At 65.6% G+C, this 55,936-nt stretch carries 52 protein-coding genes (1 of these 52 cut by a window edge); 36 read left to right on the forward strand and 16 right to left on the reverse strand.

Annotated elements, in window-relative coordinates; all coding sequences use genetic code 11:
- Positions 1–181: 181 nt before the first annotated feature.
- The 4 genes from rho (at position 182) to IAE34_RS04180 (ending at position 4,988) form a co-directional block, all read left to right on the forward strand.
- Positions 182–1,441, forward strand: a complete 1,260-nt coding sequence (rho, locus tag IAE34_RS04165; RefSeq protein ID WP_039581904.1) for a transcription termination factor Rho — start codon at positions 182–184, stop codon at positions 1,439–1,441.
- A 168-nt stretch (positions 1,442–1,609) separates the two neighbouring features.
- Positions 1,610–3,076 (forward strand): 4-hydroxy-3-polyprenylbenzoate decarboxylase, encoded by a 1,467-nt coding sequence (gene ubiD / locus IAE34_RS04170; protein ID WP_200137590.1) that lies wholly within the window; start codon positions 1,610–1,612, stop codon positions 3,074–3,076.
- Positions 3,076–4,044 (forward strand): CDP-6-deoxy-delta-3,4-glucoseen reductase, encoded by a 969-nt coding sequence (locus IAE34_RS04175; RefSeq protein ID WP_200137591.1) that lies wholly within the window; start codon positions 3,076–3,078, stop codon positions 4,042–4,044. Before ubiD ends, IAE34_RS04175 begins: the two co-directional genes overlap by 1 nt.
- Positions 4,045–4,337: 293 nt before the next feature.
- Positions 4,338–4,988 (forward strand): gamma-glutamylcyclotransferase, encoded by a 651-nt coding sequence (locus IAE34_RS04180; RefSeq protein ID WP_200137592.1) that lies wholly within the window; start codon positions 4,338–4,340, stop codon positions 4,986–4,988.
- Between the two features lie 35 nt (positions 4,989–5,023).
- On the opposite strand, the gene IAE34_RS04185 is transcribed toward IAE34_RS04180, so the two are convergent.
- Positions 5,024–5,908: a LysR family transcriptional regulator gene (locus tag IAE34_RS04185; protein WP_200137593.1), complete on the reverse strand. Its 885-nt coding sequence runs from the start codon at positions 5,906–5,908 to the stop codon at positions 5,024–5,026.
- A gap of 136 nt (positions 5,909–6,044) precedes the next feature.
- On the opposite strand from IAE34_RS04185, the gene amaB reads away from it, so the two are divergent.
- The 6 genes from amaB (at position 6,045) to IAE34_RS04215 (ending at position 12,522) form a co-directional block, all read left to right on the forward strand.
- Complete coding sequence (gene amaB / locus IAE34_RS04190) at positions 6,045–7,535, forward strand: L-piperidine-6-carboxylate dehydrogenase (RefSeq protein ID WP_200137594.1); 1,491 nt, start codon at positions 6,045–6,047, stop codon at positions 7,533–7,535.
- Positions 7,536–7,605: 70 nt separating this feature from the next.
- Positions 7,606–8,892 (forward strand): L-pipecolate oxidase, encoded by a 1,287-nt coding sequence (gene amaA / locus IAE34_RS04195; RefSeq protein ID WP_200137595.1) that lies wholly within the window; start codon positions 7,606–7,608, stop codon positions 8,890–8,892.
- Positions 8,893–8,985: 93 nt separating this feature from the next.
- Positions 8,986–9,804 carry an alpha/beta fold hydrolase gene (locus tag IAE34_RS04200; RefSeq protein WP_200137596.1) on the forward strand — a complete coding sequence of 273 codons (819 nt, stop codon included), beginning with the start codon at positions 8,986–8,988 and terminating at the stop codon, positions 9,802–9,804.
- Positions 9,805–9,961: 157 nt separating this feature from the next.
- A complete protein-coding gene (locus tag IAE34_RS04205; RefSeq protein WP_200137597.1) occupies positions 9,962–10,543 on the forward strand; it encodes an alpha/beta hydrolase in 582 nt (193 codons plus the stop codon).
- Positions 10,544–10,603: 60 nt separating this feature from the next.
- Positions 10,604–11,551, forward strand: coding sequence for a sigma 54-interacting transcriptional regulator (locus IAE34_RS04210; protein WP_200137598.1), 948 nt, complete (start codon positions 10,604–10,606; stop codon positions 11,549–11,551).
- Positions 11,552–11,736: 185 nt separating this feature from the next.
- On the forward strand, positions 11,737–12,522 hold the full coding sequence (locus tag IAE34_RS04215; RefSeq protein ID WP_200137599.1) for a MetQ/NlpA family ABC transporter substrate-binding protein: 786 nt from the start codon (positions 11,737–11,739) through the stop codon (positions 12,520–12,522).
- Positions 12,523–12,837: 315 nt separating this feature from the next.
- Here the strand turns inward: IAE34_RS04215 and IAE34_RS04220 are convergent, their stop codons facing one another.
- Positions 12,838–13,656, reverse strand: a complete 819-nt coding sequence (locus IAE34_RS04220) for an alpha/beta fold hydrolase (RefSeq protein ID WP_200137600.1) — start codon at positions 13,654–13,656, stop codon at positions 12,838–12,840.
- A 161-nt stretch (positions 13,657–13,817) separates the two neighbouring features.
- On the opposite strand from IAE34_RS04220, the gene IAE34_RS04225 reads away from it, so the two are divergent.
- Positions 13,818–14,375, forward strand: coding sequence for a sugar O-acetyltransferase (locus tag IAE34_RS04225; RefSeq protein WP_200137601.1), 558 nt, complete (start codon positions 13,818–13,820; stop codon positions 14,373–14,375).
- On the opposite strand, the gene IAE34_RS04230 is transcribed toward IAE34_RS04225, so the two are convergent.
- Positions 14,370–14,945 carry a DUF6436 domain-containing protein gene (locus tag IAE34_RS04230; RefSeq protein WP_200137602.1) on the reverse strand — a complete coding sequence of 192 codons (576 nt, stop codon included), beginning with the start codon at positions 14,943–14,945 and terminating at the stop codon, positions 14,370–14,372. The genes IAE34_RS04225 and IAE34_RS04230 overlap by 6 nt on opposite strands.
- A gap of 114 nt (positions 14,946–15,059) precedes the next feature.
- On the opposite strand from IAE34_RS04230, the gene IAE34_RS04235 reads away from it, so the two are divergent.
- Positions 15,060–15,989 (forward strand): alpha/beta hydrolase, encoded by a 930-nt coding sequence (locus IAE34_RS04235; protein WP_200137603.1) that lies wholly within the window; start codon positions 15,060–15,062, stop codon positions 15,987–15,989.
- On the opposite strand, the gene IAE34_RS04240 is transcribed toward IAE34_RS04235, so the two are convergent.
- Positions 15,982–16,734, reverse strand: coding sequence for a DUF2059 domain-containing protein (locus IAE34_RS04240; protein WP_200137604.1), 753 nt, complete (start codon positions 16,732–16,734; stop codon positions 15,982–15,984). The two genes, IAE34_RS04235 and IAE34_RS04240, sit on opposite strands and share 8 nt — an antisense overlap.
- A 109-nt stretch (positions 16,735–16,843) precedes the next feature.
- Here IAE34_RS04240 and IAE34_RS04245 point away from each other — a divergent pair, with 109 nt between their 5' ends.
- Both IAE34_RS04245 and IAE34_RS04250 read left to right on the forward strand, forming a co-directional pair.
- Positions 16,844–17,479, forward strand: a complete 636-nt coding sequence (locus IAE34_RS04245; protein ID WP_200137605.1) for a 2OG-Fe(II) oxygenase — start codon at positions 16,844–16,846, stop codon at positions 17,477–17,479.
- Positions 17,466–17,957 (forward strand): DUF523 domain-containing protein, encoded by a 492-nt coding sequence (locus IAE34_RS04250; protein ID WP_200137606.1) that lies wholly within the window; start codon positions 17,466–17,468, stop codon positions 17,955–17,957. Before IAE34_RS04245 ends, IAE34_RS04250 begins: the two co-directional genes overlap by 14 nt.
- Here the strand turns inward: IAE34_RS04250 and IAE34_RS04255 are convergent.
- Both IAE34_RS04255 and serA read right to left on the reverse strand, forming a co-directional pair.
- A complete protein-coding gene (locus tag IAE34_RS04255) occupies positions 17,914–18,447 on the reverse strand; it encodes a substrate-binding periplasmic protein (RefSeq protein WP_200137607.1) in 534 nt (177 codons plus the stop codon). The two genes, IAE34_RS04250 and IAE34_RS04255, sit on opposite strands and share 44 nt — an antisense overlap.
- Positions 18,448–18,613: 166 nt before the next feature.
- Entirely contained in the window at positions 18,614–19,843 is a 1,230-nt protein-coding gene (gene serA, locus IAE34_RS04260) for a phosphoglycerate dehydrogenase (RefSeq protein WP_200137608.1), read from the reverse strand.
- Positions 19,844–20,015: 172 nt separating this feature from the next.
- On the opposite strand from serA, the gene IAE34_RS04265 reads away from it, so the two are divergent.
- From IAE34_RS04265 to IAE34_RS04280, 4 genes are all read left to right on the forward strand, one after another.
- A complete protein-coding gene (locus IAE34_RS04265; RefSeq protein WP_200137609.1) occupies positions 20,016–21,413 on the forward strand; it encodes an FAD-binding oxidoreductase in 1,398 nt (465 codons plus the stop codon).
- Positions 21,414–21,439: 26 nt separating this feature from the next.
- A complete protein-coding gene (locus IAE34_RS04270; RefSeq protein WP_200137610.1) occupies positions 21,440–22,105 on the forward strand; it encodes a fumarylacetoacetate hydrolase family protein in 666 nt (221 codons plus the stop codon).
- A 115-nt stretch (positions 22,106–22,220) separates the two neighbouring features.
- On the forward strand, positions 22,221–23,159 hold the full coding sequence (locus IAE34_RS04275; RefSeq protein ID WP_200137611.1) for an SdiA-regulated domain-containing protein: 939 nt from the start codon (positions 22,221–22,223) through the stop codon (positions 23,157–23,159).
- 63 nt (positions 23,160–23,222) lie between these two features.
- Positions 23,223–24,149 carry an SdiA-regulated domain-containing protein gene (locus tag IAE34_RS04280; protein WP_200137612.1) on the forward strand — a complete coding sequence of 309 codons (927 nt, stop codon included), beginning with the start codon at positions 23,223–23,225 and terminating at the stop codon, positions 24,147–24,149.
- Here IAE34_RS04280 and rpiA read toward each other — a convergent pair.
- On the reverse strand, positions 24,136–24,810 hold the full coding sequence (gene rpiA / locus IAE34_RS04285; protein WP_200137613.1) for a ribose-5-phosphate isomerase RpiA: 675 nt from the start codon (positions 24,808–24,810) through the stop codon (positions 24,136–24,138). The genes IAE34_RS04280 and rpiA overlap by 14 nt on opposite strands.
- A gap of 129 nt (positions 24,811–24,939) precedes the next feature.
- Here rpiA and ilvA point away from each other — a divergent pair, with 129 nt between their 5' ends.
- Together ilvA and IAE34_RS04295 are read left to right on the forward strand one after the other, a co-directional pair.
- The gene (gene ilvA / locus IAE34_RS04290) at positions 24,940–26,454 is read left to right on the forward strand and encodes a threonine ammonia-lyase, biosynthetic (RefSeq protein WP_200137614.1); all 1,515 of its coding nucleotides are present in this window, start codon (positions 24,940–24,942) and stop codon (positions 26,452–26,454) included.
- Positions 26,455–26,539: 85 nt separating this feature from the next.
- On the forward strand, positions 26,540–26,965 hold the full coding sequence (locus IAE34_RS04295; protein WP_200137615.1) for a DUF2269 family protein: 426 nt from the start codon (positions 26,540–26,542) through the stop codon (positions 26,963–26,965).
- A 45-nt stretch (positions 26,966–27,010) separates the two neighbouring features.
- Here IAE34_RS04295 and IAE34_RS04300 read toward each other — a convergent pair whose 3' ends face one another.
- Positions 27,011–27,667 (reverse strand): HAD family hydrolase, encoded by a 657-nt coding sequence (locus IAE34_RS04300; RefSeq protein WP_200137616.1) that lies wholly within the window; start codon positions 27,665–27,667, stop codon positions 27,011–27,013.
- Positions 27,668–27,812: 145 nt separating this feature from the next.
- Between IAE34_RS04300 and IAE34_RS04305 the strand changes: the two genes are divergently transcribed.
- Together IAE34_RS04305 and ptsP are read left to right on the forward strand one after the other, a co-directional pair.
- Positions 27,813–28,292 carry an RNA pyrophosphohydrolase gene (locus IAE34_RS04305; protein WP_200137667.1) on the forward strand — a complete coding sequence of 160 codons (480 nt, stop codon included), beginning with the start codon at positions 27,813–27,815 and terminating at the stop codon, positions 28,290–28,292.
- Between the two features lie 22 nt (positions 28,293–28,314).
- Positions 28,315–30,588 (forward strand): phosphoenolpyruvate--protein phosphotransferase, encoded by a 2,274-nt coding sequence (gene ptsP / locus IAE34_RS04310; protein WP_200137617.1) that lies wholly within the window; start codon positions 28,315–28,317, stop codon positions 30,586–30,588.
- 41 nt (positions 30,589–30,629) lie between these two features.
- Here ptsP and IAE34_RS04315 read toward each other — a convergent pair whose 3' ends face one another.
- Entirely contained in the window at positions 30,630–31,376 is a 747-nt protein-coding gene (locus IAE34_RS04315) for an NRDE family protein (protein ID WP_200137618.1), read from the reverse strand.
- Between the two features lie 129 nt (positions 31,377–31,505).
- Here IAE34_RS04315 and IAE34_RS04320 point away from each other — a divergent pair, with 129 nt between their 5' ends.
- The 3 genes from IAE34_RS04320 to IAE34_RS04330 are packed head-to-tail and all read left to right on the forward strand — an operon-like array spanning position 31,506 to position 34,129.
- The gene (locus IAE34_RS04320; RefSeq protein ID WP_200137619.1) at positions 31,506–32,288 is read left to right on the forward strand and encodes a sulfite exporter TauE/SafE family protein; all 783 of its coding nucleotides are present in this window, start codon (positions 31,506–31,508) and stop codon (positions 32,286–32,288) included.
- A gap of 10 nt (positions 32,289–32,298) precedes the next feature.
- Positions 32,299–33,108, forward strand: coding sequence for a prolipoprotein diacylglyceryl transferase (lgt, locus tag IAE34_RS04325; RefSeq protein ID WP_200137620.1), 810 nt, complete (start codon positions 32,299–32,301; stop codon positions 33,106–33,108).
- A 49-nt stretch (positions 33,109–33,157) separates the two neighbouring features.
- A complete protein-coding gene (locus IAE34_RS04330) occupies positions 33,158–34,129 on the forward strand; it encodes a thymidylate synthase (protein ID WP_200137621.1) in 972 nt (323 codons plus the stop codon).
- Positions 34,130–34,152: 23 nt separating this feature from the next.
- On the opposite strand, the gene cadR is transcribed toward IAE34_RS04330, so the two are convergent.
- The gene (gene cadR, locus IAE34_RS04335) at positions 34,153–34,596 is read right to left on the reverse strand and encodes a Cd(II)/Pb(II)-responsive transcriptional regulator (RefSeq protein ID WP_200137622.1); all 444 of its coding nucleotides are present in this window, start codon (positions 34,594–34,596) and stop codon (positions 34,153–34,155) included.
- 98 nt (positions 34,597–34,694) lie between these two features.
- Here cadR and IAE34_RS04340 point away from each other — a divergent pair, with 98 nt between their 5' ends.
- From IAE34_RS04340 to IAE34_RS04365, 6 genes are all read left to right on the forward strand, one after another.
- Complete coding sequence (locus IAE34_RS04340) at positions 34,695–36,977, forward strand: heavy metal translocating P-type ATPase (RefSeq protein ID WP_200137623.1); 2,283 nt, start codon at positions 34,695–34,697, stop codon at positions 36,975–36,977.
- Between the two features lie 123 nt (positions 36,978–37,100).
- Entirely contained in the window at positions 37,101–37,970 is an 870-nt protein-coding gene (locus tag IAE34_RS04345; protein WP_200137624.1) for a LysR family transcriptional regulator, read from the forward strand.
- Positions 37,971–38,094: 124 nt separating this feature from the next.
- Positions 38,095–39,153, forward strand: coding sequence for a putative 2-aminoethylphosphonate ABC transporter ATP-binding protein (locus IAE34_RS04350; protein WP_200137625.1), 1,059 nt, complete (start codon positions 38,095–38,097; stop codon positions 39,151–39,153).
- Position 39,154: 1 nt separating this feature from the next.
- Entirely contained in the window at positions 39,155–40,879 is a 1,725-nt protein-coding gene (locus IAE34_RS04355) for a putative 2-aminoethylphosphonate ABC transporter permease subunit (RefSeq protein WP_442793196.1), read from the forward strand.
- Between the two features lie 31 nt (positions 40,880–40,910).
- On the forward strand, positions 40,911–41,933 hold the full coding sequence (locus IAE34_RS04360; protein ID WP_200137626.1) for a putative 2-aminoethylphosphonate ABC transporter substrate-binding protein: 1,023 nt from the start codon (positions 40,911–40,913) through the stop codon (positions 41,931–41,933).
- A gap of 76 nt (positions 41,934–42,009) precedes the next feature.
- Positions 42,010–42,570 carry an HD domain-containing protein gene (locus tag IAE34_RS04365; RefSeq protein WP_200137627.1) on the forward strand — a complete coding sequence of 187 codons (561 nt, stop codon included), beginning with the start codon at positions 42,010–42,012 and terminating at the stop codon, positions 42,568–42,570.
- Between the two features lie 113 nt (positions 42,571–42,683).
- Here IAE34_RS04365 and IAE34_RS04370 read toward each other — a convergent pair whose 3' ends face one another.
- From IAE34_RS04370 to IAE34_RS04380, 3 genes are all read right to left on the reverse strand, one after another.
- Entirely contained in the window at positions 42,684–43,079 is a 396-nt protein-coding gene (locus IAE34_RS04370; RefSeq protein ID WP_200137628.1) for a hypothetical protein, read from the reverse strand.
- A gap of 102 nt (positions 43,080–43,181) precedes the next feature.
- Positions 43,182–44,549, reverse strand: coding sequence for a GTPase/DUF3482 domain-containing protein (locus IAE34_RS04375; RefSeq protein ID WP_200137629.1), 1,368 nt, complete (start codon positions 44,547–44,549; stop codon positions 43,182–43,184).
- Entirely contained in the window at positions 44,542–45,933 is a 1,392-nt protein-coding gene (locus tag IAE34_RS04380; protein WP_200137669.1) for a DUF2868 domain-containing protein, read from the reverse strand. Before IAE34_RS04380 ends, IAE34_RS04375 begins: the two co-directional genes overlap by 8 nt.
- Positions 45,934–45,992: 59 nt before the next feature.
- Here IAE34_RS04380 and IAE34_RS04385 point away from each other — a divergent pair, with 59 nt between their 5' ends.
- Complete coding sequence (locus tag IAE34_RS04385; RefSeq protein WP_200137630.1) at positions 45,993–46,511, forward strand: dihydrofolate reductase; 519 nt, start codon at positions 45,993–45,995, stop codon at positions 46,509–46,511.
- Positions 46,512–46,595: 84 nt separating this feature from the next.
- Here the strand turns inward: IAE34_RS04385 and IAE34_RS04390 are convergent, their stop codons facing one another.
- Positions 46,596–47,987, reverse strand: coding sequence for an L-cystine transporter (locus IAE34_RS04390; RefSeq protein ID WP_200137631.1), 1,392 nt, complete (start codon positions 47,985–47,987; stop codon positions 46,596–46,598).
- Between the two features lie 244 nt (positions 47,988–48,231).
- On the opposite strand from IAE34_RS04390, the gene IAE34_RS04395 reads away from it, so the two are divergent.
- Positions 48,232–49,287, forward strand: a complete 1,056-nt coding sequence (locus IAE34_RS04395; RefSeq protein ID WP_200137632.1) for a haloacid dehalogenase-like hydrolase — start codon at positions 48,232–48,234, stop codon at positions 49,285–49,287.
- A 25-nt stretch (positions 49,288–49,312) separates the two neighbouring features.
- On the opposite strand, the gene IAE34_RS04400 is transcribed toward IAE34_RS04395, so the two are convergent.
- Positions 49,313–50,725, reverse strand: coding sequence for a CYTH domain-containing protein (locus tag IAE34_RS04400; protein WP_200137633.1), 1,413 nt, complete (start codon positions 50,723–50,725; stop codon positions 49,313–49,315).
- A gap of 169 nt (positions 50,726–50,894) precedes the next feature.
- On the opposite strand from IAE34_RS04400, the gene argE reads away from it, so the two are divergent.
- Complete coding sequence (gene argE / locus IAE34_RS04405; protein WP_200137634.1) at positions 50,895–52,037, forward strand: acetylornithine deacetylase; 1,143 nt, start codon at positions 50,895–50,897, stop codon at positions 52,035–52,037.
- Positions 52,038–52,161: 124 nt separating this feature from the next.
- Positions 52,162–53,460, forward strand: a complete 1,299-nt coding sequence (argA, locus tag IAE34_RS04410) for an amino-acid N-acetyltransferase (protein WP_200137635.1) — start codon at positions 52,162–52,164, stop codon at positions 53,458–53,460.
- A 91-nt stretch (positions 53,461–53,551) separates the two neighbouring features.
- Here the strand turns inward: argA and IAE34_RS04415 are convergent, their stop codons facing one another.
- On the reverse strand, positions 53,552–54,928 hold the full coding sequence (locus tag IAE34_RS04415; protein WP_200137636.1) for a glutamine synthetase family protein: 1,377 nt from the start codon (positions 54,926–54,928) through the stop codon (positions 53,552–53,554).
- Positions 54,929–55,587: 659 nt separating this feature from the next.
- Between IAE34_RS04415 and IAE34_RS04420 the strand changes: the two genes are divergently transcribed.
- Positions 55,588–55,936, forward strand: partial view of a glutamine synthetase family protein gene (locus tag IAE34_RS04420; RefSeq protein WP_200137637.1) — the start only. 1,010 nt of this gene lie beyond the right edge of the window; the window shows 349 of its 1,359 coding nt (coding positions 1–349); it begins with the start codon at positions 55,588–55,590; its stop codon lies off the right edge, out of view.

Here is a 55,936-nt window from a genome sequence, read left to right on the forward strand (position 1 = left end):
ACGCGGAAAAAAGCAAGTGTTACATTCGGCCTCGCACTGCTTCTCCAGTGCCCCCTGCATGCCGTCGCCGACGCACTCCCAATTCGAATCAGTACGCGATCCTGTCGCCAATCCTGCGGCGCGGCCTCATTAAGCCAACAGCTTAATTCCCCCCTTCTTACATGATTACGTCACTCCCCTTATGAACCTGACAGAACTCAAGCAAAAGCCGATTACCGATCTGCTGGAAATGGCCGAACAGATGGGCATCGAAAACATGGCCCGTTCGCGCAAGCAGGACGTGATTTTCGCCCTGTTGAAAAAACATGCGAAAAGCGGCGAAGAGATCTCGGGTGACGGCGTGCTGGAGATTCTCCAGGATGGATTCGGTTTCCTGCGTTCGGCAGATGCTTCGTATCTGGCCGGCCCTGACGATATCTACGTCTCGCCTAGCCAGATCCGCCGCTTCAACCTGCGTACCGGCGACACCATCGTCGGCAAGATCCGCCCGCCGAAGGAAGGGGAGCGCTACTTCGCGCTGCTGAAGGTCGATACGATCAACTTCGACCGTCCGGAAAACGCCAAGAACAAGATCCTGTTCGAGAACCTGACGCCGCTGTTCCCCAACCATCGCCTGAAGATGGAAGCCGGCAATGGCTCCACCGAAGACCTCACCGGTCGCGTCATCGACCTGTGCGCACCGATCGGCAAGGGTCAGCGTGGCCTGATCGTCGCCCCGCCGAAAGCGGGCAAGACCATCATGCTGCAGAACATCGCGGCCAACATCACCCGTAACAACCCCGAGTGCCACCTGATCGTCCTGCTGATCGACGAGCGCCCGGAAGAAGTGACCGAAATGCAGCGCACCGTGCGCGGCGAAGTGGTTGCTTCCACCTTCGACGAACCGCCGACCCGTCACGTGCAGGTGGCCGAGATGGTGATCGAGAAGGCCAAGCGCCTGGTCGAGCACAAGAAGGACGTGGTCATCCTGCTGGACTCCATCACCCGTCTGGCCCGTGCCTACAACACCGTGATCCCGAGCTCCGGCAAGGTCCTCACCGGTGGTGTCGACGCCCATGCCCTGGAAAAGCCCAAGCGCTTCTTCGGCGCCGCCCGTAACATCGAGGAAGGCGGTTCGCTGACCATCATCGCCACTGCACTGGTCGAGACCGGCTCGAAGATGGACGAGGTGATCTACGAGGAATTCAAGGGTACCGGCAACATGGAGCTGCCGCTGGACCGTCGCATCGCCGAGAAGCGCGTGTTCCCGGCCATCAACATCAACAAGTCCGGCACTCGCCGCGAAGAGCTGTTGACCGCCGACGACGAACTGCAGCGCATGTGGATCCTGCGCAAGCTGCTGCACCCGATGGACGAGGTCGCGGCCATCGAGTTCCTCATCGACAAGCTCAAGCAGACCAAGACCAACGACGAGTTCTTCCTGTCGATGAAGCGCAAGTAAGCTTCGGACACTGCCAGTGGGGCCGCTTCGGGTCCCATCGCCGCCAGACCCGACCTGCACAGGTTGCAGCCGGGTCAAGCGGCGATGGGGCACCTGGCGGCCCCACTGCATTGTGCCAAACACGTTACACTCAGCCCCCGACCGATACGGCCACCACGAGGCTCACGCATGCAGTACCGCGATCTGCGCGACTTTATCCGTGGCCTGGAGCAGCGCGGCGAACTCAAGCGCATCCAGGTCCCGATCTCGCCCATTCTGGAAATGACCGAAGTCTGCGACCGCACCTTGCGGGCCAAGGGCCCGGCGTTGCTGTTCGAGAAACCCACTGGCTTCGACATCCCGGTACTGGGCAACCTGTTCGGGACGCCCGAGCGCGTGGCCATGGGCATGGGCGCCGAGTCGGTGAGCGAGCTGCGCGAGATCGGCAAGCTGCTGGCCTTCCTCAAGGAACCCGAGCCGCCCAAAGGTCTCAAGGACGCCTGGTCGAAGCTGCCGATCTTCAAGAAAGTGGTGTCCATGGCGCCGAAGGTCATCAAGGACGCGGTGTGTCAGGAGGTGGTGGTCGAGGGCGAGGACGTGGACCTCGCCCGGTTGCCGATCCAGCACTGCTGGCCGGGCGATGTCGCCCCGCTGATCACCTGGGGCCTGACCGTCACCCGCGGGCCGAACAAGGAGCGGCAGAACCTGGGGATCTATCGCCAGCAGGTGATCGGCCGCAACAAGGTCATCATGCGCTGGCTGAGCCACCGCGGTGGTGCCCTGGACTATCGTGAATGGTGCGAGAAGCATCCGGGCCAGCCGTTCCCGGTGGCCGTTGCCCTCGGCGCAGACCCGGCGACCATTCTCGGCGCCGTGACCCCGGTGCCCGACACCCTTTCCGAGTATGCCTTCGCCGGCTTGCTGCGCGGCAACCGTACCGAGCTGGTGAAATGCCGCGGCAGTGATCTGCAGGTGCCGGCGACCGCCGAAATCATCCTCGAGGGGGTGATCCACCCCGGCGAGACGGCGCCCGAAGGCCCCTACGGCGACCACACCGGCTACTACAACGAGGTGGACAGCTTCCCGGTGTTCACCATCGAGCGCATCACCCACCGCCGCAACCCGATCTATCACAGCACCTACACTGGCCGTCCGCCGGACGAGCCGGCAATCCTCGGCGTGGCGCTCAACGAAGTGTTCGTACCGATCCTGCAGAAGCAGTTTCCCGAGATCGTCGACTTCTACCTGCCGCCCGAAGGCTGCTCCTACCGCATGGCGGTGGTGACCATGAAGAAGCAGTACCCAGGCCATGCCAAGCGCGTGATGCTGGGGGTGTGGTCGTTCCTGCGACAGTTCATGTACACCAAGTTCGTGATCGTCACCGACGACGACGTCAATGCCCGTGACTGGAACGACGTCATCTGGGCCATCACCACGCGCATGGATCCCAAGCGTGATACGGTGATGATCGACAACACGCCGATCGACTACCTGGACTTCGCGTCGCCGGTATCGGGCCTGGGGTCGAAGATGGGCCTGGATGCCACCCACAAGTGGCCGGGCGAGACGACACGCGAATGGGGCCGGGTCATCGTCAAGGACGAGGCCGTTACCCGCCGCATCGATGAGCTGTGGGATCAGTTGGGAATCGAGTGATGCAGGTGACCTTGCAGCCTTGTGGCGCGGTGCTGTCCGTCGAGCCGGGCGAGAGAATTCTGGAAGCGGCCCGGCGCCTGGGCTACGAATGCCCGAGCAGCTGCCGCAACGGCAACTGCCATGTGTGCGCAGCATTACTGGTGGAGGGTCGGGTACGCCAGGACGGCGAAGTGCGCGATCACGGCGAGTTGTTCACCTGTATCGCCGAGCCGCTGGAAGACTGCGTGCTGCTCTGGGACGGCGTGCTGGCGCTCGGTGAGCTGCCTGTGCGCGCCCTGGCCTGTACGGTCAGCGAGTGCGTGGAAATCGGTGGCGACGTCTGGCGCGTGCGCCTGCGTGCTCCGGCCGGCAAGGTGCCGCGCTACCACGCCGGCCAGTACCTGATGGTCGAACGCGAGGGCGCCGACAAGGCCGCGTTCTCCCTGGCCTCGGCGCCCCATGCCGGGCGTGACCTGGAGTTGCACGTGCTGGCGCGCGAGCGCAGTGCCGTGCAGCTGATCGAGCAATTCCAGCGCACCGGCATGGCGCGGGTCGAGCTGCCGTTCGGCGATGCCCATCTGGCCGAGCTGCCGGACGGCCCCCTGGTATTGATCGCCGCTGGCACGGGCATGGGCCAGATGCACAGTCTCATCGAGCACTGTCGTGCCCAGGGCTTCGAACACCCGGTGCACCTCTACTGGGGTGTGCGTCGGCCGGAAGAGTTCTACCTGATCGAGCACTGGGCGCAGTGGCAGCGCCTGCCCAACCTGTTCCTGCACAAGGTGGTCAGCGACCTGTGTGGCTGGGAAGGCCGCTGCGGCCTGCTGCACGAAGCGGTGCGCGAGGATATCGCCGACCTCAACAGCGTGCACGTCTACGCCAGCGGCTCGCCCAACATGGTCTACGCCACCCTGGACGCCCTGGTGGAAGCGGGCATGGACGCGCACCGCATGCGCGCCGACGTATTCGCCTACGCACCTCGCGGATGACCCTGCGGCGTGCCGCGCAAGCACGCCGGCCACTTATGACCGAAGTTATCCGGCTCGATTATAAAGACCGCCTTATTACGGTCTGAACGAGCAACTTCCGATTTATTCATAACCACACTTCCGGTCGTCGGTTACAAGCCTGAAAGTTCCACCTCAGGGCTTGAGCTATTCCCGCAAGATGCCTTAAGTTACGTGCATCGCTCTCACCGTACCCGCTCCAGAGCCCGCAGGGCGGCAGCGCATCGGTGCACGTGCGTGGTCCCTCGTTACACAGGAAACAACGGCGGCAGCCTATGTCGGCACTTGAAAGTTCTTCTTGGCAGGTGGCTTATCCCCCTTCGCTGGATTTCGGCCAGCAACTGACTCCCGAACAATTGCAGCACTCCATGCGCGCGACCATGTCCCTTCACGAAGGCGGTCCGGTGTGGCTGTTCGCCTATGGCTCGCTGATCTGGCGGCCAGAGTGCGACTCGGTCGAGCGCCGGCGTGCCCGTGTGCACGGCTATCATCGCGGCCTGTACCTGTGGTCCCACGAACACCGCGGCACGCCCGAGTGCCCTGGGTTGGTGTTCGGGCTGGACCGCGGCGGTTCGTGCAGCGGATTCGCCTATCGTCTGGACGAAAGCTGCCTGGACGATTCGCTCAATGCCCTGTGGCAGCGGGAAATGCCGTTTCCGGCCTACCGCCCGCACTGGCTGACGTGCCGTCTGGAAGACGGCAGCAAGGTGCAGGCGCTGGGCTTCGTGCTCGAGCGCAGCCTGCCGTGCTACGCGGGAAACCTGCCCGACAGCCTGCTCAGGCAGATTCTCGCCAGTGCGAAGGGTCGCTCGGGTACTACGCGCGATTATGTGGAGCAGACCCTCAAGGCATTGCGCAGCCACCAGATGCCCGATCGCAGCCTCGAAGCGCGCTTCCAGCGTTGCCACGATGCCACCCGCAACTGACGCTTACGGCCTCTGAAGCTCACTGGACCTGACTATCACTGGGCCGAGCCGATCCAGTCCACCAGTGCCCGCACCTTGGGTACTTCTGCGGCGTGCTCGGCATACGCCAGGTAGTGCCTGCCGGGGCTGCGCAGGGCATGGTCCCAGGCGATCACCAGGCTCCCCTCGTCGAGTTCACGGCTGGCCAGGTAGCGCGGCACCAGCGCCACGCCGCAGCCTGACTGGGCCGCGCTCAGGGCCATGTAGAAGGTGTCGAAGCGCGGGCCTTGGTAGCTGTTGTCGGTGTGCAGGCCCTGGTCCTGGAACCAGGCGTGCCAGGCCTCCGGTCGGGACGTGCTTTGCAGCAGCACCTTGCCCGCGACCGCAGCCGGTCCGTCCAGGGCGCCAGCGTCGAGCAGCTCTGGGGCGCACACCGGCACCACCTCTTCGCCGAACAGCTCCACGCACGCAGCGCCCGGCCAGGTCCCCTGGCCATAGAAGAACACCACGTCGGCCGAACCCTGCAACAGGGCGAACGGTTCCATCTCGTTGCGGATATCCAGGTGGATGTTGGGGTGGCGCTTGCCGAAGCCCTTGAGGCGTGGAATCAGCCAGCGCACGCCGAAGCTCGGCTGGGTGGCGACCTTGAGCACCTCGGTCTGCTCGCCATAGGTGAGGACGTAGCGGCTGGACATGTCCAGCTGGGTGAGGATCTTGTTCACCTCCGCCAGGTACAGGGCGCCCGCCGGCGTGAGCTGCAGGCGTCTGCGGATGCGCAGGAACAGATGGTGGCGCAGCATCTCCTCCAGCTGCGCCACCTGTTTGCTCACTGCGCTCTGGGTCAGGTGCAGTTCTTCGGCGGCGCGGGTGAAGTTCAGGTGTCGAGCGGCCGCTTCGAAACATTGCAGGGCGGTCATCGAGGGGACCAGGCGCTTGGACATGGGCGTCTCTGAAGGCAGTCAACCATTCTTCAAGGGAATGATTAGAGGAATAAAGGTCATTTGTGGCGGTGAACCAATCGGATTAATACTGATTGCCTGTCACTTTTCAACCGTTCCCGTCATTTGGAGAAGCATCATGGTTGCTGGATTGCTCGAGCGTCTTGGCGTCGCCGCTGCCGACTACACCCAGGGTGAGCACCCTGTGCACACGCCGATCGATGGCAGCCGGATCGCGTCGGTGAAGCTGCTCGACCACGCCCGCACCACGGCCTGCATCGATCAGGCCCAGCACGCCTTCCAGAGCTGGCGCAACGTCCCGGCGCCGCGTCGCGGAGAGCTGGTGCGCCTGTTCGGCGAGGTGTTGCGGGCGCACAAGGCCGAGCTGGGGGAGCTGGTCAGCATCGAGGCGGGCAAGATCACCCAGGAGGGGCTGGGCGAGGTCCAGGAAATGATCGACATCTGCGACTTCGCCGTCGGCCTGTCACGGCAACTGTACGGGCTGACCATCGCCTCCGAGCGGCCTGGGCACCACATGCGCGAGTCCTGGCATCCGCTGGGGGTGGTGGGGGTGATCAGTGCCTTCAACTTCCCGGTCGCGGTCTGGGCGTGGAACACCACACTGGCGCTGGTGGCCGGCAATGCGGTGGTGTGGAAACCGTCGGAAAAGACGCCGCTCACCGCGCTGGCTTGCCAGGCCCTGCTGACCAAGGCGCTGGCTTCCTTCGGCGACGCGCCCCAGGGGCTGAGCCAACTGGTGATCGGGGCCCGTGAAGCCGGTGAGGCGCTGGTCGAGGATCCGCGCGTCGCGCTGATCAGCGCCACTGGCAGCACGCGCATGGGCCGTGAGGTGGCACCGAAAGTGGCGGCGCGTTTCGGTCGCTGCATCCTCGAACTGGGTGGCAACAACGCCATGATCCTGGCGCCCAGCGCCGATCTCGACCTGGCCGTGCGCGGCATCCTGTTCTCGGCCGTGGGTACGGCGGGGCAGCGCTGTACCACCCTGCGCCGACTCATCGTGCACCGCTCGATCAAGGACGAGGTGGTCACCCGCCTGAAGGCCGCCTACGCCAAGGTGCGCATCGGCGATCCACGCCAGGACAATCTGGTCGGCCCGCTGATCGACCGGCAGTCGTTCGATGCCATGCAGGGCGCCCTGGCCAAGGCCCGCGACGAGGGTGGCACGGTATTCGGCGGCGAGCGCCAACTGGCGGCGCAGTACCCGAACGCCTATTACGTGGCACCGGCGATCGTCGAGATGCCCGGGCAGAGCGACGTGGTACGCCACGAAACCTTCGCGCCCATTCTCTACGTGTTGGCTTACGACGATTTCGACCAGGCCCTGGAATTGAACAACGAGGTGCCGCAAGGCCTGTCGTCGTGCATCTTCACCACCGACCTGCGCGAGGCCGAGCGCTTCCAGGGCGCGGCGGGCAGCGACTGCGGCATCGCCAACGTCAACATCGGCACCAGCGGGGCTGAAATCGGTGGTGCCTTCGGCGGCGAGAAGGAAACCGGCGGCGGTCGCGAGTCCGGCTCCGATGCCTGGAAAGGCTACATGCGGCGCCAGACCAACACCGTCAATTACTCGACGCAATTGCCGTTGGCGCAGGGCATCGTGTTCGACTGACACCCGCCGCGACGCACTGCGTCGACGATCAGGGCTGCGACGACAAAAACAACAAGGCAGGAGCCGGGCGATGTCCGATCTGCGTCATGCGTGTCTGTGGGAAACGATCACTGCGCCAAGTGTCAGCGTGCGCACGCTGGCTGAGCCGTGTCAGGCGGATGTGTGCGTGATCGGTGGGGGCATCACTGGCCTGGTGACGGCCGTGCATCTGCTCGAACAGGGGCGGTCGGTGGTGGTGCTGGAGGCCCGTGAAGTCGGGCATGGTGGCTCCGGGCGTAACGTCGGGCTGGTCAATGCCGGTACCTGGATCCGCCCGGACGACGTCGAGGCCGCCCTCGGTGCCGAGCAGGGCGGGCGCCTGAACCAGGTGCTCGGCCAGGCGCCTGCCGAGGTCTTCGCGCTGATCCAGCGCCTGGGCATCGACTGCCAGGCCCGGCATCACGGCACGCTGCACATGGCACACAATGCCGCCGGTATCGCCGACCTGCAGGCGCGACAGGCCCAGTGGCAGCGCCGCGGCGCCGATGTCGAGCTGCTGACCGGCGCTGCCTGCCAGGCGCACTGCGGCACCGAGCGAATCGCCGCTGCGCTGCTCGACCGCCGCGCGGGTACGCTCAACCCCATGGCCTATACCCAGGGGCTGGCCGCAGCCGTCGTGCGCTTGGGCGGGCAGCTGTTCCAGCGCTCGCCGGTCCAGGCGCTGGCCCGTGAGGGCAATGGCTGGCGGGTGAGCACCCCGGGCGGCAGCGTACGGGCGGGGCAGGTGGTGATTTCCACCGGCGCCTACACCGAAGGCGACTGGACCACCCTGCGCAAGCAGTTCTTTCGCGGCTACTACTATCAGATCGCTTCCCGACCGCTGCACGGCGCGGTCGCCGACAGCATCCTGCCCCACGGCCAGGGTTCGTGGGATACCCGCACAGTGCTCAGCAGCATTCGCCGCGACGACCAGGGCCGCCTGCTGCTCGGCAGCCTTGGCCGGGTCGACAACAAGCCGGCCTGGTTCGTCCGTCGCTGGGCCGACCGTATCCAGCGCCACTACTTTCCGGCGCTGGGCGAGGTGCAGTGGGAAACTCACTGGACCGGGTGCATCGACTTCACGCCTGATCACCTGATGCGGCTGTTCGAACCGGCGCCAGGGCTGGTGGCGGTGACCGGCTACAATGGACGCGGCAATACCACGGGGACCGTCATCGGTCGCGCCCTGGCCGAATTTCTGCTCGGTGGCGACGCCGAGGGTCTGCCCATTGCGTTTTCCTCGATGAGACCCGTTCGCGCCCCTGCGTTGCGCACCCTGTTCTACGAGTCGGGCTTTTCCCTGTACCACGCCGGGCAATGCCTGCGAGTGGTTCTGTAGGCCCTTGTGGCGCACCGAACGGCAGCGCGATGGAATGTTTGCCAGCGGTCGAACTCAAGAAACAGACACCCCCGACGTTCAGGAGAGTCTGTTATGAGCACGCTGGTCACTCGCGACGGCACCGCGATCTACTACAAGGACTGGGGCACGGGCAAGCCCGTGCTGTTCAGCCACGGTTGGCCACTGGACGCCGACATGTGGGACGGTCAGATGGAGTTCCTGGCCAGCCGCGGCTATCGGGCGATCGCCTTCGACCGGCGTGGCTTCGGGCGTTCCAGTCAACCGTGGGAAGGCTACGACTACGACACCCTCGCCGATGACCTGGCGCAGCTGATCGAGCACCTCGACCTGCACGACGTGACCCTGGTCGGCTTTTCCATGGGCGGCGGCGACGTCACCCGCTACATCGCTCGGCACGGCAGCGCGCGCGTGGCCGGCCTGGCGCTGCTGGGCTCGGTCACCCCGCTGTTCATCAAGACCGCCGACAATCCCGATGGCGTCGACAAATCGGTGTTCGATGGCATTCGCGAAGGCCTGCGCGCCGACCGGCCGCAGTTTCTCATCGACTTCGCCCAGCAGTTCTACGGCATCAATCATGGCCAGAAGGTCTCCGAAGGGGTTCAGGCCCAGACCTTGAACATCGCCCTGCTGGCTTCGCTGAAAGCCACGCTGGACTGCGTGACGGCCTTCTCCGAAACCGATTTCCGTGCGGACATGGCACGCATCGACGTGCCTACCTTGATCATCCATGGCGACGATGACCAGGTGGTGCCGTTCCAGAGCACGGGCAAGAAAGCCGCCGAAATGATCGACGGTGCACAACTGAAGGTCTATCCCGGCGCGCCCCACGGCTTTGTCGTGACCCATGCGCGACAGCTGAGCGATGACCTGCTGGCGTTCCTGTCCAGGTAAGTCGGCCCTACCGGAAGGCGGGCCACGGGGACGACGTGCCCGTCAGACGGTATGAAATTGATTTAGGTTATTAACAAATAGCTTCTTATTCCTTTGAGGTTGCAAACACTTCTTCGATACTGGGGCCAGCTCAGACCCCGTCCAAGGAGGCGCAACCATGTCCAACCCGTCCATTCGTTACCTGATCGTGCCGGGCTGGCAAGGCTCGCCAGACAATCATTGGCAAAGTCACTGGCAGCGCAGCCTGCCCAACAGCGCCCGTGTCGAGCAGCGCGACTGGTTCACGCCGCAGCGAAGCGACTGGGTACAGGCGCTGGAACAGGCCATCGCCGCCGAGCGCTCGCCGGTGATACTGATCGCCCACAGCCTGGGCTGCATCACCGTGGCGCACTGGGCTGCCCAGGCCCGTGCGACCTCGCTGCGGCGAGTGCGTGGGGCGCTGTTGGTGGCTCCAGCGGATGTCGAGCGGCCGGGCTGCGCCGAGGCACTACGCAACTTCGCCCCGATCGCCAGCCAGCCGCTGCCGTTCCCCACCCAGGTGGTGAGTTCGGACAACGACCCGGCCGTGAGCGTGCCGCGCGCGCTGGCCCTGGGCAGGGCCTGGGGAGCCGAGGTCGGGCTGCTCGGCGATGCCGGGCATATCAACGTGAAGTCGGGTCATGAGCGTTGGGAAGAGGGCTTCGCCTATCTCTACCGTCTGCAAAGTCGGGTAGACCAACACATCCTGCGTCGCGCCTGAGTACGCCTTCGCCCGTCACACCGCAAGCCCCGGTCATCTGTCCGGGGATGGGAGCTTTTCATGCATCGCGATACCTATCCTGGCCAGCCGCTGCTGACCTTTCCCGAACTGGACAAGAGCCCGCTGAGCATTCGCGCCAAGGCGCTGGTGTTCGTCGACCCGCGTTCGCAACAGCTGCGCCAGGCACTGGAGCAACTGGCGACGCAGCCGCTGCCGGTGCTGATCCGGGGAGAGTCCGGCACCGGCAAGGAGTTGCTGGCCCGGCAGATTCATCGCGCCAGTGACCGAGCGGGATTATTCGTTTCGGTGAACTGTGCCGGCATCAGTCCGACGTACGCCGACGCCGAACTGTTCGGCTACAGCGCCGGCACCCAGGGCGGTACCGCCAGCAGCCGGGCCGGCTGGTTCGGCTCGGCCAACGGCGGGACGCTGTATCTGGATGAGGTCGGCGATCTGCCGCTACCGATCCAGGGCAGGTTGTTGGCGGCATTGGAGAACCGCGAGGTGACCCGGGTCGGCGCGCAGCGTCCCCACCCGGTGGACGTACGCCTGGTGGCCGCTTCGAGCATCGACCTGGCCAGGGCGGTGCGCGCCGGGCGCTTCAACGAGCGGCTGTACCTGTATCTGCGCGAAGGCGAGTTGGCGCTGCCGGCGCTGCGCGATCGGGTCGGCGATATCCTGCCGTTGGCCGAGTACTTCGTCGGCCTCTACAGCGCCCGCCTGGAGCGGGCGGTGCCGTTGATCAGCGAGGTTGCCCAGCAGGCGCTGGAAGCCCACAGCTGGCCCGGCAATACCCGGGAGCTGGAAAACGTGATTCATTTTGCGCTGCTCATGGCCGAGGGTGATGAAATCCTGCCGCAGCATCTTGACCTGCCCGATCGCTCGCCGCTGGTTGCCCTGGAGGCTCAGCTCGTCCAGTTGGGTCGCAGCCGCCAGCCGCAGGTCCTGGCGGCGCTGCGTCAACTGTTGCACAGGCACCTGGCTGAGTTGACGCCAGGTGCGGGATGACAGGTACGCCGCAGCCGTCATAAGCAAATGCCATGGTGGCTTTTTATTTTCGGCATAAGCACCGAATCAAAAGATATTGTTAGGGCATAAAAAATCCCGGTATCGTCCGCTGCACGCCGCAGCGATGCTGTGCGGCACCTGAACTCGCCACGCCTGTTGGCATGCGCTCGACAACAAGGATCACCATGAAAAAGACCCTGCTGACCACCGCGCTCGCCGCAGCGCTCTCCCTTTCCGGTCTGGTGCAGGCCGCCGAGAAGCTGGTGGTGGCCGCCACGCCCGTGCCCCATGCCGAGATTCTCGAGCTGATCAAGCCCACCCTGGCCAAGGAAGGGGTGGACCTGGAAATCAAGGTGTTCACCGACTACGTGCAGCCCAACGTACAGGTGGATCAGAAGCGCCTGGACGCCAACTATTTCCAGACCTTGCCTTACCTGAAGAACTTCAACGAAGGCAAGGGCACGCACCTCGAGACCGTGGTCGGCGTCCACGTAGAACCGTTTGGCGGCTATTCGAAGAAGGTCAAGAGCCTGTCCGAGCTCAAGGAAGGCTCGACGGTCGCCATCCCCAACGAGGGCAGCAATAGCGGCCGTGCCCTGCTGCTGCTGCAGAAAGCTGGGCTGATCACCCTGAAAGATCCGAGCAATGCCCTGGCGACGCCGAAGGACATTGCCCAGAACCCGAAAAAACTCAAGTTCCGCGAACTCGAGTCGGCGATGCTGCCGCGCGTGCTGGACCAGGTCGACCTGGACATGATCAACACCAACTATGCGCTCGAAGCGGGCTTGAATCCGGCCAAGGATGCCTTGGTGATCGAGGGCAGCGACTCGCCCTACGTGAACTTCCTGGTCGCCCGCCCGGACAACAAGGACAGCGATGCCATCCAGAAACTGGCCAAGGCCCTGACCAGCCCTGAAGTCAAAGCCTTCATCGAGAAGAAATACCAAGGCGCAGTGCTGCCGGCGTTCTGATCGATCGCATCACGACGTGCCAGGGGCTGCGCAGCGGTCCCGCCACGACGGCAGGACCGCGCCCCGCCGCAGTGGCGCACCCCGCCGACCCGACTCAATCCTGGCTGGCCAACGCCTTGTGCAAGGCCAGCAGCCACTGAAGTTGTTCGCTGAGGGCGGGCGAGTTCGGGGCGTTTACGCGAGTCGTGTCCATGTGTCGTAAGGGATCTTTCGTTCGAGAGGCTGTTTGAGCAGCCTGGACAACGAAAGATCCTGCCCACCTAGATGAAATTTCCTCAGAGCGGTTAGGCCAGTGCAGGCGGTGTCCCCTGCGCATCAGCCATTGCGCGGCAGCCAGTCGAGCAACAGGTTGTTGACCACCTGCGGGTTCTCCAGGCTGGAGATATGCCCGGCGAAGGGAATCTGCACAGCCGGGCAACCAATGAGCTGGGCCATGTGCAGGCTTTCGCTCGGGGGGCGTGGAATGTCCTGGTCGCCACACACCACGAGGGTTCGAGCGGCGGGCAACGCGCTCAGGCGCGTCAGCCGATCGGCTCTGGAGAAGATCAGCCGCCCCAATGGGTCGAGGCTCTGGCGGATCGTGTCGGCATCGGTGGCTTCCAGCCTTGCGCGGAACTGCTCGCGCTCCTGGGGCACCGTGTCGCCCCCTGCATGGAAGAACATCGGCACCACGGCGTCCAGCAAGGGGGCCTGGAACGCGCCTGCGGCGCTGGCGGCATCCAGTAGAGCGAAATATTTCAGGCGGTTGGCCTCGGGCTCGGCGCCCAGGTAGGTGTCTATGAGCACCAGTCGATCGATCCTGTGCGGTTGCTCCAGCGCCAGCTGCGCGCCCCACATGCCGCCCACCGAAAGCCCCACCAGGTGACACCGATCGATGCCCAGTGCGTCGAGCAAGGCCAGGTGCTGGCGCGCCAGGGCGTCCATGTCGACAGTGCCGGGCGGCGGCGCGGCGCTGTCTCCGTGACCCCAGAGCTCGGGCACGATTACCCGAAAGTGTCGGGACAAGGCGTCGATCTGCGGTTGCCACATGGCCGCCGACCACAGGTAGCTGTGGCCCAGCAGTACTGTGAAGCCGCTGCCCTGGTCGACGTAGCTCAGGCGTGCGCCGTCGATCTCGATGTAATGCTTGTGCATGGGAAGGCTCTCTGGGGGACGTGAGTCAGACAGGCTAGCAGCCAGTGCGGCGCGTGGGGGCGATTGACTGTGATTGGGATTTTTCCTCGGGCAAATGCGGTCCGATGCTCGACACCCATAGGTGTCGAGCATGCGTGTCGAGGACAGACCAGGGAGTGACCATGCCTCTGAGCGAAAAACAGAAGATGCTTGCCGGACAGCTCTACCATGCCGGCTGCCCCGAGCTGCAGGCCGAGCAGATGGCCAACAAGCGCTGGATGCAGCGCTACAACGACAGTGCGCTGCTGCCCAAGGATGAACGTCACGCGCTGTTGCGCGAACACCTGGGCGAGGTCGGCGAAGGCGTGGTGATTCGTCCTCCGTTCTACTGCGACTACGGCTACAACATCAGCATCGGCAAGAACAGCTTCATCAACTTCAGCGTGGTGATTCTCGACGTGCTGCCGGTGATCATCGGCCAAGACTGCCAGATCGCGCCCTCGGTGCAGATCTACGCCGCCGACCATCCGCTCGATCCTGCCGTGCGCCGCACCGGGCTGGAGAGTGGTCGACCAGTGGTCATCGGCAACAATGTCTGGATTGGCGGCGGGGCGATCATCCTGCCTGGCGTGACCCTGGGCGACGATGTGGTGGTCGGCGCCGGCAGCGTGGTCACGCGCGACGTCGCGGCCGGGGAGGTGGTGCTGGGCAATCCGGCGCGGGTGCGCCAGCGATCATGAGCCCCACGGGCAATAGCAGCCGCTGGCGAGCGCGTTGGACGCCTCGACCCGACGGCCCTGGAGCACGGCCCGCAACACCGGCTCGATGAAGCTGTTGCCCGAGTTGCAGACGGCGCCCGAACCGTAGGGGCCGAAATATGCCAGATGGCCCTGTCGGTCCCAGATCGCCACGGCCGGCGAGGCGGGTATCCGGTCGCTGCCGTGCAGCTCGGTGATCGGCAGCAGGCGCTGCCAGTCCGTGGGAAGCTGGCCAGCGCTGCCGGGCTTGCGCAGCACGTGGAAGGTGACACCCTCGGCGGAGAATCGCTCGATCACCTCGCCCAGGTGGTCCTGGATGCCGACGTTGCAGGGGCATGCCGGGTCCCAGAAGTGCACCACGCGCACGGGGCCAGGACCGGCCAGATCGTCCGGCAGGCGCAATTGCCCGCCGTCGAACAGCGCGATGCTGTCATCGAAAGGCCGCAAGTAGCTGGACTGGAAACGGGCGTAAGCCCACCACAGCGCGATTGCGCAGAGCAGGACGCCGAGCAGCTTGCAGAACGTCTTCGCGAAGTGTCTGAGATGTGGCATCCGTACTTTCCGAACCTGGCCTTGGAGAAACGCCCCGAGCGAGTCGACAGCTTGCCATGCCGGGCCGCAGAGCTGAATATCGTAGATCAATCCTTGCGTGTTGCCGGACTCACCATGCCTTCACCCTTTCACCCTGACCTGCTGCGGCTCGGCCTCGCGCCGCTGGCCGAGCGTCAGCCCTTGTCGACGTCGGCCCAGGACTACCAAAGGTTCTACGGCCTGGACCTGCCTGCGCAGGCCTGGCTCGGAGGCTTCAGCGTGGCGGGCTTCGACCTGGCGGGGCAGGTCTGGCTGCCCCAGGCACCGGTTGCCACGCTGTTCCTGCTCCACGGTTATTACGATCACATGGGCCTGTACCGCCATGTGATCGAGTGGGCACTGGGCCAGGGTTTCGCGGTGATCGCCTGCGACCTGCCCGGGCATGGCCTGTCCAGCGGCGAGCGGGCCAGCATCGCGGATTTCTCCATCTACCAGCAGGTGCTGGAAGCCTTGTTCGAACAGGCGCGCCTGCTCGACCTGCCGCGGCCCTGGCACCTGTGCGGGCAGAGTACCGGTGGCGCCATCGTGGTCGACCACCTGCTGCATCGCGGCGAGCGCAGCCCGGCCGATGGTCAGGTCATCCTGCTGGCGCCGCTGGTGCGCCCGCGTGCCTGGGGCTGGTCGAAGTTGAGCTATCGGGTGCTGCGCCATTTCGTCGATGGCATCGAGCGGCGCTTCACCACCAACACCAACGATCCGCAGTTCCTCGCATTCCTGCAGGCCGATCCCTTGCAACCCCGGCGCCTGCCCACGGCCTGGGTCGGGGCCTTGATGGCCTGGGTGCGACGCATCGAGGCGGCGCCACGCAGTACGCGCCGGCTGCTGATCGTGCAAGGCGAGGCCGATGGCACGGTGGACTGGCCCTACAACCTCAAGGTGCTCAAGGACAAGTTCGCCGAGCCAGACCTGCTGCTGCTGCCCGAGGCCCGGCATCATCTGGCCAATGAGTTGCCAGACATTCGCCAGCGCTACTTCGCCTTTCTCGACCAGCGCCTGGTCAGTTGAGCTCGGCGCTGCTCTGGCCTACCGCCAGCCCTGCACGTACCGCCGCCAGGGCGGCCTGGTAGTAGGCCTTGCCGTCCGGGGACTCGGCGAACTCGACGAACGCCTCCAGTTCGGCATCCGACAGGTCGCGATAAACGTACAGCAAGGTGTTGTTCAGGTCTTCGCCGATCTCGTTCATCAGCCGTTGGCGCTGCCCGTCCAGCATGCCCTGGGCCTGTCCGTTGCCCAGCAGGCCGGGAATCATCGAGCTGAGGCTGTCGGCCGCGACCCCGGCGATGGCCAGGCTCACTTCGGCACCGGCCTCGCGCGCAGGCAGCGCCTGGGCAAGGTGACCGATCGCCAGCAGGCGGTTGTCGTTGGCGGTGATGCGCGGCAGCCCCTGGGCATTCTTGGCCAACTGGTCCTTGCGCGTGGCGAGCAGTTCGGCCGCCACCACCTTGCGGCCTACGGGTGACTGAAAGAATGCCAGTGCCGGCATCGGATTCTTCAACTGGGCGCGAAGCCCGGCCTGTGCACGGTTATCCATGGCCTGGGCCTGGAAGCGCTGATTGCTGTTGTTGACCAAGGCCTGGAACAGCGCCGGTGGCAGGCTGCTGCGGTAGCGCTGCTGGGCTGCACCCAGGGCGTCATTGAAATGAGCACGCTGGTCGGGCCAGCCGGCGGCCTTGTACAGCTGTTCGAGGCTGTCTGCCCAGACAGGCATGGTGCAGAACATCAGCAGAAGCAGGGTAAACAGACGGCGCATTCAGGACTCCTGTCGGCAGAGCGCCATTGTCCGTGGGGCAGCGGGGCTTGTCGAGACATCCGCGCGGTTCTCGGCCAAGTGGCGCTGTGCGCGCCCCTGGCGAATGGATATGATGCCCGCCATGCCTGATACCTTCGAAAGCCCCCTGCTGTCGGCCGTGGTCGACGACCTGGCCACCCGTGGCTGGTCGCAACAGCCATTGTTCCTGCCGGACGCGTTGGCGCGTGCGCTCGCGGCCGAGTGTCGAAAGCGCCATGCCGAAGGCGAGCTGAACCCTGCCGGCGTGGGCAGGGGGCCTTCCCAGGAAATCCGCGAGGCGATCCGTGGCGATCGCATCCAGTGGATCGATCCGGGCCAGGCGCCGGCCTGCGACCGTTATCTGGCGCTGATGGACACCCTGCGCCAGGCCATCAACCGCGGCCTGTTCCTGGGGTTGGAAGACTTCGAGTGCCACTTCGCCCTGTATCCGCCCGGCGCGTTCTACCTGCGGCACCTGGATCGCTTCCGCGACGACGATCGGCGCATGGTGTCGGTGGTGCTCTACCTTAACCACGACTGGCTGCCGAGCGAAGGCGGGCAGTTGCGCATGTTCCTCGCCGACGGCCTGGAGCATGACGTACAGCCCGAGGCCGGCAGCCTGGTGGTGTTTCTCTCTGGTGAGGTACCCCATGAAGTGCTACCGGCCACGCGCGAGCGTCTGTCCCTGACCGGCTGGTTCCGGCGTCGTGGCAATGACCCGTTCTGAGCGGGGCAAGGTGCTGGTCAGCGCCTGCCTGCTGGGCCAGCCGGTCCGCTACGACGGACGTGCCAGCGGTCATCCGGACCTGCTCGTGCGCTGGCAGGCGGAGGGCCGCGTGGTACCCCTGTGCCCGGAGGTGGCCGGAGGGCTGCCGACACCGCGCCCGCCCGCCGAGATACTGGGAGGCCAGGGCATCCAGGTGCTCGACGATCACACCCAGGTGATCACGCTGATCGGCGAGGATGTCAGCGCGGCCTTTCTCGATGGCGCCGAGCAAGCCCTGGCGCTGGTGCGTCGGCATGGGATCGAGGTGGCGGTGCTCAAGTCCGGCAGCCCCTCGTGCGGCAACCGGCTGACCTACGACGGCACCTTCAGCGGCACCAAGGTGCCCGGCGAAGGGGTGGTCGCGGCGCTGTTGCGGCGCGAAGGCGTGCAGGTCTTCAGTGAGCTGGAACTGGAGCAGGCTCGCTTGGCGCTGGAGTGACCGGCGACGGCGCTTCAGCCTCCTGGCTGCGATCGAGCCAGGTGGTTTCCAGCTGTGCGGTGCGCCCGCTGTCCTTGAGCCGCTGCAGGGCGTTGTTCAGCGCGCTTTCGAAGGCCGGGTTGTCCTTCTGGAATGCAATCACCAGGGCGTGCTTGCCAATCGGGTCGCTGGCCTGCAAACCGCTTTCGGCTTGGGGCGTGGCGTCGGCTGGCGTCAGGGTGATGTCGTACATGCCGCTCTGCACTCCAGGCAGGATGTCAGCGGCAGGCGCCTCGACGAACTGCGCGCGCAGGTCCAGCTCGCGGGCCAGGTCCTGGCCGAACTCGATGTCGAAGCCACTCAGGTGGTCGTTTTCCTTGAAGGAATACGGCGCGTTCTCGGCCTGTACGGCGATGCGCAATTCACCGCGGTCGTTGATCTCGTCGATCAGTTCGGCCTGGGCCAGGGGGCTGATGAGGATGGCCAGCAGCAGGCCAGTGGTCAGACGCATGAAGATCCCTTCCGATTCCGGGCACGGTGAGTCAGCCCGCCACGGTGGTTGATCTACCGGGGTCGAGCGCTGCCTATGACCCCGAGATTCGGCGGATGTTTGCGCGAGGAAGGGAAATTTCTTGCAGGCGCAGCGAACCGCCGCGCCTGCAAGCCCGTGCGTTCGGTCAGAACAGCACGCGCGAACGGATGGTGCCTTTCACCTGTTGCAGCTTCTCTTGCGCCAGGTCCGAGTATTCCGCATCCACGTCGATCACCACATAGCCGACCTTCTCGTCGGTCTGCAGGAATTGTCCCGAGATGTTGATGCCGTTTTCAGCGAACACCTTGTTGATCTCGCTGAGCACACCCGGGATGTTCTCGTGGATGTGCAGCAGACGGTGCTTGCCCGCGTGCGCCGGCAGCGCCACTTCGGGGAAGTTGACCGAGGACACCGAGGTGCCGTTGTCGCTGTACTTGACCAGTTTCTCGGCCACTTCCAGGCCGATGTTGGCCTGGGCTTCGGCGGTGGAACCGCCGATGTGCGGGGTGAGGATGACATTGTCCAGGCCGCGCAGGGGGCTTTCGAACTCTTCGTCGTTGGAGCGTGGCTCGACCGGGAACACGTCGATGGCAGCGCCGATCAGGTGCTTGTCCTTGATGGCGTTGGCCAGGTGATCGAGTTCGACCACCGTGCCGCGCGCGGCGTTGATCAGGATCGAGCCCTTCTTCATCGCGCGAATTTCCTTCTCGCCGATCATCCACTGGGTGGACGGCAGCTCGGGGACGTGCAGCGAGATGATGTCGGCCATGCCCAGCAGCTCGTTCAGGCTGGGAACCTGGGTAGCATTGCCCAGCGGCAGCTTGGTCAGCGGGTCGTAGAAGTACACCTGCATGCCCAGGCTTTCGGCCAGGACCGACAACTGGGTACCGATCGAGCCGTAGCCGACGATGCCCAGTTTCTTGCCGCGGATCTCGAAGGAGTTCGCCGCGCTCTTGATCCAGCCCCCGCGATGGCACGAGGCGTTCTTCTCGGGGATGCCGCGCAGCAGCAGGATGGCCTCGGCCAGCACCAGCTCGGCCACCGAACGGGTGTTGGAGTAGGGGGCGTTGAAGACCGCGATGCCGCGCTCGCGCGCCGCGCCCAGGTCCACCTGGTTGGTGCCGATGCAGAAGCAGCCGACCGCGACCAGCTTCTTCGCGCAGTCGAAGACCTCTTCGGTCAGCTGAGTGCGCGAGCGGATGCCGATGAAGTGGGCATCGGCGATCTTTTCCTTCAGTTCTGCATCGGGCAGCGAACCGGTGAGGTACTCGATATTGGTGTACCCGGCAGCTTTCAACGTGTCCACGGCGTTCTGGTGGACACCTTCGAGAAGAAGGAACCTGATCTTGCTCTTGTCGAGAGAAGTCTTGCTCATCTGCGTAAACCTGTATCCCGGAGAAAAATGGCGAAGAGGGGCAAAGCGGCGCGGCGACGGGCCTGGGCACGTTCGGCGGGGTCGCTATGCTAGCATAAGCGACATCGTCTGAGCTGATCGCGACAGGTGAAGCGTGCTCAGGGTGACCATGAATCGTTCGAGAGTTGCGCCGATGACCGACCACGCGGTAATGGATGAACTGAAGACGCTGGTAGACCCGGGCAAGGTCCTCACCGACCCCGCTTCCCTGGAGGCCTACGGCAAGGACTGGACCAAGCACTATCCCCCAGCGCCGAGCGCGATCGTACTGCCCAAGAGCATCGAACAGGTCCAGGCCATCGTCGCCTGGGCCAATCGTCATCGCATTGCGCTGGTGCCCTCGGGCGGTCGCACCGGGCTGTCGGGGGCGGCCGTGGCCGCCCATGGCGAGGTGGTGGTGGCGTTCGACGCCATGAACCGGATCCTCGACTTCAACCCCTTCGACCGCACCGTGGTGTGCCAGCCCGGCGTGATCACCCGTCAGCTTCAGCAGTTCGCCGAGGAACAGGGGCTGTACTATCCGGTGGACTTCGCTTCCAGCGGATCGAGCCAGATCGGCGGCAACATCGGCACCAACGCCGGCGGCATCAAGGTCATTCGCTATGGCATGACCCGCAACTGGGTGGCGGGCTTGAAAGTGGTCACCGGCAAGGGCGAGTTGCTGGAACTGAACCGCGACCTGATCAAGAACGCCACGGGCTACGATCTGCGCCAGCTGTTCATCGGCGCCGAGGGCACCCTGGGCTTCGTGGTCGAGGCCACCATGCGCCTGGAGCGCGCCCCGCGCAACCTCACGGCGATGGTGCTGGGCACGCCGGACTTCGACTCGATCATGCCGGTGCTGCACGCCTTCCAGAACAAACTCGACCTGACCGCCTTCGAGTTCTTCTCCGACAAGGGCCTGGCCAGGATTCTCGCCCGCGGCGACGTCCCTGCACCGTTCGACAGCGCCTGTCCTTTCTATGCCCTGCTGGAATTCGAGGCCAGTACCGAACAGGTGGCCGAGCAGGCCCTGGCCACCTTCGAGCACTGTGTCGAGCAGGGCTGGGTGCTCGATGGGGTGATGAGCCAGAGCGAAACGCAGCTCAGGAACCTGTGGAAGCTGCGCGAGTACCTGTCCGAGACCATTTCCCACTGGACGCCCTACAAGAACGACATTTCGGTGACCGTCTCCAAGGTCCCGGCGTTCCTGCGCGACATCGACGCGGTGGTCGCCGAGCACTATCCCCACTACGAGGTGGTCTGGTACGGCCACATCGGCGACGGCAACCTGCACCTGAACATCCTCAAGCCCGAGCACCTGGACAAGGACACATTCTTCGCCTCGTGCGCCCGGGTCAACAAATGGGTGTTCGAGATCGTCGAGCGCTACAACGGCTCGATCTCCGCCGAACACGGCGTGGGCATGACCAAGCGCGACTACCTGGGCTACAGTCGCTCGGCGCAGGAAATCGCCTGCATGAAAGCGATCAAGGCGGTGTTCGACCCGAACGGCATCATGAATCCGGGTAAGATCTTCGCTCCCGAATGACAAGCAGTTCCAGAGGAGTCGGCCCAATGAGTTACCAGCATCAATACGTAGACGGCACGAACATCCACTTCCCGCTGGGCAAGGTGGTGTGCATCGGCCGCAACTATGCCGAACACGCCCGCGAGCTGGACAACCCCATTCCCAGCGAGCCGCTGCTGTTCATCAAGCCCGGCAGTTGCGTGGTACCCCTGGAAGGCGGCTTCAAGATCCCTGCCGAGCGCGGCTCGGTACACTACGAGGCCGAGATCGCGGTGCTGCTGGGCAAGTCGTTGTCCACTCGGCCCAGCGTCGAAGAGGTGCTCGATGCCATCTCCGGCTATGCCCCGGCGCTGGACCTGACCCTGCGCGACCTGCAGGCTCGCCTGAAGGAAAAGGGCCTGCCGTGGGAACTGGCCAAGAGCTTCGATGGCGGCTGTGTCCTGGCGCCTTTCGTCGCCGCTTCGAATTTCGCCGACGTGACCGACATTCCTGTGCGCCTGACCATCAACGGTGAAGTGCGCCAGGACGGCAACAGCGCGATGATGCTCAACCCCATCGTACCGATCATCCAGCACATCGCCGCGCATTTCTCGCTGCAGGCGGGGGACGTGATCCTCACCGGTACCCCGGCCGGGGTGGGCCCGCTGAATGTGGGTGACGAGCTGGTGCTCGAGCTGCCGGGCGCCTGCCGTTTCGAAAGCCGCGTGCTCTGACCCAACCTTAGACGCTTCCCACGAGATTCTCGTGGGAAGCCGACAGGCTTTACCAATTTTTCACACCCCAGTTGGATAATGCGCGCGTCTTAATCAATCGATCCAGGACCCGTCCATGCCCGTATCCCCTCGCGCACCTGCGTGCGCCAAGCGTCGTTTCTACCTGCGCTGGCCGTTTCTGCTGGCCGTATTGGCCATCCTCGGCATGGGCGTGGCGATGGCCATGCACTGGGACGATCGGGCGCTGCTGTGGGTCAAGGAGGGCCTGCTGAGCAAGGCCGAGCGCAAGCAGAGCGTATGGCTGCCGGGCTACTCGGTGGACATCGACGCCAAGCACCTGCCGGGCATGGCCGACGACGAGGCTTCGGACGTCTCGTTCAACCCCGTCACGCGGACCCTGTTCGCGGTCATGGGCAAGAACCCGTTCCTGGTCGAGCTGAGCCTGGACGGCGATGTACTGCGCCAGATCGCCCTGGTGGGCTGGTCCAACCCGGAGGGCGTGGCGGTCCTGGACGACGGCCAGATCGCGATCGTCGACGAGCGCGAGCACGACCTGACCCTGGTCAAGGTGGATGCGAGCACCTCATCGCTGAACCGCAGTGACTTTCCGCGCTACGACCTGGGTGAGTCGGCGGACCAGAACAAGGGCTTCGAGTCCATCGCCTGGGATCCGGCGCACCAGCGCCTGGTGATCGGTGAGGAACGGCCGCCGCGTCTCTACACCTGGGCCAGCGATGGCCGCAGCCCACTGGTCGGCGACAAGCAGCCGCTGCCCAATGACCAGCTGGACTTGCGCAACCTGTCGGCGCTGGCCGTGGATCGGCGCACCGGCCACCTGCTGGCGCTGTCAGCCGATTCGAACCTGCTGCTGGAGCTGGACGAGAACGGCCGCCAGGTCAGCTTCATGACGCTGCTGGGTGCCTTCAACGGCCTGCAGAGCCGTATCCCCCGGGCCGAAGGCGTGACCATGGACGACGAAGGCAACCTGTACATCGTCAGCGAGCCGGCGCTGTTCTACCGCTTCAAGAAGCATGTGAACCCCGGCCAGCGATGATGGCATTCAGCTTTATTTCAGCTGGGCGTGGTTGAATTCAGCACCTTCGAACGAGTGCCATCCATGTCCCGCCGCCTTCAACGCTGCCTCTTACTCCTGGGTCTGGTGGCCCTGTCGCTGGCGGGCCTGGCCGCCCACGAGTTTCGCCTGTTCGAGCGCGGCTGGTTCAATCTGCGCACCTGGTGGCAGCCTACCGTCGAAGGCATGGCGCTGGATCGATACCAGGCGGTGGTGCAGGCCCGGCCGATCGAGGGTCTGCAGGACGACGTGTCGGCATTGACCTACGACCCCGACCGCAAAAGCCTGTTCACCGTGACCAATGCGCGTTCGGAGCTGGTCGAGCTGTCGCTGGAGGGGCGCATTCTGCGGCGCGTGCCGCTGATCGGCTTCGGCGACCCGGAAGCGGTGGAGTACGTCGGCCCCAACAGCTATGTCATCACCGACGAGCGCCAGCAGCGGCTGATTCGTGTGCGCCTGGACGACGCGACGCGCTCGCTCGACGCGAGCCAGGCCGAACAGCTCACCCTCGGCATCGGCCTGAACGGCAACAAGGGCTTCGAGGGCCTGGCCTTCGATGCCGCCGGCCAGCGTCTGTTCGTGGCCAAGGAGCGCGACCCGATGCTGATCTACGAGGTGCGCGGCTTCCCCCATGGCGAGCCTGGTCGTCCCTATGCGGTGCAGGTGGTGCAGGACCGCCAGCGCGACCGACGCTTGTTCGTGCGTGACTTGTCCAGCCTGCAGTTCGACGAGCGCAGCGGCCACCTGCTGGCGCTGTCCGACGAATCGCGGTTGGTGGTGGAACTGGGCGTGGACGGGCGTCCGTTGAGCACCCTGTCGCTGCGCAAGGGCTATCAGGGTCTGGAGAAGGCCGTGCCACAGGCCGAAGGCATCGCCATGGACGATGCCGGGACGTTGTACCTGGTCAGCGAACCGAACCTGTTCTACGTCTTCAGGCCGGGCAGCGCCGGGCAGGCGCTCACTGCGCCTTGAGGGTGCGCACGCCGTCCTGGGTGCCCAGCAGCAGCAGGTCGGCCGGGCGTGCCGCGAACAGGCCGTTGGTCACCACGCCGACGATGGCGTTGATCTGCGCTTCGAGCGCCACGGGATCGGTGATCTGCAGGTTGTGCACATCGAGGATGACGTTGCCGTTGTCGGTCAGCACGCCTTCGCGGTACACCGGATCGCCACCGAGCTTGACCAGCTGGCGCGCCACATGGCTACGGGCCATGGGGATCACTTCCACGGGCAGGGGGAAGGCGCCGAGCACCGGTACCAGCTTGCTGCCATCGGCGATGCAGATGAAGGTGCGGGCCACGGCGGCCACGATCTTCTCCCGGGTCAGGGCCGCGCCGCCGCCCTTGATCAGGTTCAGGTGCTCGTCGCTCTCGTCGGCGCCGTCGATGTAGAACTCCAGCTCGCCAACGCTGTTGAGCTCGTAGACCGGGATGCCATGGCCCTTGAGGCGCTCGGCGGTGGCCTCGGAGCTGGCCACGGCGCCATCGAAGGCACCCTTGTGCTGCGCCAGGGCGTCGATGAAGCAGTTGGCGGTGGAGCCGGTGCCGACGCCGATGACGCTCTTGTCGTCGAGCCTGGGCAGAATGTGATCGACGGCGGCCTGGGCGACGGCCTGTTTGAGTTGGTCCTGGGTCATGCGGGCTCCAAGGGGCGCAAGGTTTACTGAAGGCCGCCAGTATAACGACTCCGGCTTTGCTGTGGTCGCCCGGCAGGACGCTGGGGTAGACTTCCAGCCCTTGTCCCGCGGCCCAGTGATGTGTCAACGATGCTCGAACAGTACGTCAAGAAGATCCTCACCTCGCGCGTCTACGACGTCGCGGTCGAAACCCCGCTGCACAGCGCCGGGCAGCTGAGCAAGCGCCTGGGCAACCAGGTCCTGCTCAAGCGTGAGGACCTTCAGCCGGTGTTCTCCTTCAAGATTCGCGGGGCGTACAACAAGCTGGCGCAGCTCGGCCCCGAGGAGCTGGCCCGCGGCGTGGTCACCGCCTCGGCTGGCAATCACGCCCAGGGCCTGGCCCTGGCCGCCCGTGAGCTGGGCATCGAGGCCACCATCGTGATGCCAAAGACCACGCCGGAAATCAAGATCGAGGGCGTGCGCTCGCGCGGCGGCAAGGTCGTGCTGCACGGCGATTCCTTCCCCGAGGCGCTGGCCTATTCGCTCAAGCTGGTGGAGGAGAGGGGCCTGGTGTACATCCACCCCTACGACGATCCGCACACCATCGCCGGGCAAGGCACCGTGGCCATGGAGATCCTGCGCCAGCACCCGGGTCGACTCGACGCGATCTTCGTGCCGGTCGGCGGTGGCGGCCTGATCGCCGGCATCGCCGCCTACGTGAAGTACCTGCGCCCGGAAATCAAGGTGATCGGCGTCGAACCGGACGACTCCAACTGCCTGCAGGCTGCCATGGCGGCTGGGGAGCGCGTGGTGCTGCCGCAGGTCGGCCTGTTCGCCGACGGCGTGGCGGTGGCGCAGATCGGCCAGCACACCTTCGACATCTGCCGTCATCACGTGGACGAGGTAATCACCGTCAGTACCGATGAAATCTGTGCTGCGATCAAGGATATCTATGACGATACCCGCTCGATCACCGAACCTGCCGGCGCCTTGGGCGTGGCGGGGATCAAGCGCTACGTCGAGATGACCGGCGTGAGCGGGCAGACCCTCGTCGCCATCGACTCGGGCGCCAACGTCAACTTCGACCGTCTGCGCCATGTGGCCGAGCGCGCCGAGCTGGGCGAGAAGCGCGAGGCGATCATCGCCGTGACCATCCCCGAGCGCCCTGGCAGCTTCAAGGCATTCTGCGAGGCCATCGGCAAGCGTCAGATCACCGAGTTCAACTATCGCTACCATGCCGACAAGCAGGCGCACATTTTCGTCGGCGTGCAGACCCACCCGGACACCGACCCACGGGCGGCGCTGGTTCGCCACTTGGGCGAGCGCGGGTTCCCGGTGATCGACCTGACCGACAACGAACTGGCCAAGCTGCATATCCGCCACATGGTCGGCGGCCATTCGCCTGCCGCCAGCGACGAGCGGGTGCTGCGCTTCGAATTTCCGGAGCGCCCGGGGGCGCTGTTCAATTTCCTCGACAAGCTGGGTGGACGCTGGAACATCTCGATGTTCCACTACCGCAACCATGGCGCGGCGGATGGCCGCGTGGTGGCCGGGCTGCAAGTTCCGGAAGACGAGCGCCACCTGTTGCCCGGGGCGTTGGCAAAGATCGGCTACCCGTACTGGGACGAGACCGACAACCCGGCCTATACGCTGTTCCTGGGTTGAGCGGCTACGCTTGATCCAGGGCGGCTGCCGTTGCCGGTGAACCAGCGACGTGGCTTGCGCAAACCGATCTGCCGAAGGACATGACATGGATTCCCTGGCCACCCTCAAGACCTTGCACATCCTCGCTTTGGCAGTGCTGATCCTCGGCGCCCTGGGCCTCTCGGGCTGGACCGTGCGCGCCCGCCGTCAGGGCGATGCCCAGGCGGCTGCGCGCCTGCTGCAACGGCCATTGGTCTACATCTGGTTGGCGATGGGCCTGTGCCTGCTCAGCCTGCCGTTCACCGGCTGGTGGCTGGTCCACGGGCTCGGCCTGCCCCTGGGGCAGACCTGGGTGCTGGGTTCGAGCATCCTCTACACGCTCGGGGCGTTCGCCCTGTGGTGGCTGCTGGTGCGCTTGAACCGGCTGCGCAGGACCGAGCCGGTCGCCCTGCGTCCGACCCTGGCGCTGGCCGTGTTCAGCGGCCTGTGCTTTCTGTCGATCGCCGGGCTGACGGCTGTGCGGCCGCTGTAACCCGCCTGCCGGGCAGCCTTCGCAGGGCCAGAGGTGCGCAGTGACTCAGTCGCGCAGCGATATCACCGGCCAGCCACGGCGCTCGGCCTCTGCCTTGAGCTTCGGATCCGGGTCCACGGCGACCGGGTGAGTCACCTGTTCGAGCAGGGGCAGGTCGTTCAGCGAGTCGCTGTAGAAATAGCTGTCCTGCAGATCGTGGCCGTTTTCCATCATCCAGCGCTTCAGGCGCGTCACCTTGCCTTCACGGAAACAGGGTATATCGGTGCTACGTCCGGTGTAGCGCTCGCCGTCACGCTCGCATTCGGTGGCCAGCAGGGTGCTCACGCCCAGGCGACGGGCGATGGGGCCGGTGACGAATCGGTTGGTGGCGGTGATGATCACCAACTGGTCGCCCGCGGCTCGGTGCTGTTGCAGCAGGGCCAGCGCTTTGGGCTGGACCAGTGGCTCGATGCAGTCGCGCATGAACTCGCGGTGCCACTGGTCGAGCTGTTCGGGTGCGGTGCTGGCGAGGATTTCCATGGAGAAGGCCAGGTAGGCCTGCAGGTCCAGGGTGCCGTCGAGGTAGTCCTGATAGAACGCGTCGTTGCGGTTCTTGTAGGCGACGGGGTCGAGAATGCCCCGTTCACACAGGTAGTCGCCCCAGGCGTGATCGCTGTCACCGCCGAGGAGGGTATTGTCCAAGTCGAATAAAGCCAGGCGCATGGGGATTTCTCGCAGAAGCCTCCGGGAATAAGTCCCGCAGAATACGGAGTTTTTAACGTGCTGCCCATAAGCGATGGCGGGCGCGTTGCTGCGCTCGCAAGCTTTGTGGAACAATGCGGCGACATGCGTTTTCGAGGTTGCTGCCGTGATCGACCCGGATGGTTTTCGCCCCAATGTCGGGATCATTCTCACGAATGATTTCGGACAGGTGCTATGGGCTCGGCGGATCAACCAGGATGCCTGGCAGTTTCCCCAGGGTGGCATCAACCCTGACGAGACCCCAGAGGATGCCCTGTACCGCGAGCTGAACGAAGAAGTTGGTCTGGAGCGCGAGGATGTGGAAATTCTTGCCTGCACCCGCGGCTGGTTGCGTTATCGTCTTCCTCAGCGCCTGGTCCGTACGCACAGCCAGCCGCTGTGCATCGGCCAGAAGCAGAAGTGGTTCCTGCTGCGCCTGGTGAGCAACGAACAGAGGGTGCGGATGGACCTGACCGGAAAACCGGAGTTCGACGGCTGGCGCTGGGTCAGCTACTGGTATCCGTTGGGTCAGGTGGTGACATTCAAGCGCGAGGTCTACCGCCGCGCGCTGAAAGAGCTAGCCCCGCGCCTGTTGACGCGCGACTGACGACGGAGTTCGACCCCGAGCCATGCTCAATACGCTGCGCAAGATCGTCCAGGAAGTGAACTCCGCCAAAGATCTCAAGACGGCGTTGGGGATCATTGTCTTGCGCGTCAAGGAGGCCATGGCCAGCCAGGTCTGCTCGGTCTACCTGCTCGATCCGGAAAGCAACCGCTTCGTGCTGATGGCCACCGAGGGCCTGAACAAGCGCTCGATCGGCAAGGTCAGCATGGCGCCCAACGAGGGTCTGGTCGGCCTGGTCGGCACCCGCGAGGAGCCGCTGAACCTGGAAAACGCCGCCGACCATCCGCGCTATCGCTATTTTGCCGAGACCGGCGAGGAGCGTTTCGCTTCCTTCCTCGGGGCGCCGATCATCCACCACCGTCGCGTGGTGGGCGTACTGGTCATCCAGCAGAAAGAGCGCCGCCAGTTCGACGAAGGCGAAGAAGCCTTCCTGGTGACCATGAGCGCCCAGCTCGCCGGGGTCATCGCCCATGCCGAAGCCACCGGCTCGATCCGCGGTCTGGGCCGCCAGGGCAAAGGCATCCAGGAAGCACGTTTCGTCGGCGTGCCCGGTTCGCCTGGGGCGGCCGTCGGTCGCGCGGTGGTCATGCTGCCGCCCGCCGACCTGGAAGTGGTGCCGGACAAGACCGTCGAGGACATCGACGCCGAACTCGCCCTGTTCGAGAACGCCCTCGAATGCGTGCGTGCCGACATGCGCAAGCTGTCGGCCAAGCTGGCGACCCAGCTGCGCCCTGAGGAGCGGGCGCTGTTCGATGTCTACCTGATGATGCTCGAAGACGCCGCCCTGGGCGGTGAAGTGGCAGCAGTCATCCGCACCGGCCAGTGGGCCCAGGGCGCGCTGCGCCAGGTGGTGGGCGAGCACGTCAATCGCTTCGAGCTGATGGACGACGATTACCTGCGCGAGCGCGCCTCGGACGTCAAGGACCTCGGCCGGCGCCTGCTGGCCTACTTGCAGCAGGCGCGTTCGCAGACGCTGGTCTACCCGGACAACACCATCCTGGTGAGCGAGGAGCTCACCCCGGCCATGCTCGGCGAGGTACCCGAAGGCAAGCTGGTCGGCCTGGTCTCGGTGCTGGGCTCGGGCAACTCCCACGTGGCCATCCTGGCCCGCGCCATGGGCATTCCGACGGTGATGGGCCTGGTCGACCTGCCGTACTCGAAGGTCGACGGCATCGAGATGATCCTCGACGGCTACAAGGGCGAGGCCTACACCAACCCCAGCGAAGCACTGCGCAAGCAGTACAGCGACGTGGTGGAAGAGGAGCGCCAACTGGCCCGAGGCCTGGACGCCCTGCGCGAGCTGCCGTGCATCACCCCCGATGGCCATCGCATGCCGCTGTGGGTCAATACCGGTCTGCTGGCCGACGTTGCCCGCGCCCAGCAGCGCGGGGCCGAGGGCGTGGGCCTGTACCGCACCGAAGTGCCGTTCATGATCAACCAGCGCTTCCCCAGCGAGAAGGAGCAGCTGGCGATCTATCGCGAGCAACTGGCGGCCTTCCATCCGCTGCCGGTGACCATGCGCACCCTGGATATCGGCGGCGACAAGGCACTGTCCTACTTCCCGATCAAGGAAGAGAACCCCTTTCTGGGCTGGCGCGGCATTCGCGTGACCCTCGACCACCCGGAAATCTTCTTGGTGCAGACCCGCGCGATGCTCAAGGCCAGCGAGGGCCTGAACAACCTGCGCATCCTGCTGCCGATGATTTCCGGCATTCACGAACTCGAAGAGGCGCTGCACCTGATCCACCGCGCCTGGGGCGAGGTGCGCGACGAGGGCACCGACGTGCCCATGCCGCCGGTCGGGGTGATGGTGGAGATCCCGGCAGCGGTGTACCAGACCCGCGAGCTGGCCCGCCAGGTCGATTTCCTGTCGGTCGGCTCCAACGACCTGACCCAGTACCTGTTGGCCGTGGACCGCAACAATCCGCGCGTGGCCGACCTTTACGACTACCTGCATCCGGCGGTCTTGCAAGCGCTGCAGACCGTGGTGCGCGATGCCCATGCCGAGGGCCGGCCAGTGAGCATCTGCGGTGAGATGGCGGGCGACCCGGCCGCCGCGATCCTGCTGATGGCCATGGGCTTCGACAGCCTGTCGATGAACGCCACCAACCTGCCGAAAGTGAAATGGATGCTGCGTCAGGTCGACCTGAGCAAGGCCAACGAACTGCTGGCCGATGCCATGAGCCACGACAACCCGCAGGTTATCCACAGCTCGCTGCAACTGGCCCTGAAGAACCTGGGCCTGGCACGCATGATCGGGCCGAACAAGAGCCTCTGAACCGTTGGCCCACGCTGCTGAGCGGCCGTCGAAGGCGGGCGTCAGGCCGAGAGTTCGACCTCGCCCAACTGGCCGCCATAGGGCCCGAAGCTGCGTTCGAGCATGTACCTGTGGCCCCGTTCATCGACGATCAGCACCGTGCTGGCGCGCGTGCCGTAGTTCTGGCTGGCGATGAACGCACTGGACAACAGCCGCTCGGTGGCCAGCCCCACGCCTGTATCGGGCAGTGCGTCGTCACTGGCCTGTTCGTCGTTGGCCAGCAGTCGCAGCAGGCGCTGCGGATCGGGCGTGTCGAGGGTGTCGGCCAAGGCCCGGCGTGCCTGCACGAGCTTGGGCCACGGCGTGTCCAGCGCCGCATTGGACATGCCGTACACGCCGGGCGTCAGCAACCTCGGTAGCCCTTCCTGGGCATTCAGGTAACCCAACCCCTGGCCGTCGCCCACCAGCAGGTTGAACCCCGCGTAGTGCGCGGCGGACTCGGCGACCTGCTGCAGATACGCCGTGACGCTCAGGTGGCCGTTCAGGAATCGCGCCACCAACTCGCCCCGCGAGCGAGCGCCAGCGGGCTGGCGTGGATCACGGATGTTGGTCAATGCGGCGAAGCGTCCCTGCGGACCGATCCCCAGCCATGTGCCGCCCGCTTCGAGATCACGACCGGCATGCACGTCGGGTGCGTCTTCCCAGGCCGCGAGCGGCTGGGTGGGGCGGGCGTAGAATTCGTCACGGTTGGCCGCGACGATCAGCGGCAGGGCATGCCCCGGCCGCCAGGCGAATACGATCAGGCACATGCTCGGGCCTCGGCGTTTGTCGCCACTGTACCGGTTGCCAGGGCTCGACGCATCAACCGGCGCAGACTTCACTAGAGGCGTGGCCCCGGCTTCCGTTACCATGCCCAATCGCATTTTCAGGGCCTGCGAATGGAATTCGTACTCTATCTGCTGTTGGGTGCCTGCGCCGGTGTACTGGCCGGCCTGTTCGGCGTGGGCGGCGGCATCATCATCGTGCCGGTGCTGGTGTTCAGCTTCACGTTGCAGGGTTTCGACGCGTCCATTCTCACGCACCTGGCGGTGGGCACCTCCCTGGCCACCATCGTCTTCACTTCGATCAACGCCGTGCGCGAGCATCACCGCAAGGGCGCCGTGCAGTGGCCGCTGTTCCTGTGGATGACGCTGGGCATCCTGCTCGGCGCCGGTATCGGCGCCAAGACCGCGTCGTTGATCCAGGGCCCCGCGTTGCAGAAGATCATCGGCGTGTTCGCCGTGCTGGTCGCCGTGCAGATGGCCCTGGACCTCAAGCCCAAGGCTCGTCGTGGCCTGCCCGGCAAGCCAGGGCTGGTCGGCGCGGGCGGCGTGATCGGCTGGGCCTCGGCGATCTTCGGCATCGGTGGCGGCTCGCTGACGGTGCCTTTTCTCACCTGGCGCAGCCTGCCGATGCAGCAGGCGGTGGCCACTTCGTCGGCCTGCGGCCTGCCGATCGCCCTGGCCAGCGCCCTGAGTTTCATGCTGCTGGGCTGGAACGAACCACACCTGCCTGCCCACAGTCTGGGTTATGTCTACCTGCCGGCCCTGGTGGGCATCGCCATCACCAGCATGTTTTTCGCCCGCTTCGGCGCGCGCCTGGCGCACAGATTGTCGCCTCGCCTGCTCAAGCGTCTGTTCGCCGCGTTGCTGTTCTGCGTTGGCCTTAGTTTTCTGATCTAGAGGAACCTCCATGCTGCCTTACCCGCAGATCGACCCCGTGGCCCTGTCGCTCGGGCCGCTGAAAATCCACTGGTACGGGTTGATGTACCTGATCGGCATCGGCGGGGCCTGGCTGCTGGCCACTCGCCGGCTGAACCGTTTCGATCCTACATGGACCCGCGAGAAGCTGTCGGACCTGGTGTTCTGGCTGTCGATGGGGGTGATCGTCGGCGGACGCCTGGGCTACGTGCTGTTCTACGACCTGCACCAGTACCTGAGCAACCCGACGCTGATCTTCGAGGTGTGGAAGGGCGGCATGTCGTTCCACGGCGGCTTCATCGGCGTGATGCTGGCGGCCCTGTGGTTCGGCAAGCGCAACAACAAGTCGTTCTTCGAACTGATGGACTTCGTCGCGCCGCTGGTGCCGATCGGGCTGGGCGCCGGGCGCATCGGCAACTTCATCAACGCCGAGCTGTGGGGCAAGCCCACCGATGTGCCGTGGGCGATGATCTTCCCGCCGTTCAGCGACCCGGCGCAGTTGCCCCGTCACCCGTCGCAGCTGTACCAGTTCGCCCTGGAAGGCGTGGCGCTGTTCGCCATCCTCTGGCTGTTCTCGCGCAAGCCGCGCCCGACCATGGCGGTGTCCGGCATGTTCGCGCTGTTCTACGGGATCTTCCGCTTCATCGTCGAGTTCGTCCGGGTGCCGGACGCCCAGCTCGGCTACCTGGCCTGGGGCTGGCTGACCATGGGTCAGATTCTCTGTGTGCCGATGATCGTCGGTGGTATCTTCCTGATCTGGCTGGCGTACCACCGCAAACCCGTACAAAAAGCCGCCATCTGATTCACACGGCAGGGGCGATCCCCCTGCCGTTATCGTTTACAGGTAACCCATGAAACAGTACCTCGACCTGGTCCGTGACGTCATCGACAACGGCACCTTGCAGGGCAACCGCACTGGCATCCGTACCATCAGCCTGCCTGGCGCGATGCTGCGCTTCGACCTGCAGAAAGGCTTCCCGGCCATCACCACGCGCAAGCTGGCGTTCAAGTCGGCGATCGGCGAGATGGTCGGCTTCCTGCGCGGCGTGCGCAACGCCGGCGAATTCCGCGAGCTGGGCTGCAAGGTGTGGGACCAGAACGCCAACGAGAACGCCCAGTGGCTGGCCAACCCGTTCCGCCTCGGCCACGACGACCTGGGCGAGATCTATGGCGTGCAGTGGCGCCAGTGGCCCGGCTACAAGCGCATCGCCCTGAGCAACCCGGCCGCCATCGAGAAAGCGCAGCAGGCGGGCTTCCGCCAGATCGCCCAGGACGAGGAGGGCGGCCAGGCCTTCGTCATCCTGTACAAGGCCATCGACCAGGTGCGCCAGTGCCTGGACACCATCGTCAACGACCCCGGCAGCCGGCGCATCCTGTTCCACGGCTGGAACTGCGCCCAGCTGGACGAAATGGCGCTGCCGCCGTGCCACCTGCTGTACCAGTTCCACCCCAACGTCGAGACCCGGGAACTCTCCCTGACGCTCTACATCCGCTCCAATGACCTGGGCCTGGGCACGCCGTTCAACCTCACCGAGGGTGCTGCGCTGCTGTCGTTGTTCGCGCGCCTGACCGGCTACACGCCGCGCTGGTTCACCTACTTCATCGGCGATGCCCATGTGTACGAGAACCACCTGGACATGCTCGAGGAGCAGCTCAAGCGCGAGCCGCTGCCGGCGCCCAGGCTGGTGATCAGCGACCGCGTGCCGGCCTTCGCCGAGACGGGCCGGTACGCGCCAGAGTGGCTGGAGAAGATCGAACCGAGCGATTTCTGGCTCGAAGGCTACGAGCACCACGCCCCGATGACGGCGCCGATGGCGGTGTGATCCATACCCCCTCCTGCCTTCGCTCAGTGCCCGTGGCTGCGGCCCACGTGCGAAGGCTCCACCTCCGGCGCGGTCACCGCGCCGTTGACCTCCAGCTGCTGGAGGATCGCGCATTCATCTCCCTGCGCATTGCACTGCCGACGCAACTCCAGCAACTGCTGTTGCAACGCGACCAGGCCGTCGAGACGGGCCTGGACGTGGGCGATGTGCTCGTCGATCAACGCGTTGACGCTGCCGCAGGCGCCCTCGGGGCTGTCACGCAGGCGCAGCAGGCTGCGGATTTCGTCCAGGGTCATGTCCAGCGTGCGGCAGTTGCGGATGAACGTCAGGCGCTCCACGTGGGCCTGGGTGTACAGCCGGTAGTTGCCGTCGCTGCGGGCAGGTTCGGGCAGCAGGCGTTCGCGCTCGTAATAACGGATGGTCTCCACCGCGCAGCCGGTCACCTTGGCCAGTTCGCCGATCTTCATCGCCCATGCTCCTCTGAGTGCTTGACCCTATAGTGGCTACAGGGTGTTCACTTGGCAACAACCCCGCGTCAGTGGGCATTCAGGATCAGGGCGAACCTATGAACCAGCCGGTCAACCACCCCACGCACGCGCATGACCACGACCATGACCACGATCATGGCCATTCGCATCACCGGGATCAGCACAGCCATGCCCATGGGCACAGCCACGCAGACAGCTGCTGCAGTACCCAGGTGGCGCCCGCGTTCGTGCAACTGACCGACCAGGCCAGCGACGGCGCCCGACTCAGCCGGTTCCGTATCCAGGCCATGGACTGCCCGACCGAGCAGACGCTGATCCAGGACAAGCTGGGCAAGCTGGCGGGCGTCGAGCAGCTCGAATTCAACCTCATCAACCGCATTCTTGGCGTGCGCCACACCCTCGAAGACACCGTACCGATCGAGCGCGCCATCGACAGCCTCGGCATGCAGGCCGAGCCGCTGGCCGACGCGGACGACGGCAGCAGCCAGGCACCCGCTGCGCACAAGACGCGCTGGGCACCCTTGCTGTTGTCCGGCGTGGCCGCGCTCGCTGCGGAAGTCGCGCACTTCTCGGGCAAGGCGCCGGAGTGGCTGGTGGCAGCGCTGGCGCTGGCCGCGATCCTGGGCTGTGGTCTGGGCACCTACAAGAAGGGCTGGATCGCCCTGAAGAACCTCAACCTGAACATCAACGCGCTGATGAGCATCGCTGTCACCGGCGCCGTGTTGATCGGCCAGTGGCCGGAGGCGGCCATGGTCATGGTGCTGTTCACCCTGGCCGAGCTGATCGAGGCGCGTTCGCTGGATCGTGCGCGCAACGCCATCAGCGGGCTCATGCAGCTGGCGCCGGACATGGCCACGGTGCAGCAGGCCGATGGTCAATGGCGTGACGTCGAGGTGCGCGAGGTGGCGATCGGTGCGCGGGTGCGGGTCAGGCCAGGCGAGCGTATCGGCCTGGATGGCGAAGTGCTCGAGGGGCAATCCAGTGTCGATCAGGCGCCCATCACTGGCGAGAGCCTGCCGGTGGAAAAGACGGTGGGCGACAGGCTGTTCGCCGGCACCATCAACCAGGACGGTGCCCTGGAGTACCGTGTGACCGCCGCTGCCGGGCAATCGACCCTGGCGCGCATCATCAAGGCCGTGGAGCAGGCCCAGGGCGCGCGCGCACCGACCCAGCGCTTCGTCGACCGCTTCTCGCGCATCTATACGCCGGCCGTCTTCGCCGTCGCCTTGGCCGTGGCGCTGATTCCACCGCTGTTCATGGCCGCCGCCTGGTTCGACTGGATCTACCGTGCGCTGGTGCTGCTGGTGGTGGCCTGCCCCTGCGCCCTGGTGATCTCCACCCCGGTGACCATCGTCAGTGGCCTGGCGGCGGCGGCGCGCAAAGGCATCCTGGTCAAGGGTGGCGTGTACCTGGAGGGTGGCCGCCAGCTGGATTACCTGGCGCTGGACAAGACCGGCACCCTCACCCACGGCAAACCGGTGCAGACCGACTTCAGCCTGCTCGACCCAGCCTTCGAAGGCCGCGCCCAGGCGCTGGCCACCAGCCTTGGCGAGCGCTCCGATCATCCGGTGTCGCGGGCCATTGCCCTGCACGGGCGCGAGCACGGTGTCACGCTGCACGAGGTGGCCGAGTTCTCGGCACTGGCCGGACGCGGTGTGCGCGGTACGATCGACGGTCAGGTCTACCATCTGGGCAACCATCGCCTGGTCGAAGAACTGGGGCTGTGCTCGCCGGCGCTGGAGGCGCGACTCGATGCCCTGGAGCGTCAGGGCAAGACCGTGGTGCTGCTGCTCGACGGCTCCGGTCCGTTGGCCCTGTTCGCCGTGGCCGACACGGTCAAGGACAGCAGCCGCCAGGCCATCGCCGAACTGCACGCCCTGGGCATCAGGACGGTGATGCTGACCGGCGACAACCCGCATACCGCACAGGCCATCGCCGCGCAGGTGGGCATCGACCGCGCCGAGGGCGACCTGCTGCCGACCGACAAGCTCAAGGTCATCGAAGAGCTGTATGCCCAGGGCCATCGCGTGGGCATGGTCGGCGACGGCATCAACGACTCACCGGCCCTGGCCCGCGCCGAGATCGGCTTCGCCATGGCCGCTGCCGGGACCGATACGGCCATCGAAACCGCCGATGTGGCGCTGATGGACGACGACTTGCGCAAAATCCCGGCGTTCGTCAGGCTGTCACGCCAGAGCGCGGCCATCCTGGTGCAGAACATCGTGCTGGCCCTGGGGGTCAAGGCGATTTTCCTGGCCGTCACCTTCACCGGGCTGGCCACCCTGTGGATGGCCGTATTCGCCGACATGGGCGTGAGCCTGCTGGTGGTCTTCAACGGCCTGCGGCTGCTGCGCAAGTAGCGGCGATAAAGCTAGTGGTTGCACAGCGGCTGCCAGCGGCCAGTCCATCGAGGGAGGGGCTAGAGAGATGAATCGACCCACATCAGCCTGCCGCTTGCAGCTTGCCGCATCGGCCTGCCCCCCATGCTGAGCGCCGAGCTGAAGGCGTTCTACATGGTGGCCCGCCTGGGCAGCATCACCCAGGCGGCGAAGAAGCTCGGGCTCAGCCAGCCCACGGTCACCACGCAGGTGCGCAACCTGGAAAGCCAGTACGGCGTCGAACTGTTCTACCGGGGCGGGCGGCGGCTGATGCTCAGCGACGAGGGTGTACGCTTGCTGCCGCGGGTCAAGGCGCTGTTGCAGCAGGAAGCGCAGATCGAGTTCGAACTGCGCAACGGCGCCCTGGGCCAGGGCAGCCTGCGGCTGGCGGCCACGGCGCCTTACTACATCCTGGACCTGGTGAAGGTGTTCCGCGAGCGCCTGCCCCAGGTCGAGGTGACGGTGGAAATCGGCAACTCGCAACAGGTGCTGGAGATGCTCGAAGACTACCGCGTGGACGTCGCCGCCTCCTCGCAGCTACTCGAGGACGCACGCCTGGTGAGGCGCTTGCTGGGCAGTGATCCGCTGGTGGTGGCGGTGCATCGCAGTCACCCCCTGGCGCAGCGCCAGGCCATCGGCATCCAGGCGCTGGCAGGGCACTGCCTGTTGCTGCGCGAGCGTGGCTCGACCACGCGCCAGCTCACCGAGCGAATGCTCGAAGACGCCGGGGTGAAGACTGGCGCGCTGCTGGAGATCGGCAGCCGCGAGTCGATCCGCGAGGCCGTGCTGCGCAATATCGGCATCAGTGTCATCGCCCGCCATGAAGTGCCGCTCACCCCCGAGCTGCGGGTGCTGAGCCTGGAGGGTGCCCCGCAGATGCACGAATACCTTTACTGCCTCAAGGAACGTCGCCAGGCCCGTTTGCCGGCGGCATTCCTGGGGGTGGCGCAGGAGATGGCGGGGTTGGGGTTCTAGAACGCGTCAGAGGTTGCTCAATGCAAAATCTGCCAATACCCTCATCGCTCGCTTTGCCCTGATCGCCACGCAAGCGTCGCATCGGCTTCCTAGCATGGCCCCATCTCTTCGATGAGGCTTTGCCATGAACCCTGCCACCCCCGGCGCGCCGATGAAAGTGCGCGGCATCCACAAGCGCTTCGGCGCCTTCACCGCGTTGAACGACGTGACTCTGGACGTCGCAGCCGGCGAGCTGGTGTGCCTGCTCGGCCCGTCCGGCTGCGGCAAGACCACCTTGCTGCGCTGCATCGCCGGGCTGGAGCGACAGGATCGCGGCACGCTGTACATCGGTGAGCGAGACATCTCCGAGCTGCCGCCGCAGGCCCGTGACTACGGGATCCTGTTCCAGTCCTACGCGCTGTTTCCGAATCTCACCGTCGAAGCCAACATCGCCTACGGCCTGAGCGGTGCGGGTCGCGACCAGGTGCGCCAGCGTGTGGGCGACATGCTGGCGCTGGTCGGGCTGCTGGGCAGCGAGAAGAAGTACCCCGGTCAATTGTCCGGCGGTCAGCAGCAGCGTGTCGCCCTGGCACGTGCCCTGGCGCCATCACCGTCGCTGCTGCTGCTCGACGAACCGATGTCCGCGCTCGATGCGCGGGTGCGCGATCACCTGTGCGGTGAGCTGCGCCAGTTGCAGCGCCAGTTGGGCATCACCACCGTGATGGTCACCCACAACCAGGACGAAGCGATGCTGATGGCCGATCGCATCGCCGTGATGAACAACGGCCGGGTCGAGCAATACGCCACTGCCCGGCAGATCTACGATCGTCCGGCCACGCCCTTCGTCGCCGAATTCGTCGGCCAGGGCAACTGGCTGCCTTTCCAGCGTCACGACGACCAGCACGCGCGGGTCGGCAGCCTGAACCTGCGCCTGGCACCCGGCGTGGACAAGGCGCCGAGCGGTCGCCTGTTCTGCCGACCCGAAGCGATCACGGTCAATCCGGTGGTGCACGAGGAAAACCTGTTTCCGGCCAAGGTGCAGGCAATCACCTTCCTCGGCAATCGCTGCCGCATGAGTTTCGAACTGGCCGCACTACCGGGCCATGCGCTGTTGGCCGAGCTGGCGCCCGACGCCATGCCACGGCTGGGTTCGCAGGACATCTGGGTGGCGCTGCCACCGCAGAGTCTGCAGGTGTTCGCCTGAGATGGGCGCGCCTGTATCCATGGCGCCGTCGGTCATCGGGACCGTCGCCGGTCGCGGTGTCAGCGTGGGCGACCGGGTTTTCGTGATCGGCGGCAAGGCCCTGCTGCTGGCGCTGTTGCTGCTGGCCGTACTGCTGCCGCTGCTGGCGATCTTCTGGCGAGGCTTGAGTGGCGACGCCGGGCAGGGCGGTGGTCTGGACGCGGCCACCGAGCTGTTCGCCAGCGCCAATTTCCGCTGGCTGCTGGGCAACAGCCTGTCGGTGGGGTTGAGCGTGGCGCTGATCGTCGTGCCGCTGGCCTACCTGTTCGCCTATGCCCTGCAACGCACGCTGATTCCGGCCAAGGGCCTGTGGCGCGGTATTTCCCTGCTGCCGTTGCTGGCGCCGTCCATGCTGCCGGCCATCGCGCTGGTGTACCTGTTCGGCAACCAGGGGCTGCTGAGGGGGCTGCTCAGCGACAATATCTACGGGTTCTGGGGGATCGTGCTGGGGGAGGCGATCTACACCTTTCCCCATGCGCTGATGATCCTGCTCTCGGCCTTGTCGCTGGCCGATGCACGCTTGTTCGATGCCGCCTCGAGCATGGGTGCCGGGCCCTGGCGAGCATTTCGCAGCATCACCTGGCCGGCGACGCGCCAGGCGGTGTTCGCCGCCTTCTGCCTGGTGTTCACCCTCACCATCACCGACTTCGGCATCCCGGTGGTGGTCGGCGGCGACTATCAGGTGCTGGCGCTGGAAGCCTACAAGGCCGTGGTCGGGCAGCAGCAGTTCGGGCGCGGCGCGCTGATCGGCATGGTCCTGCTGGCACCGGCGCTGCTCAGCTTCGGGGTCGATGCCTGGCTGCGTCGACGCCAGGGCGAGGCCATGAGCGGGCGGGCGCAGGCGTTCGTGCCCGCAGCGGGCCGGGGACGCGACGCCTGTTTTCTGGTGCTGGTGATGGTGGTGTGCGCTGCGTTGCTGGGGGTGGTCGGCATGGCGGTGTATTCCTCGCTGGTCACGTTCTGGCCCTACAACCTCAGCCTGTCGCTCAAGCATTACCTGTTCGAGGACACCACCGGCGGCGGCTGGCTGGCCTACCGCAACAGCGTGACCATGGCGCTGTGCTGCGCGCTGATCGGCAGCGCGGTGATCTTCACCGGTGCCTACCTGATGGAGAAGACCCAGGGCCAGCGCCTGCTCAACCAGAGCCTGCGCCTGCTCAGTTTCGTTCCCATGGCGGTGCCGGGCCTGGTGCTGGGGCTGGGCTACGTATTGTTCTTCAACCTGCCCGGTAACCCGCTGCACGTGCTGTACGGCAGCATGGCACTGCTGGTGCTGTGCACCCTGGCCCACTACCTGACCACCGCACAGATGACCGCGACCACGGCACTGCGCCAGCTCGACGGCGAATTCGAAGCCGCCGCGCTGTCGCTCAAGGCGCCGCTGTATCGGCACTACCTGCGCGTGACCGTGCCGATCTGCCTGCCGGCGCTGCTGGACATCGTGCGCTACCTGTTCGTCTCGGCGATGACCACGGTCTCGGCGGCGATCTTCCTCTACAGCCCCGACACCGTTTTGGCGGCGGTCGCCGTGCTGAACATGGACGATGCCGGCAACGTCGGCGGCGCGGCGGCCATGTCCACCCTGATCCTGCTCACCAGCGCGGGCGCGTCGCTGCTTTTGGCCACGGCTTCTCGACGCCTGCTGCGCCGCTCCCAGGCCTGGCGCCAGCGTGTGCCTCACGCCTGACCCGATCGTTCATTTCCAAGGAAACCTTCTCATGTCCAAGCCGCTCGCCCTTGTCGTCGCCCTGTCCACCGTGTTCAGCCTGCAGGCTGCGGCGGCGACCCAGCTGACTGTCTATACCGCGTTGGAAGCCGAGCAACTGACCCGTTACAAGCAAGCCTTCGAACGGGCCAACCCGGACATCCAGATTCGCTGGGTTCGCGACTCCACCGGCATCATCACCGCCAAGCTGCTGGCCGAGAAGGACCGCCCCCAGGCCGATGCGGTCTGGGGCCTGGCCGCTTCCAGCCTGGCGATTCTCGACCAGCAGGGCATGCTCGAACCCTATGCGCCGAAAGACCTTGGCGCGATCTCCAGCAACTACCGCGATGCTGCCAATCCGCCGGCCTGGGTGGGGATGGACGTGTGGGCCGCGACCCTGTGCTTCAACACCGTGGAGGCGCAGAAGCAGGGCCTGAGCAAACCGCTGAGCTGGCAGGACCTGACCCGGCCCGAATACAAGGGCAAGATCGTCATGCCCAACCCGGCCTCGTCCGGCACCGGTTTTCTCGACGTCAGCGCCTGGTTGCAGACCTTCGGCGAGCCCCAGGGCTGGGCCTACATGGACGCGTTGCACCAGAACATCGGCCAGTACGTCCATTCCGGTTCCAAGCCCTGCAAGCTGGCAGCCGCCGGGGAGTTCCCCATCGGCATCTCGTTCGAGTACCCCGCCGTGCAGCTCAAGCGCCAGGGGGCGCCGCTGGACATCGTCCTGCCCAAGGAAGGCCTGGGCTGGGAGATCGAGGCCACGGCGCTGATCAAGGGTTCGCCCAAGGCCGAGGCGGCCCGGCGCCTGGCGGACTTTTCGGCCAGCCCCGCGGCCATGGAACTGTACAAGGAAAACTTCGCCGTGCTCGCCGCGCCCGGCATCGCCAAGCCGCAGACCGAGCTGCCTGCCGATTATGAACAACGCCTGATCAACAACGACTTCGCCTGGGCGTCGAGCAACCGCGAGCGGATTCTGGCCGAGTGGCGCAAGCGTTATGACGGCAAGTCGGAAAAGGCCGCGCAGCCGTGACCGTTCTTCAGCCGGTCTGGATGCGGCCGGTTCGAGGGGCTCCCGTCCCCATGAACATCCACAGGACACTCCAGCGATGCGTACTGCCCACCAGATCATAGACAGCCTTTTCGCCCTGTACGAGCGTCATGGTGCCGACGATTACATCGGCGAGGCCATCACCCAGCTCGAACACATGTCTCAGGTGGCGCAGTTGGCGATGGACGAAGGTTTCGACGACGAAGTGGTGCTGGCCGGATTCTTCCACGACATCGGCCACCTGTGCGGTGGCGTCGCGCGCATGGGCGGCTTCGGCGTGGCGGGCCACGAGCGCATCGGAGCGCATTATCTGCGCCGTTGCGGCTTCAGCGAGCGTCTGGCCCGGTTGGTGGAGTACCACGTGCAGGCCAAGCGTTATCTCACATTGCGTCGACCGGGGTATTACCGTTGCCTGAGCGAAGCGAGCCGGCGCACATTGCAATACCAGGGCGGGGTGATGAGCGAGGCCGAGGCCGATGCCTTCGAGCGCGATCCGCTGTTCTCGGTCAGCTTGCGCGTGCGTGAGTGGGACGAACGCGCCAAGCAGGTGGGGGTGCCGCCGATGGATCTGACGGTGTTGAAGCGCAAGGCCCTGGCACTGCTGTGCGCGCCGATGTGATCGGTCAGCGGGCGAGGCGACACTGCGCAAAAGGGCCGATGAAGGAAAAGCCCTTGAGCAGTGGTCGACCTCACAGCCTCTGATGCAATGCGGACATCGTTTATCCAGCCGCGTCATCTGGCCTTGTTGATGGCCTTGACCCGGTCGACCGAGGCATTGTGGGCAAACACCACGTACACCAGTTGATGCTCGATGGCGCTGCGAGTGCGGTCGATGGTGTCTTGGGGGAGGTTGGCGTTGCGCATCAGTTTGGCCAGGAATTGAAGGTCTTCGACCATGATGTCGGCGCACATCTGCAATCTTTTCAGGGGCCAGTCCAGTTCGGCCTTTTGCTCCTTTTTCAACACGTCATTGACGTGTGTCTTGAGACTGCCGAGCAAAGTGTCCATCTCGGCGTCTGCGCTGTTGCGCAGCTTGATGCTTTCGAGCGGGCTGATCACGTTGTCCGCCTGATACTCACCTATGTACGCGTCGAACTTGCCGTCGCTGGATTGCACTTTGAGGCTCATCTCATTCACCTTTTGCGTTGAGGACGCATTGAGTGTCAGGCGCCTCCAAGGCTTGTGCTACTGGCAGAAATATCAGTAGGCGGTGGCGGTGCTGCAAGCCGGTCAGGCGATTTGCTCGCTCAACTGCTCCAGCTGCTCCTGGCGCTCAGCCTGATTCACGCGCGCCCCTGGGTTGAGCGTCGACCATTGCGGGTGCGCTCGCGCCCGCTTCAGCGCTTCGGGAAGCTTGCCTTCACGCCAGGCCTTTTCGTCCAGCTGGCCCAGGCTCACTCGCGTCTGGGCCGCGTGGCCACGGGCGTTCAACGCCTGCACCAGTTGCTGCTGACGCAGGGCCAGCAAACGCAGCACGCTGTCGTGCACCGTCAGTTCGCGACGCCCCTTGAGCTTGCCCATCAGACGCGACCCATAGCTGCGCGCGGTTTGCAGCGCGCCGCCGGCAATCGCCCCGGCCAGCGCTGCCGCGCCCAGGGTCAGGCCGCCCACCATCAGGTCGACGCCTGCCCCAGCGGCCGCCCCGGCCGCGACGCCGCTGCCCAGGCGTACGCCCAGCAGCCTGAGGGTCTCCGGATTGAACAGGTCGTCGCCCCAGCGGCCGTCGAGCAAGGGCAGGTCCTCGGCGCTGGCATCTTCGCGGCGGAAGGCATACAGCTTGAGCAGCGCCTCGACGCAGCGCTGCTCGCGCTGGCGCACGTCCTGACGCAAGGTTTCGATGGCCTGGGACTGGATGGCCGGATCGGTTTCCACACTGCGCCGGCAGGCCGCGCAGTCGAGCAACAGTTCGGCGATCAGGCGCTTGCCGGCCTGCTGACGGGCCAGGTGCTGGGCACGCTGGTCGTCGATCAGTCGCTGCAAGGCCGGGCGCGCGTCTTCGAGCAGCAGCGCCAGGCTTTCGTACAGGCGGCGTTCACCATCCTCGGGTGGCGCCACGCTGTCGAAACGCACCAGCGCATGCAGGCCCAGGCGAGCCAGGGCCTCGCGCCACTCGGCTTCGCGGTGGCCATCGCTGGCGACGAAGTTGAGCACCGGCAGCAGGGGTTTGCCACAGCCGGCCAGCACCTCCAGCTCGTCGCGGTATTTGGCCAGCACCGGTTCGCGGGCGTCGATCACGTACAGGCCGGCGTGACTGGCCTGTAGCTGGCGCAGTACCTTGGCCTCCTGCTCGAAGCGCTGCCGGGCTTCGGCACCCTGCAGGAAGCGCTCCAGCCGCGCCGGGCCATCGAGACGCTCGCCCGGCCGCTCCAGGCGTTCCAAGTAGTCGAGCAGGGCGATGGCGTCTTCCAGCCCCGGGGTGTCGTAAAGCTCCAGCAGCGCCTGGCCATCGACCGAGAGCCGGGCGCCTTCGACGTGGCGGGTGGTGCTGGGCCGGTGGGACACCTCGCCGAACGCGACATCGCGGGTGAGGGTGCGCAGCAGCGAGGTCTTGCCCACGTTGGTATGGCCGACCACGGCCAGTTTCAGCGGCTCAGTCATGGCCATGCTCCAGCCAGGTCAGGGGCGAGGTGTCGGCGTAGGGCAGGCCCAGGCGGTCCAGGGCATCGTGCCAGTCGCCCAGGCGCGCGGGGTCGAGGCTCGCGCCGGGGGCGCTGGGCAGCAGCCAGATACGCGTAGCCGTGGCGCTGCGCGCCAGCTCGGCGAGCAGGGCCAGGCTGCCACGATCCGGTGAGCGTTGCGGGTCGCAGGCGATCAGCAGGCGTGCCGGTGGGAAGCGGCTCAACTGCTCCAGCAGCTTGTGCCGTGAGGCGCGGCTGTCGAGTACGCCGGCGTCGGTGATGGTCTGGGGCAGCGTCGGTGGCCAGTCGCGCTGGTCGTCCAGTTCCAGCCCGACCAGCAGCGCGCCACCACTGCCACCGTCCAGTCGGCCCGCCTCGAAGGTGGGCAGTCGCTGCGGGGCGGCATCCTGCACCCCGAGGCGCTCGCTGCGCGGCATCAGCGCGTCGCGCAGTGGGGCGTAGCCGGGCAGGTCGAGATCCAGCGTCAGGCGGCGGCGCCCTTGGCGCCAGCGCAACAGGCAGAGCCCGGCCAGCAACAGGCGCGGCAGCAGGCCGTACATCAGCACCACGCCCAGCAGCCAGCTGGCCCAGGCCTGGCGGGCGATGTCCAGGCTGGGTAGCGTCGCACCGCTGGCGCGGATCATCGCTTCGTCCGGCACGCTGAAGCCCAGCAGCGCGGGCAGGGCGCCGAGGGATCGGGTCAGGGCGATGAACGGCTCGGGGGCCAGCAGGGTGGTCTCCCAGACGAAGCCGTAGCGGCGGGTGCTGAGCAACGCCAGGAGCATGCCCAGCGCGGCAGTCATCGCCAGCAGCCACAGGCCGTGCACCAGCAGGCCGAGCAGCCAGCGGGCCAGGCGTTGACGTTGCAGCGTCACCAGCAAGGCCGGTGCCAGGTGCGCAGCCTTGGCATCGCGCGCCAGCCGTTCGCTGAGCCAGAGCCACAGCCGACCCAGCGTGGCGCCCTGCTCGCCCGCGAAGAAAAAGCCCAGCGCCCACCCCAGCAACAGCACCAGGTTCAGCCCGAGCAGGCTGCCCAGCGCCCAGAACACGTTGACCGGGCGCAGGCCATCGCCCAGCGCCGCGAGGCCCAGGCCGGCGCCGCTGAGCACCGCGGCGATCATCAAGGCCAGCAGGGCCAGGCGAGCCCCCTGCTTCCAGCGAATCAGGGCCTGGGTGAGGCCATCACGCTCGGCCAGCCACAGCGCGCGGGTTTCGATCCGCGTCGCCAGGTCGCCGCCCTGCTGGCGGGCGCGGCGGTTGGCCTCCTGGTCTTCCAGGGGGCCGGCCTGTTCTTCGCGCAGGCGCACCGCTTCGGTGAGCCAGCGTCGGTCCAGTTCGGTCGGTGCAGTCACGAAGTCTTCCATTGCCATTGCACGGGTCGTGCCCAAGCATAACCCAGGCGCCCGGTGCTATCCTCGCCGATATGACGACATCACTCCCCCTCAGCCTGATCGCCGCGTTGGCCAGCAACCGCGTGATCGGCATCGACAACTCCATGCCCTGGCACCTGCCGGGGGACTTCAAGTACTTCAAGGCCACCACCCTGGGCAAGCCGATCATCATGGGACGCAAGACCTGGGATTCGCTGGGGCGGCCGTTGCCGGGTCGCCTGAACCTGGTGGTCAGCCGACAGCCAGGGCTGACATTGGCGGGGGCCGAGGTGTTCGCCTCGCTGGAGGCGGCGGTCCAACGTGCCGAGCAATGGGCGCACGAGCACGGCGTGGACGAGCTGATGCTGATCGGCGGCGCGCAGTTGTATGGGCAGGCGCTGGAAAAGGGGCTGGTCAGCCGGATGTACCTGACCCGGGTGGAGCTGGCGCCCGAAGGCGACGCCTGGTTTCCCGAGTTCCAGGCCCAGCAGTGGGCGCTGACGTCCAGCGAGCGGCAGGTCGAGGAGGGCAAGCCCGTGTATCACTTCGAGGTGTGGGACAGGCGGGCGTAGGCCCAGGTCTGCCCGCGAGCGCCGGCCGGGCCGCAGCGCACGGCCCTTCACCTGCCTCGCGGGAGAATCCACCTACTCACGCCGTCAGCTATGGCTCAGCTCGGCATGCTCGTCGTCGGCCAGCACCGCCTTGTCGGTCTGCTTGAGCAACTGGCTGGTGACCACGCCGGCGGTCATCGAGCCGTTGACGTTCAGTGCCGTACGCCCCATGTCGATCAGCGGCTCGACCGAAATCAGCAAGGCCACCAGCTCCACTGGCAAGCCCATCGCCGGCAGCACGATCAGGGCGGCGAAGGTCGCGCCGCCCCCGACGCCGGCCACGCCGGCCGAGCTGAGGGTGACGATGGCCACCAGGGTGGCGATCCACAGCGGGTCGAAGGTGTCGATGCCCACCGCCGGAGCCACCATCACCGCCAGCATGGCCGGATACAGGCCCGCGCAACCGTTCTGACCGATGGTGGCGCCGAACGAGGCACTGAAGCTGGCGATCGACGGCGGTACGCCCAGGCGCTGGGTCTGCGCCTCGATGTTCAGCGGAATGCTGGCGGCGCTGGAGCGGCTGGTGAAGGCGAAGGTCAGCACGGGCCAGACCTTGCGCAGAAAGCGCAGCGGGCTGACCCCGGTGAGCGCGAGGATCACGCCGTGGACCACGAACATCAGGCCCAGCCCCAGGTACGACACCACCACGAAACTGCCCAGCTTGAGGATGTCCTCCAGGTTCGAGCTGGCGACCACCTTGGTCATCAGCGCCAGCACGCCGTAGGGGGTCAGCTTCATCACCAGGCGCACCAGGCGCATCACCCAGGCCTGCAGCACGTCGATGGCCGACAGGGCGCGCAGGCCCTTGTCCTGGTCGTCCTTGATCAGTTGCAGCGCGGCAAGGCCGAGGAACACGGCGAAGATCACCACGCTGATGATCGAGGTCGGCTTGGCCCGTGCCAGATCGGCCACCGGGTTGCTGGGGATGAACGACAGCAGCAGGCGCGGGATGTCGAGGTCGGCGACCTTGCCGGCGTAGTCGCTGTTGATCGTCTGCATGCGCGCGGTTTCCTGCGCGCCGGCCACCAGGCCTTCGGCGCTGAGGCCGAACAGGTTGGTCAGGGCGATACCGATCAGCGCGGCGATCGCCGTGGTCAGCAGCAGTGTGCCGATGCTCAGCACGCTGATCCGGCCCAGCGAAGAGGCGCTGTGCAGGCGCGCCACGGCGCTGAGGATCGACGCGAAGATCAGCGGCATGACGATCATCTGCAACAGCCCGACATAGCCGTTGCCGACCAGGTCGAGCCAGCCGATGGTGGCCTTGAGTACCGGATGGCCGGCGCCGTACAGGGCATGCAGGACCAGGCCGAACAGCACGCCCAGCACCAGGCCGAGCAGCACTTTCCTGGCCAGGCTCCAATCGGTACGGCGGGTTTGCGCCAGGCCCAGCAGCAGGGCCAGGAACGCCAGCAGGTTGAGGGAAAGCGGCAGGGTCATCGAAGCTCCATGAAGCACAGGTTGGGAATCGCCTCTGCGAGCGATTGCGAGCGGAAATGCTAACAGTATGAAAAGAAGCGAATGTATACCTATGGGTTATTTCGATAGTCGCTTATGGAATAACGACCTGTCGCCTACAGACAATCAACGCGCCGTTTCGAAAGGGGCGGGTGTCGCTGACAGACCCATCCTTGTCACCGATCCTCAGTAGGCTTGGGCGGTCCCCCTTCGGAGAAACCTTCTGATGACCCTGCGCAGACTTCTCGCCGGCAGCCTCGCCGCATTGATCAGCACCGCCACCTGGGCGGCCACCGAGCTTCGGCACTGGCCCACCGACGCCGCTCGGCAACTGGACGCAATGATCGCCGCCAACGCTCACAAGGGTAACTACGCCGTCTTCGACATGGACAACACCAGCTATCGTTTCGATCTGGAAGAAGCCTTGCTGCCGTTCATGGAGAACAAAGGGTTGCTGACCCGCGAGTCCCTCGACCCCTCGCTGAAACCGATTCCCTTCAAGGACACCGCCGAGCACAAGGAAAGCCTGTTCAGCTACTACTACCGCCTGTGCGAAATCGATGACATGGTGTGCTATCCCTGGGTGGCGCAGGTATTTTCAGGGTTCACGCTCAAGGCGCTGAAAGTCCAGGTCGACGAGCTGATGGCCTCGGGCAAGCCGATTCCGGTCACCTATTTCGACGGCGATCAGCTCAAGTCCACCGAAGTGCAACCGCCCAAGGTCTTCACCGGCCAGGCCGAGCTGTACAACAAGCTTATGGAGAACGGCATCGAGGTCTATGTGATCTCGGCGGCTTCCGAAGAGCTGGTGCGCATGGTCGCCTCGGACCCGAAGTACGGCTACAACGTCAAGCCGCAGAACGTCATCGGCGTCAGCCTGCTGCTCAAGGACCCTGCCAGCGGTGCGCTGACCACCGCGCGCAAGCAGATCGCCGCCGGTCACTATGACCCCACGGCCAACGAAAACCTCGAACTGACGCCCTACCTGTGGACACCCGCCACCTGGATGGCGGGCAAGCAGGCGGCCATCCTGACCTACATCGACGAGTGGAAGCGCCCGGTGCTGGTGGGCGGCGACACGCCCACCAGCGACGGCTACATGCAGTTTCACGGGGTCGATGTGAGCAAGGGCGGCATCCACCTGTGGATAAACCGCAAGCCCAAGTACCTGGAGCAACTCAACGGCATGATCGCCAGCAACGCCGCGGCTCAGGCGCGCGAGGGCCTGCCGGTGACCGCGGACAAGAACTGGGTGATCGTCACCCCGGAGCAGATCCAGTAGCGCAACTGCCCCGGGATATAAGGGCTCACGCCTTGAGCAGGTGCTTCCAGGCGCGGCTCTGCTCGATGGCGCGGGCCAGGTCGATGCGTGCTTCGAGCAAGGTATCGGCCTCGGTCGGTGCCTCGTCGTCCTGCTCGTCGGGCGAGGCTTCGCCCAACGGCCGCTCGGCCAGCTCATGCAGCTTTCTCAGGTCGCCGTACAAGCGGTCCAGCTGTGGCGCCTCCAGCACCTGACGGGCGTGGTGCAGCCAGGCCAGCAACTGCTCGATGCGCGGCAACTGCTCGCCCAGGTCTTCCGGACGCTGGATGTACAGCGGCAGCTTCAGGGCGCGGCCTTCCTCGCCGAGCTGGTGCAGCAACCAACTGGCCAGCTGCGCCAGGCCCTGACGCTCGCCACGGCCCTTGCGCTCGGCGGTCCAGGCGCGAGCCAGCAACCAGCGCGAGGTTTCCAGAGAGAACTGGCCCCAGCGCGGGTCTTCGAGTTCCTCGGCGAACTGCTCGGGTGCGGCGCGACGGATGTCTTCGTCGTCATTGCCCGCCTGCACCAGTGGGCGCCAGTCTTCGAGCAGGGCGTCCAGACGGCTGCGCAGGTCGCGCGTGCTGGCGCGCGGTGCGGCTTGGCCGAGGCTGGCGGTGAGCGCACGCAGCTCGGCCAGGCACTGCACCCATTCCTGCAGCAGGCGCCAGTGGCCCGTGTGACGGTACTGCTCGGCCAGGCGCTGGCTGCTGCCCAGCAGTTGCCAGGCCAGGGCGGCGTAGGCGTCGTCCAGGGTCATCTCGGCGTCCAGCTCCACCTGGGGCAGGCTCAGCTCGTAGCTGTCCGGCTCCATCAGGCGATAGCCACGCTCGGCCTTGCTGATGTCGCAGGGCATCAGAGCCAGGCTGGCGGCCAGCTCGGCGGCCAGTTCCAGCAGCGCTTCAGGAGCGCCTTCGCGCAGCTCCAGCTCCAGCTCGCAGATCGCTTCCTTGCGCTTGCCGGCGATGACGAAACCCTGGTCCAGGGCGGCTTCGATCACCACCTTGGCCTTGCCGCGGCCCCAGGAGATTTCTGCGAACTCACGGGTGAAGTCGGTGGTGAACAACGGCTTGATGGTTTTCTTGTCCAGCGCGGCCAGCGACTCGGGCCAGCAGCTGGCATCGAGCTTCTTCAGGTCCAGCTTGACCTTGTCCAGCGGCCATTCGTACTCGTTGCGCGCCGACAGCCCGGCCACGCTCTGGCCACGGCACTTGAGGGTCTGGATGATGGCCTCGCCGTCACGGCGCAGGCGCAGGGCCACGCGCGCGGCTGCCAGATCACGCTCCGGGGTGTCGAAGTACTGGTTGAGCAGCTCGCGGGTCTGCCAGCCGGACTTGTTGCGCTTCTTCAGCAAGGGGTGCTCGCGCAGGGCGGCAAGGGTCTCGCGGCTGGCGCGGAGCTTGAGTTCGGTTTCTGTGTGCATCGCTGGCTCGAAGGAAGGCGTGAGTGGTGCAGAGTCTACAGGAGTCGGCCGAGGGCTGCCGGGTTGTGGTGGCGTTCTGGCAGGCGACCGGCGCGGTGCCGCGTGACAGGCTTGCCCTGCCCGCCGGAGTGATTGCTATGATGCCCCCATGCTCTCGAGGAGTCCGTGTATGCCGTTGCCATCGTTCAAAGACCAGTTCGCCGCGCTGATCGCCGCGCCCTCGGTCAGTTGCACCCAGCCGGCACTGGATCAGTCCAACCGTGTGGTCATCGACCTGCTCGCCGGCTGGCTGGACGACCTGGGTTTTCGCTGCGAAATCCAGCAGGTGACCCCCGGCAAGTTCAACCTGCTGGCCAGCCGTGGCAGTGGCCCTGGCGGGCTGGTGCTGGCCGGCCACAGCGATACCGTGCCATTCGACGAGCAGTTGTGGAGCAGCGACCCGCTCAAGCTCACCGAGGTGGACGGCCGCTGGATCGGGCTCGGCAGCTGCGACATGAAGGGGTTTTTCGCCCTGGTGATCGAGGCGGTGCTTCCCCTGCTGGCGCACGATTTCAAGCAGCCGCTGCTGATCCTCGCCACCTGCGACGAAGAAAGCTCGATGTCCGGCGCCCGCGCTCTGGCCGAAGCCGGGCAGCCCCTCGGGCGTGCGGCGGTGATCGGCGAGCCCACCGGGCTCAAGCCGATCCGCATGCACAAGGGCATCCTGATGGACCGCATCGACATTCTCGGTCGCAGCGGCCATTCGTCGGATCCCAGCCTGGGCAATAGCGCGCTGGAGGCGATGCACGCGGTGATGGGCGAGCTGATGGGCCTGCGCCAGCAGTGGCAGCAGACCTACCGCAACCCGCAGTTCAGCGTGCCCACGCCCACCTTGAACCTGGGCTGCATCCATGGCGGCGACAACCCCAACCGCATCTGCGGCCAGTGCGCCCTGGAGTTCGACCTGCGCCCGTTGCCAGGCATGGACGTGGAGCAGTTGCGCGCGGCGATCCGCGAAAAGCTGGTGCCGCTGGCCGAGCGCCACGCCGTGCGCATCGACTACGCGCCGCTGTTTCCCGAGGTGCCGCCGTTCGAGCAGCCTGCCGATGCCGAGCTGGTGCAACTGGCCGAGCGCCTCACCGGTCACCGCGCCGAGGCGGTGGCCTTCGGCACCGAAGCGCCGTATCTTCAGCAGCTCGGCTGCCAGACCATCGTGCTCGGGCCTGGCGACATCGCCTGTGCCCACCAGCCTGGCGAATACCTTGAAATGTCTCGCATCGAGCCTACCGTGCAGCTGTTGCGTGACCTGATCCGGCATTACTGCCTGAACTGAATATCCACCGTTTCGATTCGTTCTGCCCAGAGGAGACCGCGCGTGACCGCAAGCCTGTTCCGACGATGACGTTCGACCGTTGTGCGCCTTCACCTGTCTCGTTCACCTAGCCACAGGCCCTGTCATGCCCGAATACGTCACCTGGTTGCGTCACGCTTCTCCCTACATCAATGCCCATCGCGACTGCACCTTCGTGGTCATGCTGCCGGGCGACGGGGTAGAGCACCCCAACTTCGGCAACATCGTCCACGACCTGGTGCTGCTGCACAGCCTCGGCGTGCGCCTGGTGCTGGTCCACGGCTCGCGCCCGCAGATCGAGAGCCGCCTGGCCGAGCGCGGCCTCGAGCCACGCTATCACCGTGGCCTGCGCATCACCGACGCGCCGACCCTGGACTGCGTGATCGACGCCGTCGGCGCCTTGCGCCTGGCCATCGAGGCACGCCTGTCCATGGACATTTCCGCCTCGCCCATGCAGGGCTCGCGCCTGCGGGTGGCCAGCGGCAACCTGGTGACGGCGCGGCCCATCGGTGTGCTCGAAGGGGTGGACTACCACCACACCGGCGAAGTCCGTCGCATCGACCGCAAGGGCATTGGTCGGCTGCTCGACGAGCGCTCCATCGTGCTGCTGTCGCCGCTGGGGTATTCGCCCACCGGCGAGATCTTCAACCTGGCCTGCGAAGACGTGGCCACCCGCGCCGCCATCGAACTGGGCGCCGACAAGCTGCTGCTGTTCGGTGCCGAGCCGGGCCTGCTGGACGAGCAGGGCCGGCTGGTGCGCGAATTGCGCCCACAGCAGATTCCCGCCCACCTGCAACGCCTGGGCAGCGACTACCAGGCCGAGCTGCTCGATGCTGCCGCCGAGGCCTGCAAGGGCGGCGTGGCGCGCAGTCATATCGTCAGTTACGCCGAGAACGGCGCGCTGCTCACCGAGCTGTTCACCCGGGATGGCGGCGGTACGCTGGTGGCCCAGGAGCAGTTCGAGATCGTCCGCGAGGCGAGCATCGAGGACGTCGGTGGCCTGCTTGACCTGATCAGCCCGCTGGAGGAGCAGGGCATTCTGGTGCGCCGCTCGCGCGAGGTGCTGGAGCGGGAGATCGAGCAGTTCAGCGTGGTCGAGCGTGACGGCATGATCATCGCCTGCGCGGCGCTGTATCCGATCGCCGAGTCCGAGGCGGGCGAGCTGGCGTGTCTGGCGGTGAACCCGGAGTACCGCCATGGCGGGCGCGGCGACGACCTGCTCGAGCGCATCGAAACGCGGGCACGGCAGGCGGGGCTCAAGACCCTGTTCGTGCTGACGACGCGCACGGCGCACTGGTTCCGCGAGCGCGGTTTCCAGCCCAGCGGCGTGGAACGACTGCCGGCGGCGCGGGCGTCGATGTACAACTATCAGCGCAATTCGAAGATCTTCGAGAAAGGGTTGTAGGCGACCCCGGGCCTGGTGAGCGGCTCCCAAGGCAGAGGCCGCCTGCGCCACAGCCGATGAAGAACGCCGCCCCTGGGGGCGGCGTTTTCGTTCACACGGTGTGCAGGTACCAGTTGTACTCGAGGTCGGAGATCGAGTGCTCGAACTCCTCCAGCTCGCTCTCCTTGCACGCGACGAAGATGTCGATGTACTTCGGATCGATGTACTTGTTGAGGATCTCGCTGTCGTCCAGCTCGCGCAGGGCATCGCGCAGGTTGTTCGGCAGGCTCTGCTCCAGCTGCTCGTAGGAGTTGCCTTCGATCGGCTGGCCGGGCTCGATCTTGTTGGTCAGGCCGTGGTGCACACCGGCCAGGACCGCCGCCATCATCAGGTACGGGTTGGCGTCCGCCCCGGCGACGCGGTGCTCGATGCGCACGGCATCCGGCGAGCCGGTCGGCACGCGCAGGGCCACGGTGCGGTTGTCCAGACCCCAGCTCGGCGCGTTCGGCACGTAGAACTGGGCACCGAAGCGGCGGTAGGAGTTGACGTTGGGGCACAGGAACGCCATGGACGCGGGCAGGGTCTCGAGCACACCGCCGACCGCGTGACGAAGCGCGGCGTTCTGCTCGGGATCCTCGCTGGTGAAGATGTTGTTGCCATCCTTGTCCAGCACGGAAATATGTACATGCAGGCCGTTGCCAGCCTGGCCCGGGTAGGGCTTGGCCATGAAAGTGGTGTCCATCTCATGGTCGTAGGCGATGTTCTTGATCAGTCGCTTGAGCAGCACCGCGTAGTCGCAGGCCTTGAGCGGATCGGGCACGTGGTGCAGGTTGACTTCGAACTGCGCCGGGGCGCTTTCCTTGACGATGGCGTCGGCAGGAATACCCTGCTCCTTCGCGCCTTCGAGGATGTCCTGCAGGCAGTCGGCGTATTCGTCGAGGTCGTCGATCAGGTAGACCTGGGTCGACTGCGGACGCTTGCCGGAGATCGGCGAGCGCGGCGGTTGCGGGCGGCCGTTCACGTTCTCCTGGTCGATCAGGTAGAACTCCAGCTCGAATGCGGCGCAGATGGTCAGCCCCATGTCGGTGAACTTGCTCACCACCTGGCGCAGCACTTCTCGCGGGTCGGCGAAGAACGGCTCGCCCTCGATTTCATGCATGGTCATCAGCAGCTGCGCGGTCGGGCGCTTCTGCCAGGGTTCGTTGGACAGGGTATCGGGAATCGGATAGCAGATGCGGTCCGCATCGCCGATATCCAGGCCCAGGCCCGTGCTTTCGACGGTCGAGCCGTTGATGTCCAGGGCGAAGAGGGAGGCCGGCAGGTTGATGCCTTTCTCGTAAACCTTGTGAAGGCTCGTGCGTTCGATCCGTTTGCCACGAACCACACCATTCATATCTGCAATCAGAAGGTCAACGTAGAGAACCTCAGGATGTTCCTTAAGGAACGCGTTCGCTTCGTTAAGCTGAACGGCACGCGGGGGTACCGACATGATGCAACACCTTTGTTGTTAAAAATATCAATCAAGGAGAGCTTGCAGAACCAGTCAATCGAAAAGCCAAACTGATGTCAAGCGGCGCTCCAAATGCCCTGAAATGGCACGCCGACGGCTGTTTTGCTGCATAGAAGGGCACGTCATTATCCGCTAAATCCGTATGAAAGGGCTACGCACGCCTAGCCGTATTTTATTTTTAACGGGGGTGTTGTGAAAAAAAATGAACGACGCTAAGCTCGATCGCAACCCATAACAGTAATAATACGAGGGTCACATGGTCCGTCCGCCGCGACCTGCAAGCGCTGCCCGCGCTGTTCTGTCAGGTGTTTCCGACGCGTGCCGCCGAGCCCCTGCAAGCCAGGGTCATCCTGCGCATGCAGTGCTCGCAATAATTGACGACCATTATTCCTGGCTCTCTCGCCGTAACGATTTACCACACGCCTTTTTTACCTCCTGCCCAATCGACCCGCACCCCGACCGGCTGGCACGCGCCCGTCACGGTGGCTGCACTGCGCAGGGAGTTTTGCTTTGGTAACGTCCTGCATACAGAATCAACGCACGGGCCGGCAGTGGCCCGGCCGCGCCGTGGGTGTCACGCCCGGCGCCACTTGCGCCCAGGCCCGTGGGCCTGGGTCATATGACCTCCTGAGGTATTTATGAGCAACAACCTCGACCAGCTCACCGATTGGTTGAAAGAGCACAAGATCACCGAAGTCGAATGCCTGATCAGCGACCTGACCGGCATCACCCGCGGCAAGATCTCGCCGACCAACAAGTTCATCGCCGAAAAGGGCATGCGCCTGCCGGAAAGCGTTTTGTTGCAAACTGTGACTGGTGATTATGTCGACGACGACATCTATTACGACCTGCTCGACCCTGCCGACATCGACATGATCTGCCGTCCCGACCAGGACGCGGTGTACCTGGTGCCCTGGGCCATCGAGCCGACTGCCCAGGTGATTCACGACACCTACGACAAGAAGGGCAACCCGGTCGAGCTGTCGC

The organism is Pseudomonas sp. S30, from assembly GCF_016518545.1.
GTDB lineage: Bacteria > Pseudomonadota > Gammaproteobacteria > Pseudomonadales > Pseudomonadaceae > Aquipseudomonas.

Bases quoted from the DNA above. Each gene is read 5' to 3' on its own strand.
- IAE34_RS04360 (WP_200137626.1), top strand. From the start codon at position 40,911: ATGTCCAAGCCGCTCGCCCTTGTCGTCGCCCTGTCCACCGTGTTCAGC.
- IAE34_RS04300 (WP_200137616.1), bottom strand. From the start codon at position 27,667: ATGCGCCTGGCTTTATTCGACTTGGACAATACCCTCCTCGGCGGTGAC.
- IAE34_RS04295 (WP_200137615.1), top strand. From the start codon at position 26,540: ATGGATTCCCTGGCCACCCTCAAGACCTTGCACATCCTCGCTTTGGCA.
- IAE34_RS04235 (WP_200137603.1), top strand. From the start codon at position 15,060: ATGCCTTCACCCTTTCACCCTGACCTGCTGCGGCTCGGCCTCGCGCCG.
- IAE34_RS04175 (WP_200137591.1), top strand. From the start codon at position 3,076: ATGCAGGTGACCTTGCAGCCTTGTGGCGCGGTGCTGTCCGTCGAGCCG.
- amaB (WP_200137594.1), top strand. From the start codon at position 6,045: ATGGTTGCTGGATTGCTCGAGCGTCTTGGCGTCGCCGCTGCCGACTAC.
- IAE34_RS04180 (WP_200137592.1), top strand. From the start codon at position 4,338: ATGTCGGCACTTGAAAGTTCTTCTTGGCAGGTGGCTTATCCCCCTTCG.
- IAE34_RS04340 (WP_200137623.1), top strand. From the start codon at position 34,695: ATGAACCAGCCGGTCAACCACCCCACGCACGCGCATGACCACGACCAT.
- IAE34_RS04255 (WP_200137607.1), bottom strand. From the start codon at position 18,447: ATGCGTCTGACCACTGGCCTGCTGCTGGCCATCCTCATCAGCCCCCTG.
- IAE34_RS04390 (WP_200137631.1), bottom strand. From the start codon at position 47,987: ATGACCCTGCCGCTTTCCCTCAACCTGCTGGCGTTCCTGGCCCTGCTG.
- IAE34_RS04370 (WP_200137628.1), bottom strand. From the start codon at position 43,079: ATGAGCCTCAAAGTGCAATCCAGCGACGGCAAGTTCGACGCGTACATA.
- IAE34_RS04275 (WP_200137611.1), top strand. From the start codon at position 22,221: ATGCCCGTATCCCCTCGCGCACCTGCGTGCGCCAAGCGTCGTTTCTAC.
- IAE34_RS04380 (WP_200137669.1), bottom strand. From the start codon at position 45,933: ATGGAAGACTTCGTGACTGCACCGACCGAACTGGACCGACGCTGGCTC.
- IAE34_RS04345 (WP_200137624.1), top strand. From the start codon at position 37,101: ATGCTGAGCGCCGAGCTGAAGGCGTTCTACATGGTGGCCCGCCTGGGC.
- IAE34_RS04185 (WP_200137593.1), bottom strand. From the start codon at position 5,908: ATGTCCAAGCGCCTGGTCCCCTCGATGACCGCCCTGCAATGTTTCGAA.
- IAE34_RS04220 (WP_200137600.1), bottom strand. From the start codon at position 13,656: ATGCACAAGCATTACATCGAGATCGACGGCGCACGCCTGAGCTACGTC.
- IAE34_RS04270 (WP_200137610.1), top strand. From the start codon at position 21,440: ATGAGTTACCAGCATCAATACGTAGACGGCACGAACATCCACTTCCCG.
- IAE34_RS04415 (WP_200137636.1), bottom strand. From the start codon at position 54,928: ATGTCGGTACCCCCGCGTGCCGTTCAGCTTAACGAAGCGAACGCGTTC.
- IAE34_RS04350 (WP_200137625.1), top strand. From the start codon at position 38,095: ATGAACCCTGCCACCCCCGGCGCGCCGATGAAAGTGCGCGGCATCCAC.
- ubiD (WP_200137590.1), top strand. From the start codon at position 1,610: ATGCAGTACCGCGATCTGCGCGACTTTATCCGTGGCCTGGAGCAGCGC.
- amaA (WP_200137595.1), top strand. From the start codon at position 7,606: ATGTCCGATCTGCGTCATGCGTGTCTGTGGGAAACGATCACTGCGCCA.
- IAE34_RS04200 (WP_200137596.1), top strand. From the start codon at position 8,986: ATGAGCACGCTGGTCACTCGCGACGGCACCGCGATCTACTACAAGGAC.
- rpiA (WP_200137613.1), bottom strand. From the start codon at position 24,810: ATGACCCAGGACCAACTCAAACAGGCCGTCGCCCAGGCCGCCGTCGAT.
- IAE34_RS04400 (WP_200137633.1), bottom strand. From the start codon at position 50,725: ATGCACACAGAAACCGAACTCAAGCTCCGCGCCAGCCGCGAGACCCTT.
- IAE34_RS04215 (WP_200137599.1), top strand. From the start codon at position 11,737: ATGAAAAAGACCCTGCTGACCACCGCGCTCGCCGCAGCGCTCTCCCTT.
- IAE34_RS04230 (WP_200137602.1), bottom strand. From the start codon at position 14,945: ATGCCACATCTCAGACACTTCGCGAAGACGTTCTGCAAGCTGCTCGGC.
- IAE34_RS04395 (WP_200137632.1), top strand. From the start codon at position 48,232: ATGACCCTGCGCAGACTTCTCGCCGGCAGCCTCGCCGCATTGATCAGC.
- IAE34_RS04385 (WP_200137630.1), top strand. From the start codon at position 45,993: ATGACGACATCACTCCCCCTCAGCCTGATCGCCGCGTTGGCCAGCAAC.
- argA (WP_200137635.1), top strand. From the start codon at position 52,162: ATGCCCGAATACGTCACCTGGTTGCGTCACGCTTCTCCCTACATCAAT.
- ilvA (WP_200137614.1), top strand. From the start codon at position 24,940: ATGCTCGAACAGTACGTCAAGAAGATCCTCACCTCGCGCGTCTACGAC.
- IAE34_RS04375 (WP_200137629.1), bottom strand. From the start codon at position 44,549: ATGACTGAGCCGCTGAAACTGGCCGTGGTCGGCCATACCAACGTGGGC.
- IAE34_RS04265 (WP_200137609.1), top strand. From the start codon at position 20,016: ATGACCGACCACGCGGTAATGGATGAACTGAAGACGCTGGTAGACCCG.
- IAE34_RS04240 (WP_200137604.1), bottom strand. From the start codon at position 16,734: ATGCGCCGTCTGTTTACCCTGCTTCTGCTGATGTTCTGCACCATGCCT.
- IAE34_RS04365 (WP_200137627.1), top strand. From the start codon at position 42,010: ATGCGTACTGCCCACCAGATCATAGACAGCCTTTTCGCCCTGTACGAG.
- IAE34_RS04205 (WP_200137597.1), top strand. From the start codon at position 9,962: ATGTCCAACCCGTCCATTCGTTACCTGATCGTGCCGGGCTGGCAAGGC.
- cadR (WP_200137622.1), bottom strand. From the start codon at position 34,596: ATGAAGATCGGCGAACTGGCCAAGGTGACCGGCTGCGCGGTGGAGACC.
- ptsP (WP_200137617.1), top strand. From the start codon at position 28,315: ATGCTCAATACGCTGCGCAAGATCGTCCAGGAAGTGAACTCCGCCAAA.
- IAE34_RS04245 (WP_200137605.1), top strand. From the start codon at position 16,844: ATGATGCCCGCCATGCCTGATACCTTCGAAAGCCCCCTGCTGTCGGCC.
- IAE34_RS04250 (WP_200137606.1), top strand. From the start codon at position 17,466: ATGACCCGTTCTGAGCGGGGCAAGGTGCTGGTCAGCGCCTGCCTGCTG.
- serA (WP_200137608.1), bottom strand. From the start codon at position 19,843: ATGAGCAAGACTTCTCTCGACAAGAGCAAGATCAGGTTCCTTCTTCTC.
- IAE34_RS04210 (WP_200137598.1), top strand. From the start codon at position 10,604: ATGCATCGCGATACCTATCCTGGCCAGCCGCTGCTGACCTTTCCCGAA.
- IAE34_RS04315 (WP_200137618.1), bottom strand. From the start codon at position 31,376: ATGTGCCTGATCGTATTCGCCTGGCGGCCGGGGCATGCCCTGCCGCTG.
- IAE34_RS04320 (WP_200137619.1), top strand. From the start codon at position 31,506: ATGGAATTCGTACTCTATCTGCTGTTGGGTGCCTGCGCCGGTGTACTG.
- lgt (WP_200137620.1), top strand. From the start codon at position 32,299: ATGCTGCCTTACCCGCAGATCGACCCCGTGGCCCTGTCGCTCGGGCCG.
- IAE34_RS04355 (WP_442793196.1), top strand. From the start codon at position 39,155: ATGGGCGCGCCTGTATCCATGGCGCCGTCGGTCATCGGGACCGTCGCC.
- rho (WP_039581904.1), top strand. From the start codon at position 182: ATGAACCTGACAGAACTCAAGCAAAAGCCGATTACCGATCTGCTGGAA.
- IAE34_RS04280 (WP_200137612.1), top strand. From the start codon at position 23,223: ATGTCCCGCCGCCTTCAACGCTGCCTCTTACTCCTGGGTCTGGTGGCC.
- IAE34_RS04330 (WP_200137621.1), top strand. From the start codon at position 33,158: ATGAAACAGTACCTCGACCTGGTCCGTGACGTCATCGACAACGGCACC.
- IAE34_RS04225 (WP_200137601.1), top strand. From the start codon at position 13,818: ATGCCTCTGAGCGAAAAACAGAAGATGCTTGCCGGACAGCTCTACCAT.
- argE (WP_200137634.1), top strand. From the start codon at position 50,895: ATGCCGTTGCCATCGTTCAAAGACCAGTTCGCCGCGCTGATCGCCGCG.